Origin of the sequence: Nocardia amikacinitolerans, from assembly GCF_900215415.1 — a bacterium.
GTDB classification, from domain to species: domain Bacteria; phylum Actinomycetota; class Actinomycetes; order Mycobacteriales; family Mycobacteriaceae; genus Nocardia; species Nocardia amikacinitolerans.
In genome coordinates, this window is sequence record NZ_OBEG01000006.1 from 457926 (window position 1) to 515596 (window position 57671).

Here is a 57671-nt window from a genome sequence, read left to right on the forward strand (position 1 = left end):
CCGACCCCGCCCGCGGCCTCTCCGGCGCCATCCTCACCAGCGGCAAGGCGACCGGCGACACCAACCGCCCCTGGCAACTGGTCGCCCAGATCTCGGCGGCCGTCCCTCGCCACGAGCCCTGAACCGCCATTGACCAGCCGTCTCGTCTGCCTTACCTGACCGAGATCCACCGGGTGCTGCGCCGCCGGTACGGGCTGGACGCCGAGACCGTCACCGAGATCATGCTTGGCCTGCTCGCCTCCGCCGAGATCGTGGTCGAGCGGGCCGACACCGTGCGGCAGGCACTGCGGCGCTGCGCCGAGGACCCGGCGGCCGCTGCCATCACCGGGATGCGGTTGGCGGTGTGAGCCGGTCGCCCGGACACGCCGTCGGAGCGGGTAGCGGCGGTGTAGCGTACTCGGACATGGAGTCTCGGCGGATCACGGTCGGTGACCGGGCCTGGACCGTGCGGGTCGACGGCCCGGAAACACGGCACACGGTATTGCTCTTGCCCGACGCGGGCGATCCGGTGGACGTGTACGACCAGGTCGCCGCCCGGCTGCACACTTCCGACCTGCGCACCCTCGTCGTCGAGTCCGTCGAGGGACTCGATCCCACGGCGGTACACGCCATCCTCGACCAGCTGAACGTCCCCTACGCGCACGTCGCGGGCCGGGGCGCGGGCGCGACGGTGGCCTGGCAGACCTGCTCCGGTCCGTTCGGACGTTTCATCAGCATGGTGGTGGCCGACCGCGGCCATCCCGCGGCCGCCGGAGCCGACGGTGTCGTCGTCGACCCCGGCTGCCTTCCGCTGGAGCTTCCGGTGACGGTGCTGGTCACCAAGCGGTTGCCGCGCACGGTCGCCGACGCCTCGGGACGCTTCGTCTACGGCGAGTTCCGCGTGGTGCAGGTCGACGTCGACAACGTTGCCACCGAGGCCGACCACGAAATGGCCACCGAGATCGTGCTACGCACCAGCCTCTGGTGACTCGGCCTTGCGCCGGTACACCGCCAGCCAGTCCAGCCAGTTGTCCATCTCCTCGAACGCCTTGGCGCGCGGCTCGGCCGAGGAGAGGAACACGTCGTGGCGGGCGTTCTCGATCGGCACGATGTTGGTGCGATCACCGAGGCAGCCCGACCAGCGCTGAATCTGCTTCACGTCGAGCACGGTGTCGGCCACATCGGCGGCCGGGCCGTACTTGCGCATGAACTTGGTCAACCGGGACCGCAGGATCAGCGCGGGCACCCCGATGTCAAGGCCTTGGTGCAGGCGGAAGTGGCCGCGGCGGATCGCGCGCAGCCAGCCGAAGCGCACCGGCGCGCCGGCCAGCGGCTTCCAGTCCAGGTTGTAATCCCACTCGCCCGCGGCGCTCTTGTGCAGGCTGTCGCCGTAGGTGCTGATCGAGGCGCCCGGCATTTCCAGCATCGAACGGAACCGGCCGAGCGCGCCGATGATCGGCGTGCCGATGGTCCGGTAGTACGACGGGCCCTGCAGGTCGAACCAGGGGCTGTTGAGCACCAGCCCGACGATGCCCGAGGCGGCGACGCCCGCGGTCCGGTTGAGCCGGTCCAGCCACAGCGGCAGGATCAGGCCGCCGGTGGAGTGCGCGACCAGCAGCACCTGCTCGCCCGCCTCCTCCTTGACGATGCGCAGCGCCTCGTTCAGCTCCTCGTCGTAGAAGGCGAGGTCGGTGACGTAGTGCGGGCTCTGTCCGTCGCGCAGCGAGCGGCCGCACTTGCGCAGGTCGAGCGCGTAGAAGCGATGACCGCGCGCGGCGAAATGCTCGGCGAGGTGCTGCTGGAAGAAGTAGTCGGTGAAGCCGTGCACGTAGATCACGGCGCACTCGGTGGCGGCCGCACCGGTATCGGGGAGATAGCGCACGAGGGTCGCCGAGATGTCGCCCTCACCGTCCGGGTCCGGGCCCAGCGGGATGGACCGCTGCTCGTACCCCGCTCCCAAGACATCCGGCCGCCACTTGCTCCCCGTCTGCTCCGTGATCTCGGACACGTCTAGCGAGGTTTCGTTCGTCACGAGACCCAATGTAGGCGAGGTCCGGCCCGGAAAGAAGATCGCTCACGACCTGGAAGGAGGGAGGAATCTACGTCACATTCGCCGGGTTCGTTGCCGGAATGCGATCCCTCGAGGTGCACAATTGGCGATAGGTGAACGGCGGGTAACCTTATCGACCGCCGAGTCACGCCAGGCTCGCAACAATTGCAATGCGCCCCGTCGCAACAACCACATAGCGCCCGTGCCCAGGCAAAACCACCCTGCCGGTGGCCGCGCCAGAAGTGACAAGGAAGTCGATCTACCCGTGCCGAACGCTGCCATGACTGAAAAGACCGATGTAGTTCTCATCGGTGCCGGGATCATGAGTGCCACTCTCGGCGCGCTGCTTCGTCAGCTGCAGCCGGAGTGGTCGATTTCGCTGTTCGAGCGGTTGGACGCCGCGGCGGCGGAGAGCAGCGATCCGTGGAACAACGCGGGCACCGGACACTCGGCGCTGTGCGAGCTGAACTACAGCCCGCAGAACGCCGACGGCTCGGTCGACGTGACCAAGGCCATCGACATCAACGAGCGCTTCCAGGTCTCCCGCCAGTTCTGGGCCTACGCGGTGGAGAACGGGGTGCTCGGCGACCCGTCCCGCTTCATCAACCCGATCCCGCACGTCAGCTTCGTGCACGGCGCCGACGATGTGCAGTACCTGCGCAAGCGCTACGAGGCGCTGGCTCCGCACCCGCTGTTCGAGGGCATGGAGTACATCGACAGCCCCGACGAGTTCGCGCGCAGGCTGCCGCTGATGGCCAAGGGCCGCGACTTCTCCGACCCGATCGCGCTGAACTGGACCGACGGCGGCACCGACATCGACTTCGGTTCGCTCACCAAGGAGCTGCTCGCCTACCTCGGCGCGACCGGCGCGAACCTGGCCTTCGGCCACGAGGTGCTCAACCTCGACAAGCAGTCCGACGGCAGCTGGAAGGTCCGGGTCCGCAACCTGCGCACCCGTCAGACCCGCACCGTCCAGGCCAAGTTCGTCTTCGTCGGCGCGGGCGGCGGCGCGCTGCCGCTGCTGCAGAAGTCCGGCATCAAGGAGATCAAGGGCTTCGCGGGCTTCCCGGTCAGCGGCCAGTTCCTGCGCTGCACCAACCCGGCCCTTATCGACAAGCACGAGGCCAAGGTGTACGGCAAGGCCGCCGTCGGCGCACCGCCGATGTCCGTGCCGCACTTGGACACTCGCGTCATCAACGGCAAGCCGGGCCTGCTGTTCGGCCCGTACGCGGGCTGGACCCCGAAGTTCCTCAAGGACGGCAGCAACACCGACCTGTTCAAGTCCATCCGCGCCGGTAACCTCGCGCCCATGCTCGGCGTCGGTCTCACCGAGATGTCGCTGGTCAAGTACCTGGTCTCGGAGCTGGTCAAGTCGCAGTCCGGCAAGGTCTACACGATGGAGGAGTTCATCCCGCGGGCCGACGGCCGCGACTGGGAACTGATCACCGCGGGTCAGCGCGTGCAGATCATCCGCCGCAAGGGCATCGGCGGCGTGCTGGAGCTCGGCACCGCCGTCATCGCCGCCAAGGACGGCTCCATCGCGGGTCTGCTCGGTGCCTCGCCGGGCGCGTCGACCTGCGTCACCGCCATGCTCGACGTCCTGCAGCGCTGCTTCCCGCGCGAGTACGCCGACTGGACCCCGCGCCTGCGCCAGATGATCCCGTCGCTCGGTGTGAAGCTCTCCGAGGACAAGGCCCTGTTCCACGACGTGTGGGACTGGACCAACAAGGCGCTCAACCTGACCAACGCGAACACGCCGAAGCATGCAGGGGTCGCGCTGACGCCGTAGGTGTGATAGCAAGGCGCGATGATGTCAACGGTTGCTCTCAAACGGTCATGGGCGCAGGATCTCGACACTGCGACCCTGTATCAGCTGTTGAAACTTCGCGTCGAAGTCTTTGTGGTCGAACAGAAGTGCGCTTACCCGGAGTTGGACGGACTCGATCTGCTTCCGGAAACGCGGCACTTCTGGCTCGACGACGAAGGTGAGGTCATCTGCACCCTGCGCCTGACGGAGGAGCACGAGAACGGCGTCAAGTCGTTCCGCATCGGCCGCCTCTGTACCGCCGTTCCGGCCCGTGGCCACGGCTACACCACCCGCGTGCTGCAGGCCGCGCTCGCCGAGGTCGGCTCGGCCACCGTGCGGCTGAACGCGCAGACGTATCTGGTGGACATGTACGCCAAGCACGGCTTCCAGCCGGACGGCGAGGAGTTCGAGGACGACGGGATCATGCACACGCCGATGCGGCGCGGCTGAATAGTTGGCGCGCTGGCGCGAACGGGCTCGTAAGACTCGCCCACGGGGTGGCGGGGAGCGCGTGGATGGATCGGGCTTGTCCCAGCTGGGCCAGCCGATAGGTATCGGATGGGCGGGCGAGTGTCGCGGCTGCGTGCCGGGCGAGTAATGCTTTGGGCGGACCGCGCGTACCGCAGCGGGGCTAGGCGATAGTCGTTGGCAGATCGCGGCTGCGGGTCCCGCGGATAGCCGTCGGACCGACGGTGCGTTATCCCGGTCGCTCCGGGGTGGTAGCCGCGGGGAGGACGGGCGCGCCTAGGCTAGGGACGTGTCCTTGTCCCGTGTTGAAGTCGCGACCTCGTCCCGTTCGCCCCGTGTAGACACCGAGGCGGGGTTTCCGTTCTCCGCGGTGGTCGGGCAGGAGCGCCTGCAGCTGGCGTTGATCTTGTGCGCGGTGCATCCCGGTATCGGCGGCGTGCTGGTGCGCGGCGAGAAGGGGACCGCGAAGTCGACGGTCGTGCGCGCGCTGGCGCACCTGTTGCCGCCGGTGGTGGACGAGACGGGCGCGCGGCCCGCGCGGTTGGTCGAGCTGCCGGTCGGCGCCACCGAGGACCGCGTGGTCGGATCGCTGGATCTGGAGCGCGTGCTGCGCGACGGCGAGCAGGCGTTCCGTCCCGGTCTGCTGGCGGCGGCGCACCACGGCGTGCTCTACGTCGACGAGGTCAACCTGCTGCACGACCACCTGGTGGACGTGCTGCTCGACGCCGCGGCCATGGGCCGCGTGCACATCGAACGCGACGGCGTCTCGCATTCGCATCCCGCGCGCTTCGTGCTGGTCGGCACCATGAATCCCGAAGAGGGCGAGCTGCGTCCGCAGCTGCTCGACCGATTCGGGCTCACCGTCGACGTGGCCGCCTCCCGCGACGTCGACGTGCGAATGGCGGTGGTGCGCCGCAGGCTCGACTACGAGGCCGATCCGGCCGGATTCGCGGCCCGCTACGCCGCCGCCGACCGGGAGATCGCCGACCGCATGCTCACCGCGCGCGACCGGCTCCCCGAGGTCGCGCTCGATGACGTGGAGCTGCGGCGGATCGCGGCACTGTGCGCGTCCTTCGACGTCGACGGCATGCGCGCCGACCTCGTGGTGGCGCGCACCGCGACCGCGCACGCGGCATGGCGCGGCAGCGACGCCGTCACCGAGGAGGACGTGCGGATCGCCGCGGAACTCGCACTGCCGCACCGGCGTCGACGCGATCCGTTCGACGAGCCGGGCATCAGCGAAGAACAGCTCGACGAAGCCATGAAGGAAGCGGCCGCCGAGGCCGACCGCGCCGAGGAGCCCACGCCGCCGACGGAATTCGACGGTGGCTCGGATGATTCCGAGGGTGATCGCGGCCCCGAGGACCCGGACGACGGACCCGACGCGCCACCCGAAGGCCCGGGCGGCGGACCAGCGCCGCGCGAAGGACGCACCGGCACACCGAATCCCGGCGCCGCCAAGCCGCCGCGCTGGGAGGTCCCCGGAGTCGGCGAGGGTGCGCCGGGCCGCCGGTCCCGTGCCCAGACCAGGCACGGCCGGGTCGTCCGCTCCACCACCGAGACCACCGCGGGTCTGCATCTGCTCGGCACCGTTTTCGCCGCCGCGCCGCACCAGCACGACCGTGGCCGGGTGGACGGTCCGCTCGCGCTCGCCGCCGAGGACCTGCGCGGCGCGTATCGCGAAGGGCGCGAAGGCAATCTGGTCGTCTTCGTGGTCGACGCGTCCGGCTCCATGGCGGCACGGGACCGGCTCTCGGCCGTCACCGGCGCGGTGGTCAGCCTGCTGCGCGACGCGTACCAGCGCCGCGACAAGGTCGCCGTGATCACCGTGCGCGGCCAGGACGCCGAACTGGTGCTGCCACCGACGTCCTCGGTCGATATCGCGGTCCGCCGCCTCGCGGGCCTGCGCACCGGCGGCAAGACCCCGCTCGCCGCCGGCCTGCTGAAAGCGCGCGAGGTGATCCAGCGCGAACGCGTGCGCGACCCGCGCCGCCGCCCGATGCTGGTGCTGCTCACCGACGGACGCGCCACCGGCGGAGTCGATCCGGTGCCGAGGGCCCGCGCCGCCGCCGCACTGCTCGCCAAGGACGCGGTCACCGCGATGGTGGTGGACTGCGAGCGCGGCATGGTGCGGCTCGGCCTGGCGACGGAGTTGGCGGGCGCGTTGCGCGGCGGCTACGTGCGGCTCGCGGAGTTGACCGGCTCGGCGGTCGCCGACATCGTCCGCGCCGGATCCGCGAACGGTGCCGTGCGCGCCGCCTGATCGTCGTGACTCCGCTCCGATAGTTGTACGAGGCACAAGGAGATTCGATGCCCAAGGGTGTGCCGGAGACGGTTCCGGACGATGGACTGACCACGCGGCAGCGGCGCAACCAGCCGGTGCTCGCGGTGCACACGGGTCCCGGCAAGGGGAAGTCGACCGCGGCGTTCGGGATGGCGCTGCGGGCTTGGAATCAGGGATTCGACGTCGCCGTCTTCCAGTTCGTGAAGAGCGCGAAGTGGAAGGTCGGTGAGGAGGCGGCGTTCCGCACCCTCGGGCGGCTGCACGAGGAGACCGGCGCGGGTGGCGCCGTGGAATGGCACAAGATGGGCGAGGGCTGGTCCTGGACCCGCAAGCACGGCACCGAGGAAGACCACGCGTCCGCCGCGCTGGCGGGCTGGCGCGAGATCGCGCGCAGGCTGGCCGCCGAACAGCACCGCTTCTATGTCCTCGACGAGTTCACCTATCCCCTGAAGTGGGGCTGGGTCGACGTGGACGAAGTGGTCGAGACGCTGGTAGACAGGCCCGGCAACCAGCACGTCGTCATCACGGGCCGCGACGCGCCGCAGGCGTTGATCGATGCCGCCGACCTGGTGACCGAGATGACCAAGATCAAGCATCCGATGGACGCGGGGCGCAAGGGTCAGCGGGGTATCGAATGGTGAACCGCCGCAGGGTGATTCCGCGCCGGTCGGTGGCGTGATGGGCACGGTGCCCGCCGTCGTCGTCGCCGCTCCCGCCTCCGGGAGCGGAAAGACCACGCTGGCAACGGGTTTGATCGGCGCGTTGCGGCGAGCGGGACACCGGGTCGCGCCCTTCAAGGTCGGACCGGACTACATCGATCCCGGATACCACGGGCTCGCGGCGGGACGCCCCGGACGCAATCTCGACCCGGTGCTCGTCGGCGCCGACCGGGTGGCGCCGCTGTACCACCACGGCGCCGCGGGGTGCGATCTCGCGGTGATCGAGGGCGTGATGGGTCTGTTCGACGGACGCATCGATGAGCACGAAACCGGCCCTGTCGCAGAGGGTTCCACCGCCCAGGTCGCCGGTCTGCTCGGCGCGCCCGTGGTGCTGGTGGTGGACGCCCGCGGCCACAGCCAGAGCCTGGCCGCCCTGCTGCACGGCTTCGCCACCTTCGACAGCGGCGTGCGGCTCGGCGGCGTCATCCTCAACCGCGTCGGCAGCGAACGCCACGACCAGGTCTTGCGCGCCGCCTGCGCGCGGGTCGGATTGCCCGTTCTCGGTTCGCTGCCGCGGATGGACGCGCTCGAGGTGCCGTCCAGGCATCTCGGCTTGATTCCGGCCGTCGAGCACGGTGCGGCGGCGTCGGCGGCGGTCGCCGCGATGACGGACCTCGTTGCGGCGCACGTGGATTTGGCGGCCGTGGCGGCGCTGGCGCGGCCCGCGATCGGCGGGTCCGCATGGGATCCGGTTTCGGCCATCCGCGAGGCGAGCGGGGGTGGTTCGGCGATCCGCGGCGGTGTGGGCACAACCGGAGCGGCACGGCGAGCTGCCGGATCCTCGGCGCTCGGGGAACCGGACAGGCCGATCCAAGGCGGTGCCGCGATCGAACCGGGTCGGCTGGACGAGCCGATCGACGGCGGTGCCGCGACCGGCCAGGGCCGCGTGAGCGGCGGCGAGCCGACTGCGCGGCGGCCGATCGGGGCGCACGGCGGCGGCTCCGCCGACGACCATGGTGCACGCGCTGCGCGGTCGATCGGTGTCGGCCCGGCAGAGTGGGTAGCTGCTGAGTCGGTAGGGACCGTCGACGGCGGTGCCGCGAATGAATACCCTGTTGTCACGCCGACATCGGCTTGGCCGATCTTGGACAACCTCGGCCGTTCGCGCGACGGTGCGACTGGCACCGGCGGTTGTAGCGACGGTCCCGTGATCGCGATGGCGGGCGGGCCCGCCTTCACCTTCGGCTACGCCGAGCATCGAGAACTGCTGATCGCGGCAGGGGCGCGGGTGGTGGTCTTCGATCCACTGCGTGACGAATTGCCCTCGGGAACAGCGGGTCTCGTGCTGCCCGGTGGATTCCCCGAGGAGCATGCCGCCGACCTCGCGGCCAACACGCCCCTGCTCGCCGCGGTCCGCGCGCACGCTCGCGCGGGGCTGCCGATCCATGCCGAATGCGCGGGCCTGCTGTACCTCACCCGCTCCCTCGACGGACACGCCATGGCGGGCGTCGTCGACGCCGACGCCGAGTTCGGCCCGCGCCTGACCCTGGGCTACCGCGACGCCGTCGCGCTTGCCGATTCCGCGCTCTGGCGGGCGGGTGAGCGCGTGCGCGGCCACGAATTCCACCGCACCCGACTGCTCACCACCGCCCAGGACGCCCCCGCCTGGGGCTGGCAGGACGGCTCGGGGGCTCGCGTCCGAGAGGGCGCGCTCGTCGGCCGCGTACACGCCTCCTACCTGCACACCCACCCCGCCGGGAACCCCGCGGCGACAGCGCGTTTCGTCGTTGCCGCCGACGACTACGCTCACGCAGATGTGTCCCGCTGAACTGCGCCCACCGGTCGCAGTCGGCATCGGCATGCAGCCGGGTGCCGCAGCCGCAGCGATCCTGGACGCCGTTCGACACGTGCTCGGCGACGAGTCTCTCGCCTGCCTCGCGACCATCGACCGGCGCGCTGACGAGCCGGGCTTGCAGGTGGCCGCCGGTGAATTGGGCATTCCGGTACGCACGTTCACCGCCGCCGAGCTGGACTCCGTCACGGTGCCCACCCCGGCGGTTCGTACCAAGGCGGCGGTCGGTACCGCCGGTGTGGCCGAGGCCGCGGCCGTCCTCGCCGCAGGTGGAGGAGTTTTGCTGCATACCAAGAAGGTTCACTGTGGCATCACCGTGGCGGTGGCGCGTCCCGACCCCGGGCAGGCACTCGGCAGCGTAGTCGGCTGAGGCGGCCGCGGCCTGTCGCTCGGGTATTCGCCACACAGACAAGTTACTTGGCGTAGTCGACGCGTCGGCCCGGGTAATCCGTTCACGGTGGTTCCAGCGGCGGTGTCCCGCCGTTTCGGAAGGCTTGTGCCGCCCTGCCGAGGCGCTGCGGAAATTCACGCAGTCGCTGCGGAGGGACGATGGTGACGCGCAGTGCGGTCGCGGTTCCCACCAACACGGTAGCTGTCTCGAGCATGGTGGTACCCGAGTCGGCGTGCTGGTTGATCAACCACATGACTGCGACAGTGACTGTCGCCCATGCCAAATCCTGACTCCACTTCGTCGTCGATGCGAAGTGGGTAGCGCGGGGAACCGGTGATAACGAGATCGACGCGACGGCCGGTTCCGGGGTGGGCAGGCTGCGCAGTTCGTTCGGAGGGGTCAATGGCTCGTCCTTTGCGTGTGAGGCGAACCATAGTGATGTCCGCCGGAATCGTCGCGGACGTTGCGACCCGACTTCTCCGTATCCTGGAGGCCGCGGACGCCACCGCCGTAGCGCCGATGTGCAGCCTCGATATTGGCAACTTTCCAACCTGGAGAGCGTCAATTAATTGACGGTTCGAACCGGCTGAAAAAATAGACTTGTAGTGTGGTAGTGAGCAATAGCGCCGCAGCAACTGTCGGTCACCGGATACGACGTGCGCGGCGGACCAAGAAGATGAGCCAGGCGACCCTTGGATCGCTCGTAGATCGATCCGAAACATGGATGCGGGGTATCGAAGCCGGCCGGATTGCGCTGGACAAGCACTCGGTGATCGAACGATTGGCCAAGGTGCTCGAGGTCGACGTCGGTTGGATGCTCGGGCGCCCGTTCGAGTTCGGCGAGGAAACCGGGCACAGCGCGGTCCCCGCGCTTCGTAGTGCGCTACGACGCACCGGGCTGGTGCTTTCTGGCCACCCTGGATTACACCAGGCAACGCCGAAGATGCTGCTGACAGATCTACGTGCCGACGTCGACCGGGTCACGCGGCGGCGCCAGGCGGCGAACCTGCTCGAAGTGATGCGGCAGCTGCCCGACCTCGCCGAGGCGCTGAATACGAGTGCTTTGGAAGCGCGGGGTTCTGAACGGGATGTGGTGCACGGGTTGATCATCGAGGCCTCGAACGTGGCCCGCATGGTCCTCAACCAGCTCGGTTACCACGATCTGGCCTGGACCGCCGTCGACAACGCCGCCACTGCCGCAGCCGAACTCGGTGATCCGCTGATGAGTGCTTGCGCGGCCTGGGATCGTTGCGGGGTGCTGCTGCACACCGGCTCGCTCGGTGAGGTGATCACCATCGCGGAAGCCGCGCTGACCGAACTTCGCGACTACATGAAAGAGCCTACGCCGCAAGTTCTTTCGCTGTGGGGCGCGTTGCACCTTCGGTGCGCCGTCGCGGCGGCCCGGCGCTGTGACGCGATCGCGGCGTGGGGGTACCTCGCCGAGGCCGAGGCAACTGCGACTCGGCTCGGCAACGACCGCAACGACTTCCAAACCGTGTTCGGTCCGACCAACTGCAGCATTCACGCCGCTGAGGTCGCCGTCGAGCTCGGCCGACCTGACATCGCCCTGCGCCGCCACGTCAGTATCGACCTTTCCGCCTTGACGTCGATAGAGCGCCACACCCGCCACCGCATCGATGTCGGGCGTGCCTATGGACAGCTCAAACACGACGCCGCAGCCGTCGAACAACTGAAGCAGGCCGTTGCTTTGGCGCCGCACTACGTTTACAACCATCCGATGGCACGTGATCTCGTCGGTGCGCTGGCCTGCAGATCGCAGCCCAGCGCGGTGGATGCCGGACTCGGCGCGCTCGAGCGTGCGATGGGACTCGCTTAGACGCGGTCCTCCTGTCCACGGAGACTCGCAGCGGACCTGCGCGGGGGCGTCGCAGAGCGCGAATCAGCATGTGCCACGGCACGCCGAGCTTGGCGACGGCCGACTACGGTGCGACCGACGTCCAGTCGGCGAATCCCGTGGGATCGTGGCGGCCGAGGGAGGCGTGTTCGAAGAGGCCCCAACCTTCGGCTGATCCGCAGCGGGCGTGGGCGACGTGGTCGATGACGCCGTACGGGATGCGGGGGGCGATGGCCGGGTCGGTCAGGTCGTAGCGGCGGAATTCGGACCAGTCGCGGCCCTTCCACTGGCCGTGCAGCCAGTCCGGGTCGCCGCCGTAGCCGCAGCCGACGTGCAGCGGGACGCCGGTGCCGGGAGTGATCTCGACCTCGAGCGACTTGCCGTCCTGCGTCGTGAGATCGAGCCGGGCGGCGACGGGAATCCTTGTGCCCGAACGGTATCGGATGGTGACGCGCGGCCAGCCGAGCTGTTCGGTGCGGCCGTCCGGCCAGACGCGCACCGCGTCGTTGAGGGTGCGCCTGCCGTCCGGCTCCTCCTGCACGATCACCACGATCGCGAAATCGTCGAAGCGCAGCGGCACGTACAACCACCAGAAGCCGCCCGATGGCTCGGCGGCGGCTCGCCCCGCGGGCTCGGTCTCGCCGACCGGACGGATGCCCCAGGATCTGTCGCGGGTGCCGGTCCACACCGCGGGGTCGACCGCGATATCCGTGCCGTCCACGTGCAGCGTTCCCGCCCAGGAACCGACCTGCGCGAAGCGGGACGCCTCGATGATGGGCCGGTTGCCGGTGAGGATCAGATGCGGCTGTTCCTGCACGGTGGGGAAGGCGCCGGTCCAGGTGAGGTCACAGCTCAGGTCGTCGTGCTCGCAGACGACGCGCAGCCGCTGCAGCGGTTCCAGCACCTCGATGCGGTAGCCGCCGACCCGCATGTCCAGGCTGCGGTCGCCCAGCGCGTCGGAGAACCGCACCGAGCGCACCTCGTCGCCGCGGCGGACCGCGAGGTAGGCGTCGGTCACGCCCAGGTTCGGGTAGACGCCGAGACCGGTGATCAGCAGCGTGCCGCCGTCGCGGTCGTGGGCGTTGAAGTAGCTGCGGTCGTAGAAGTTTCGGTCGCTGGAACCGACCCTGGCCAGCGAGAGCGGCGTCTGATGGATGGGGTATTCGTCGAGGGGCGCGGGTGCGGCCATGGTGTTCCTCACGTCCATTCGTAGGTTCCGTCGAGCAGCGCCTCCAGGCTTGCCCGGTGCATCACGTAGTCGTCCCGGTCGGGAGTGTCGGTGTCCTCGCCGAAGTGGATCATCCTGCGCTTGACCCTGGCCATCACGATCCCGTGCCGCAGCGCGGCGTAGACGAGGTAGAAATCCAGATCCCGCACCGTATAACCGGTCAGCTCTTCGTATTTCGCCACCACTTCCGAGCGGCGCAGGAAGTCCGGCAGGCCAGGTTGCTCGAAGCGGGTGGCGAGATCCTGGAAGAACCGGTGGATGAAGACGATCCAGGCGACGTCCAGCTCGCGCGGACCCAAACCCGCCATCTCCCAATCCAATACGGCGACCGGCTCGAATCCGTCGTAGATGATGTTGCCGGGACGAGAGTCGCCCCAGGACAACACATCCGGGCCGGGGTCGGCGGGCCAGTGCGCGTCCAGCCAGTCGAAGGCGCGCTCGAGCAACGGGATCGGATATCCGTCGTCGGCGAGCGCCCAGCGGTACCAGGCGCGATGCCAGTCCACGTGCCTGCGCAACGCCTGGCCCGGTCCGTCCAGCATCGGGAATCTGGCTGCGGGATCCGGGATTGCGTGAATCTTGGCCAGCACTGCGAGGGTGTTGTCGGTCAGCAGCGCGCGTTCGGCGGGCTCGGCGTCGAACAGCCAGCCGTAGAAGACATAGGGCGGATTGTCGGCCGGAACCCGCCCGTCGATCCGGCGCATCACGAAAAACGGTGTGCCGAGCACACTCTCGTCGGTCTCCAGCCAGCACAGCGGTGGCACCGGCACGTCCGTCGCGGCCGCGACACCCGCCATCACGTGGTACTGCTTGGCCAGATCGTAGGTTTCGAAGACCGGGAAGTCGGCGGCGGTCGGTGCCAGCCGCGCGACGAACGAGCCGCCTTCGGCCCGGCCGCCGACGCTCCACTCCGCGTCGAAGAGCACCGACGCGCTCGACATCCCGGACCCCTGCGGCAGCGTCAGCTCGTGCACGCGCGGCGGCTCGTCGGCCGCGACCTTGCCCGCCAGCCAGCGCGACAGGTCGTCGGCGAGGCTCTGGAGATCGCGTTCGCTGATCGTGAGCTGGCGCCGCTCGGTGGGATCGGGCTCGTCGGCCATCATCGTCCTCCTGTAGTCGGGCGGCGGGCCACCCACCACCCGGCACTTCCTCCCGGGATAGGCGAACTGTAACGCGTTCTAATTGGGTGTCGCGGGGATTCGCGGGATTGGTTCGCTGACCGAACTCCAGGGTTGACACGGGTCTCCGTCATCCTTTCGGAGTATGGCGGCTACCCCGCGCGACGGAGCCGGAAATCGGGATCCCGCCGGAAGCGCCCGGAGGGTCCGCGTGGATACCGTCCTCACGGAAAGTCGTCCATGGCAGTGAGGAGGGATCCGTGCGGGATCGGGGTGAGCGAACCATCGGCACAGCGCTTCCGGGTGTGGTGTCTCCGAGCGGTGTCGGGGTGCGAGCGGGCCGCGAGCGCAGCGCATGCGGGCGTGGGGTCATCGGGTGCCGGAGCGGTGCTGTGCTATGGGGGCGCGGCGAGCGGAACAATCGCACAACGCCCACGGGCGCGGCGGCGTCGAGCGTCGGCGAGGTGTCGCTGTGAGTGTCATCGGTACGGAGGTGCTCGAGCGAGACGGCGCGGACGTGGTCGATCCGGCACCGCGGTGGTCGCTACCGGCTCGGATCGTCTTCCGGTTCGGTTTCGTCTACCTGATGCTGTTCTGCCTGACGTTCGCGCAGATCCTGTTCGTCTTCACCGGCGTCGCCATGCGCTGGCTGCCGGACTCGGCGATCACGTGGCAGATGAACATGGTCGAGCCGGTGGCCAGGTGGACGGGCGAGCACGTCTTCGGCGCCGACGCGGTGTATCACGAGAGCGGCAGCGGTGATCAAACCATCATCTGGGTGCTGCTCTTCTGCATGCTGGTCGCCGCGGCCGTCATCACCGCGGTGTGGTCGGTCCTCGATCACCGCCGCGCCGACTACGCGGTCCTCGGCCGGTGGTTCGTAGTCTTCCTCCGGCTCTGCCTCGGCGGGCAGATGCTGTGGTACGGCTTCGCCAAAGCGGTGCCGAACCAGATGCCGTATCCCTCGCTCACCACACTGCTCCAGCCCTACGGCAACCTCAGCATGACCGACGTCCTGTGGAACCAGGTCGGCGCGGCGCCGTCCTACCAGGTGCTGCTCGGCATCGCGGAGGTGCTCGGCGGTCTGCTGCTGTTCTGGCCGCGCACCGCGACCGTCGGCGCGCTGCTGAGCCTGGTGAGCATGGCGCAGGTCTTCGTGCTGAACATGACCTACGACGTGCCGGTCAAGATTCTGTCCTTCCACCTGATGCTGATCTCGCTGGTCGTGCTCGCACCGCAGGCTCGGCGTTTGGCGAATGTGCTTGTGCTGGAACGTCCTTCGGAACCGACCACGCAGCCGTTGCTGTTCCGTTCGGCCAGGGCCAATCGGATCGCGGTGGCGTTGCAGGTGGTGCTCGGCCTGTGGACGTGCTCCGGCGCGGCGTACACGGCGTGGGAGGGCTGGAACGAATACGGTTACGGCGCACCGAAACCCGCGCTCTACGGGATATGGAACGTCACCGAGTTCACCGTCGACGGTCACCCGCTCCCGCCGCTGACGACCGAGCCCACCCGCTGGCAGCGGCTGGTTTTCGACCAGTTCGTCACCAGCTACCAGCGGATGGACGGCACCTTCGTGCCGACCATCGCCGACGTCGACACCACCGCGCGCACCATCGCGATGACCGCGCCGCCCACCTCGCCGGACGCTCAGCCGACACCGGTCGCGACGTTCACCTTCGAGCAGTCCGCGCCCGACCGGCTCGCCCTCCGTGGCGATCTCGGCGGCAAGCCGGTCACGCTGACGTTGGAAGAGTTCGACCTGGACGAGTTCCCGCTGCGCGGACCGCGGTTCCACTGGATCCAGGAGACTCCGAACCTGAATTGATCCGGGTAGCCGCCATTCGACTACCGTCGATTCCCTCCAGAACTGATTCGGCCGGGCCAGCCTGTGAGCTGACCCGGCCGGATCGGCGGGCGGGAGGTCGAGCGGGTCAGCCCTTGAGCAGCTCGACCGTGTTCCGTTCGCCCGTGTCCTGTTCGACCGCGTCCTGCTCGGTCTCGACCGACTCCTCCGGCGCGTGCGAGCGGCTCGGCAACAGAACCGCCATCACGATCACGATCAGCGCCAGCGCCGCGGAGATCCCGAACGCTAGACGCATGCCGTCGAGGTTGGCGGCGACCGGGTCGACGCCTTCATCGATCAGCGTGGTGCTGCGAGCGGACATGACGGTCACGACCAGGGCGGTGCCGAAGGCCGCGGCGACCTGCTGGAGCGTGCCGAGCATCGAGCTGCCGTGCGAGTACAGGTGCTGCGGGAGCGCGCCGAGGCCCAGGGTGAAGACAGGCGTGAACGCTGCGGCCAGCGCCACCATGAGCAGGATGTGCAAGCCGAGCAGCTGCCAGTACGGCATGCTCATCGAGATCTGAGTGAAACCGGCCAAGGACGCGGCGATGCCGATCGCGCCCGGGATCACCAGGACGCGGCCGCCGAAGCGGTCGAACAGGCGACCGATCGTCGGGCCGAGCAGACCCATGGCCAGGCCGCCGGGCATGACGAGCAGGCCCGTCGCGAGCGGGCTCAGGCCGCGCAGGTTCTGCAGGTACAGCGGCAGCAGGATCATCGAGCCGAGCATCGCGAGGAACGCGATCGACATGAGCAGCAGCGCCTTGGCGTAGGTGCCGATCAGCAGGATGCGCAGATCGAGCAGCGGGGTGCCGGTGCGCTGCAGCCGCAGCTGGCGGGCGGCGAACACGCCGATGAGGGCGAGTCCGACGGCGACGATCAGCGCGGGGGCGGCGACGTTGTCCGCCTCGAACCGGCTGAGTCCGTACACCAGGCTGCCGAAGCCGATGGCGGCCAACGCCACGCTGGACACGTCGATCGCGCCGGTCTGCGGTTCGCCGATGTTCTCGAGTCGCCGCAGTCCCAGCCAGGTGACCGCGCCCGCGATCGGCAGCACCAGCACGAACAGCCAGCGCCACGAGCCGACCTGCAACACCAGTCCGGACAGGACCGGTCCCATGGCGGGTGCCACGGAGATGGCGAGGGTGACGTTGCCCATGACCCGTCCGCGATCGTGCTCGGGCACCACCGTCATCAGGGTGGTCATCAGCAGCGGCATCATGACCGCGGTGCCGCCCGCCTGGACGATCCGCCCGAGCAGCAGGACCTCGAACGTCGGGGCGACGGCGGACAGCGCGGTGCCCGCGAGGAAGACGCTCATCGCGATCGCGTAGGCGCGGCGGGTGGTGACCCGCTGCAGGAACCAGCCGGTGGCCGGGATGACGGCCGCCATGGTGAGCATGAACGCGGTGGAAACCCACTGCGCCGACCGCTCGGTGACCTCGAGGTCGGCCATCAGGCGCGGGATCGCGTTGATCATGATGGTCTCGTTGAGGATGACAACGAAGGTCGCGAGCACCAATAGGAGGATGACGGTCGGCGTCCGCCGCCCGGTCGGACTGGCGGATGGGACGGCTGACATCGGTTACCTCCGGGGTGTTCGTGAGCGAAAGACGTGGGGTGGTCTTGGCCGAGTCGCCAACCGAGTGTCTCGGCCTACAGGAGAAGAGACGGGAATGGTTCGGTCAACTCATCGGGCCGCGCCAGTGTTCCAGTCGCCTCCGACAAGAATCAGCCGATTTTCCCGCGGTCACCGTTCGGATGCCCGCCGGGAAAGGTCTGTTCACCAGCGACTTTCGCGAATATCTTGCCGCTGACGTGACGCTCGTCACTACGCCTGCCCGGCGCCACGCGAACTTCCCCGATGCGGTCGAGCCGGCGAACTCGACTGCTGCGCGCACTGGACAACGCAGGCGCAGCTCACCGCCTCCCGCGTTTAAGGCTCACCGCGCCTTGACCTCCCGGCGCGGCCGTGCCGGGAGCCACCGTGTCGTCTCGCTTCTCACCGACCGAGACTCGCCGCGGTGCGCTAACGCTCCAGTTCGGCGCGATTCGCGCCTCTGATTGCCGGTGCGTCGCGGGCAGGCCGTAGGCTCGAACACTGTGCCGAACACGTCAGACAACGCCGAGGAACAGGCGGTATCCCAGTCCGCCGCCCAGCCGACGGGCGACCCGAACTACCTGGTGGGGCTCGATCTGAACGGCCGCCGCGTCGTCGTGATCGGCGGCGGAACGGTGGCCCAGCGCAGGCTCGGCCTGCTCATCGCCTCCGGTGCGGACGTGCACGTCATCAGCCGTGAGGTCACCCCGGCGGTCGAGGGTATGGCCACGTCCGGGCAACTCACCGTCACGCTGCGCGCCTACGCCGACGGCGATTTGGACGGCGCGTGGTACGCGATCGCCTGCACCGACGAACCCGAGACGAACGCCGCCGTCGTCGAGGAGGCCAACCGGCGCCGCGTGTTCTGCGTGCGCGCCGATGTCGCCCGGCTCGGCACCGCGGTCACCCCCGCCACCGCCCGCTACGACGGTCTGACCCTGGGCGTGCTCGCCAGCGGACAGCACCGTCGCTCGGCCGCGGTGCGCACCGCCCTGCTCGAGGCGCTGCAATCCGGTGTGGTGACCGATGATTCGTCGCCGGTCACGCCCGGCGTCGCGCTGGTCGGCGGCGGACCCGGCGACCCGGACCTGATCACCGTGCGCGGCCGCAGGCTGCTGGCGCGGGCGAACCTGGTCGTCGCCGACCGCCTCGCGCCCCCGGAGTTGCTCGCCGAACTCGGACCCGACGTCGAGGTCGTCGACGCGGCGAAGATCCCGTACGGCCGCGCGATGGCGCAGGAGGCGATCAACGCCACGCTCATCGAGGGCGCCAAGGCGGGCAAGTTCGTGGTGCGGCTCAAGGGCGGCGACCCGTACGTGTTCGGACGCGGGTACGAGGAGCTGGAGGCCTGCGTTGAGGCGGGCATTCCGGTGACCGTCGTGCCCGGTGTCACCAGCCCCATTTCGGTGCCCGCCGCCGCGGGCATCCCGGTGACCCACCGCGGCGTCACGCACGAGTTCGTGGTGGTCAGCGGGCATGTCGCGCCGGACCATCCGGATTCGCTGGTGGACTGGCCCGCATTGGCAAGGCTGCGCGGCACCCTCGTGCTGATGATGGCAGTGGAGCGGATCGAGCAGTTCGCCGCCGCATTGCTGGACGGCGGACGTCCCGCCGATACCCCTGCCACCGTCATCCAGGAGGGCACACTGCGCACCCAGCGGGTGCTGCGCGCGGACCTCGGCACCGTGGCCGCGCGCGTCCGCGAGGAGGGCATCCGCCCGCCCGCGATCGTCGTGATCGGCCCGACCGCCGGGTTCTCGGCGAAATAGCCCGATCGACCCGGTTCGGCCTTCGCTGCGGCCGGGGGCGACGTGCCTCGGCTATCAATTACAGTGACTCCCTGTGCTCCAGAATCCCGCTGCGACGATGCAGTACCCGGTAACGCAGCGGGCCTTCGGGCTCGCGATCCTAGTCTTGAGCGGGCTGCAGCTCATGGTCGTGCTCGACGGCACGGTGGTGATCTTCGCGCTGCCGCGTCTGCAGGATCAGATGGGACTGACCAGCGCGGGCAGCGCGTGGACGGTCACCTCCTACGGCCTCACCTTCGCAGGCCTCATGCTGCTCGGCGGCAGGCTCGGCGACGCCTTCGGCCGCAAACGCATGCTGATCTACGGCGTCGTCCTGTTCACGCTGGCCTCGCTGGCGTGCGGGCTCGCCCAGGGGCCCGCGATGCTGATCGCGTCCCGCGCGGTGCAGGGCGCGGGCGCGGCGGTCGCGGCGCCCGCCGCATTGGCCCTGGTCGCAACGACTTTCGCGCCAGGTAAGGCGAGGAATCAGGCGATCGCGATCGTCGGCTCGATGGTCGGCATCGGCTCGGTCGGCGGCCTAGTGGTCGGCGGCGCGCTGACACAGCTGTCCTGGCGCTGGATCTTCCTGATCAACGTGCCGATCGGCCTGCTCATCGTGCTCGGCGCGGTGTACTGCCTGTCCGACACCGCACACCACCGCGTGACACTCGACGTGCGCGGCGCCGTGCTCGGCACCCTGGCCTGCGCCGCCATCGTCTTCGGCGCCACCGAGGGGCCCGCGATGGGCTGGAGCAGCCCGATCATCATCGGCTCCCTGATCGGCGGCGCGGTGCTGCTCGTGGTGTTCGTGCTCGCCGAGCGCAATGTCGACAATCCGCTGCTGCCGTGGTCGCTGTTCGACAGCCGCGACCGCGTCACCACCTTCGTGCTGATCCTGCTCGCCGGCGGCGTGCTCGGCGCGATGACCTACTTCGTCGCGCAGTTCCTGCAGAACGTCGTCGGCTACGGACCGCTGGAAGCGGGTGTCGCCTCGATCCCGTTCACCATCGGCATCGGCCTCGGCGGGGCGATGGCCTCGAAGCTGGCGATGATGGTCGCGCCGCGCTGGCTGCTCGCGAGCTCGGCCGTGGTGCTCGCCCTCGGCCTGCTGTTCGGTTCGACGCTGGAAGGCGACGTGACGTATTGGCCGACGCTGCTGATCCTGCTGATCGTCATCGGTTTCGGCGTCGGCGTCGCGATGGTTGTCGCGCCGCTGTGCGTGCTGGTCGGCGTGCCGCCCAACGACATCGGCCCGCTCGCCGCGGTGGGGCAGATGTTCATGAACCTCGGCACGCCGTTGGCGATCGGCGTCCTCACTCCGATCGCGGTCTCGCGCACGCTGTCGCTCGGCGGCAAGACCGGTAAGGCCTCGGACATGAACGCGGCGGAGATCGTCGCGCTCGGCAGCGGATACACGCTCGTGCTCGCGGTCTGCGCGGGCGTCGCGGTGGTGATCGGCTTGATCGCGTTGACACTGCGGTTCACGCCGCAGCAGGTCGCGCAGGCCCACCACGCCCAGGAAGAAGCGCAGCGGGCCTGAGCTCGCGTGCGGCCACTTCGTGCGAGTGACGCGTGGCCCGAGTTCGATTCCGGGGTTCAGAGCCGTCCGGCCACCTTGCGCGGAGTGACGCGGACGATGACGCGCTCGGCGTCCTCGGCAGAGGCCGGGTTGAAGTCCGCGTAGTTCTTGCCCGTGTACTTCAGCGCCAGCTCGTCGGGCAGGGTCTTGTCCGGATCGGGCGTCAGCGTGGCGGTGCCGCGGATCTCGGCGTAGACGTAGGGGTTCTCCGGCGGGTTGATCAGCACCGTCACCCGCGGATCCCTGGCCAGATTCTTCGCCTGCTGACGTTCCACCGTCGTGGAGAACAGCAGATCGTCGCCGTCACGCTTCACCCAGATCACGGTGAGATGAGGTTGCCCGTTCGCGCCGACGGTGGCCACGGTGGCGAACACGTTCGACTCGTCGAGGTATTTCTTCAGGTCGTCGGAGAGCACAGCTGTACCGGTCATGTACCAGGGGAACACCCGTAAGCAGCCGCGCATTCCCGCATGTCGTGAATCCGTGCCCACCGGCTCTAATTGGTTGTCGCCTAATGACTTCGGCGTGTCGAAACATGGAAGACCGGGGCTTCGCCCGCCCCCGGGCCTCGGCATCCCGCCCATATCGCCTACCGGTCGGTGGGACCCGCTAGACAGAACCGGTCGGCCATCTGGCCGAGTGTCAGGTGCTCAGTTGGGGACGCGGCGGCGGAGGTGACCCGCTTGCTCGAGCACGCGGAGCGCCGCTCGTCGTTGCCGGCATGGCCGGTCGTCGGGATGCAGGTGGATCTGCATTAGTTGGTGCGCTTCGGAAACCGTTGGTGTGCTGTGTGGTTCGCGTTCGCAGTCGTCGTAGTACGGGTAGTGGTTGGGGTCGTCGGAACCGTTCTCGAATGCAATGCGTACGCGAACGGTGTCGGACTCACAGCTGTTCGCATGATCGGCTGCGGGCAGGGGGCGAGTTGGGGCGAAGTCGGTGGGGATGCGGTAGCGGTTGAACGGGTCAACGCTGATTCGATAGATGATGCGGCTACCGGTGAACGCTCGCCGACCGTGCAGAAAGCGGTGGTTGTTGATCACGTACCCGTGTCCGGCGGGGAGCGTGAATGCCATCGTGTGGCGTTCGATCGCCTCGACGAGTGTCGGTAGCCAGTGCAGCGCCTCGGGGGCGTATTGCGCCAGTTCGTCGAGGCGGAACCGGATGCGAACTCGCCCGCTGGTGGTGTGTTCGAACACCGATCCCAGGTACCCCGCCGCGCCGCCGAACAGCACCGAACGCGGATGCGACAGCGCGCGTAGCGCATCGGGGGCCGACTTGGTGAGGTCGTCGTAGACGGCTTTGCCGTCGATGGCGATGCACTCGCCACCGGTCGCGGCTTCGTGCCCGCAGGCGACCATCAGCAGATGCGGCGGGCGTGCTACCCCGGACCGGTCGGTGTGCGCGGGCAAGGCGCGGTTGCTGAACCCTGCGTAGCCCGGTTGCGTGCCGACCTGGCCGAGATCGGCCAGGGTGGTCACGCCGTCGGTGCCGCTGTCGCGGTGGGCCACGATCACCCCGAGTGAGTTCCCAAGCCGAGCTAGCCCCGCTTGATCGGATATCCCATCGAAAGTGGCGATGCCGCCTGATGCCAGAGTCGCTGCGAGCGTTTCGGTCCCGTGTCGGTGAATATCGACGTACATGGACCAAGGCTCGGGTCCGCCCGCTGCAGTGGTCCACTGACAACCTGTCACCGACCCGCCTGCGAACGATGGCCCTGGCCTGCGGGAATGGTGTTACCGTCGGCCCCATGACTGCGACGAACTATGTGCCGCACCTGTATTCGATTTCGATCAAGGGTGTGGTGGTGCGCAATGGCGAGGTACTGCTGTTGAAGAACGAGCGCGAGGAGTGGGAGTTGCCGGGCGGGCGCATCGAACCCGGTGAGACTCCGGAGGAGTGTGTCGCGCGGGAGATCACCGAAGAGACCGCGTGGCCGGTCACCACGGGCCCGATCCTCGACACGTGGATGTACTACATCAACGAGGCCGAAAAGAACGTCTTCATCGTCACCTACGGCTGCTACCCCGACACCGACGCCGAACCGGTGCTCTCCCACGAGCACAAGGAAATCGGAATGTTCGGCGAATCCGAGATCGCCGGGCTGAACATGCCGGAGGGGTACAAACGCTCGATCACCACATGGTTCGCACGCCTGCGCGCCACCGAGGCCGAACCGGTCCGATAGGGCCAAGCGGTGAGCGCCAGTCGATGCCCGGCATGTGCGGCGGTGCTCAGCGACACCGACACCGCCGTGTTTCCGGCCTGCGGTGCCCACGCCGCCGTCCGGTCCCCGTTGGCGCCTGTCGCGTTGGCCTCTGCGGTGTGGTTGTGGGCGGCCCCGGAAGCGGCTACTGCCCTGGCAACCCGAGACCTGCCGACCATCCTGCGCACCTACCGGCGCGTGCACTCAATGAGCCAGATCGCCCTTGCCGAATTGCTGGGCTACGACAAGTCGTATGTGTCGATGATCGAAACCGGGCGGCGCGCGATCAGCGACATCAGCTCACGCCGCCATATCGCCCGCCGCCTCGGCCTACCCGCGCACGTCCTCGGCGTGACTGACACCGACGACGCCGAATATCTCGCAATGCTCCAGTTCGGCGACTCCACCGTCAGACTCGCCGAACTGGCCCGCCAGTCCGGGCACGCTACGCAAGCGGTCAACGAGCTATGGCCGCTTGTCGCCCGCCTCGAGGCACGCGCCGCCACAGGGCATACCGAACCCGACAGCCTCGCTTTGCTCGCCCGCGCCCGCGTCGCGCTCGGCGTCTCCCTCGGCACCGTCCTACCCGAAGAACGCCTCACTACCGCCGCGCAATGGACCGGCCAAGCCCTCGCCATCGCACGCCGACTCGACGACTCCGGGTTCCTGGCTCACACACTGCGCATGCATGGCAACGAACTACGCAAAGCAGGAGACCCGGCCTCCGCGGTGACTCACCTCGAGCAGGCACTAGCGCTATCAGCCGACCCGATCGAGCAAGGCAGCACCCTGGCGCCACTGTGCCGCGCTATCGGCGAACTCGGCGATGCCGAACGCTTCGACACCACCCTGTCCATCTACCGGCGACTGCTCGACCAGCACGCCGGAAGCGGGTTGCTGTTCCACCCGTTCACCTTCCGGGAAGTCCAACTACGCGGACTCATCGACACCGGCCGCGCCGCCGCCGCCCTCCGACTGCTGGGCACCGAGCACGCCGCGCCCGCCGCACCGCAATGGCACATCATCGAACGCGTCACCACCGGCCAAACCCTCACACTGGCCCACGAAACCACCGCCGCCGAAACCGCATTCAGCCAAGCTCTGCATGCTGCCGAACACCATCGGCTACCCCACCAAATACAGCGAGCAGTCCGCGCGCTCAGCACAGCGGGCATGCACGCGCTCGCTGAAGAAGCACGCGCAGCACTGGCCCGCGTGCGAGCGCTTCTCGATACCCCCTAACTCCAACCGGGCGCACGGACGGACACCGCGACATGAGCGGTCTACGACACAACCCCTCGCCAGGCAGTCCCAGGCTTTGGAGTCCGTGTGAAAGCCCGGACAACTGGGGGAGTCATTGCCCCTGGGGCGTCGATTTCTTTCCTGCCGATCGCCTGCCCAACCGAAATCAACAGGTACCGTCGCAGGTAGTAGCCGTCGGCGGAGGAGCACGCCATGAACGACATTCCACCCAACGAAGTCGGGCGCAGGCTGCGTGAGATCCGCGCGTGGCGCGGGCAAAGCCTCGCAGCTGTCGCGGGCCTGGCTGGCATCAGCTTCGGATACCTCGGCCGCCTCGAGCGTGGAGAACAAGCATTATCCAACCGCGCCACCCTTGAGGCCCTGGCACGGGCGCTGCGTGTGGCACCGGAGGAGTTCTATCCGGCAGCCGGTCAAGCGGGTTCACAGGCCGAGAGCAACGAGTCTGCCCATGCAGGAGTCGTAGCGATCGAACGCGCGCTCGACGTGTACGAACTCGGGGAAGACCCGGACGGCCCACTTCGCGACTGGCCCGCGATCGCTGCTGACCAAAAACACTTGGCCGACCTACTTCAACGCGCCGACTACGCCGAGCAGGCCCGAGTAGTTCCCCAACTGCTGGCCGAGTTGCACGCCGTCTATGCCCGGTCGCCCGAACACCGTCGGGACGCGCTGCTGGGACTGATCACGTGCTATTCCTCAGCCATGTGGGTGACCAAGCGGCTCGCTGGGCGTGGCCTGCCCCTGCTGGCAGCCAAAGCCGCGCAGGAATGCGCCGCCATGCTGGAATCTCCTGCGTGGATGGGATTCACCACCTGGCTCCGCGGTGATGCCACAGGCGGTCTGTCGCGCCCAGAGCAGTACCGCCGTGCGGTGCGATGCATTGATGAGCTCAGCCCGCATCTGGGGGACGCCGAAGTGCTGCAAACGTCCGGCATGCTGCACCTGTCCGCCGCGCTTGCGTCGGCGGTGCAGGGCGACCGGCCGACCGCTGATACGCATCTGAACGAGGCCGCCGCGCTGGCCTCGCGCATGGATACCGAGACCGGCACGTTCGGGCGCATGTGGTTCGGCGCACCTAATGTAGGGATCTGGCGTGCTTGCATCGGCATGGAATTCGGCGACGGCGCCAAAGTGGCCGAGCACGCACGCGAGGTCAATGTTCGCAGCATCCCGAGCAAGTCCCGGCAAGCAGAGTTCTATATGGAAATCGGCCGCGCGTTGCTGACCGATCCCGCGAAGCGCGACCAGGGCGTGCAAGTGCTGCTCCGCGCCGAACACCTTGCGCCGCAACGTGTTCACGCTGATGTGTTTGCCCGCGAAGCCGTTGCCGATGTCCTCCGCTCGTCCCGCCGCGCCGCCGGAGGACGTGAACTGCGGGGCTTGGCTTGGCGATTGGGGATCGCCCCGGAACTCACACCAAATAACTGATCGAATTCCCGTGGTTTGTCCTTCGTGGACAAACTCGTTGTGGCCCTGCTCATAACGTCAGCTCAGGCCCTGCCGTCGGGTCGATGCGAAGTCCTCGACGGCGGGCGCTGATCACTGTTGAGCGAGCAGGGAGGCGCTGGGGATGGGTTGGAAACTGGACAACAGCGAGGACGACGGCGGGCAGACCGATCAGGGGACGTGCTTCGCGCATCTGGTGTTACTGCGTCGCTCTGGCAAGCAGGATGTTGCAGCGAAGTTTAGTGCGGGCGGTCCACCGCCCCCGGTCGCAGCGGACGGGGCGCGCGGGTGGCTGCTGTGGCACGACCACCACGTGCCGACAGTGGAGCAGTTGGCGCGGCTGTTGGAGCAGTTGCGTGCGGAGGGGTTGACCACCGCCGATCAGATCATCGCCCATGCCTTGCCTCCGAACGACCCTCAGACGGTAAAGACGCCATTGGCGTGGGTGTCCGCCCGCGCCACCCGAGAACGTGCTCAGCGCGTGGGCAGGTCATCATGACCGACCAGGCCGACCCGGGCGGAGTCACCACCGCCGATACCCCACGCACACGAGTGGCCTACTACCGCACCGTGTGCCACCTGCCCGCCGTACTTCAACCCGACACGGGCAGAATCGGTTTCACGGCAGGCATGGTGTGGGCTGTGTCGATGCCCGCCGATGTCGGCCAGATGGTCAAGGTCGAGTTGGACGCCAAGAAGCAAGGCGGCGGGCCGATCATCACCACACCCCGGACAGCGACATGGACGTTCCTGGTCCGCTCCGATATCCCCGCAACGATGATCGCCGCCGAAGCCGCCCTGTACCGCAGTCGCCGCGTGACCGTGCTCGGCAATGGCGATTTCGTGCCGCTACCGTCCCCGGCCGATCAGGGCTCGGAGTACCGAGGATGGATCACCGCCGCGCACTCAGTGTTTCGGCCTTCCGGGCGGGCGGTGCTGTACGCGGTGCACGCGGTCATAACTCCCCAGCGGCACTCGGTGCTATGACCATGGCCGCAGAATCGCCATTGCCGAACGAACCAGACGTACACCTGTCTGTGTTCCTGCACGGGGTGCGGATGGATTTCGCGGCCTGCCTGACTGCCGCGCTGATCTTCGTCGCCGAGCACTGCGACCGCCACTACGTCGACGCGGTGACTGTGCACCCGAACGCGGACGGTTATCCGCGCTTGCCGAATGAGCGCCTCTACCTCCAACCCTGACCACGCCATGAGGGCAGACGACATGGCCAGCGACGCAACAAATTTGAGTATTCAGCGCGACGAATTCAGCCGCGCTCAGCTCACCGCGCTGGCGGAGCCGGCACGAGCGGGTCGGGCGTGCTCGGCGCGGGAGCTGGCGGGCGGGCACCGTATCGGCCCGCTCACCCTGACCCTGCAATGGTTGGTCACCAAAGGCCACGTCCACGCCGAGGTCCAAACACCAGCGGGCGGGGGACGGCCCGAACCGGTCTACGAACTCACCGACCACGGCCGCGAGATCCACCAGCGCCTGGGCGCCCACACCCCAACCAACCGATAGAAGTTTCCTGCACAGGAGGCGAAAGCACGTGCCCGCCAAAGCAATCGGCCTGCTGAACTCGACCGTCAGCGAATCCAGATCCCATGATGAACGGCTCGTCATCGATCTGGCCCACGTACGCGGCTTCCAGCTCGCGCACACCCTCACCATCGACGCCGACACCTACATGCCCACCACCTTGATCCTCTGGACCGCCCACCAGCACGGCGCAACTGCCATCGTCGCACCGAATCTCACGCATTTGCCCGGCACCAGCACCCCTGACGCCATCGCCCTCGCTTGCGCCCTTATCACCCCTACTCTCACTATCGGCCGCGTTCAGCACTGACCCCTCTCACTCCCGACAGGAGTCTCTCTTACACACCAGCCAGCTCGGGTTGACGCAGGTTGGTGCACGGTGGGTTCGGTAATCGCCCACCCAGGTGCCCTGGGCTCCAGGGTGGGCCGTCCCGGCACGTCGCGTGAAGCTGTGCAATCTGGTCAGTTCGCGGAAAGTGTTGTGCCGCAAGCTTGAATCCTCTGCATGGGCAGAGAGTAGTAGAAGTTGGGAACCCCCGGGAATCAAGGAAAAGAAGGAAAAGATAACCGGTAGCCCAACAGATCAGAACTTGCCGAATTTCTCTCTACAGAGTCAAGAGCGCGCGCATGCGCGCGCCGCCCAGGGTAGCCCCGCCCTCCGCTCCGCTCCAGACGGCGCACCCTGGCCCAGCACCAGGAGCGGGGACCGAACCACTACTGCCATACGGCACCACGGAAGCCGCTACCCAGTGCAAACGGTGCGATTCTGGAACGGAAGGTACTGCCGCGCCCCTGCGGGGCTCGCCATCGATAAAGTGGTTGTCGCTCGCGGACGTGGCGTAGTCCCTTCGTTGAGCTTCGAAATAACCAACGCGAGCTTCGGCACCATGCTTCCGATGAGGTGGCGAAATCATTTGCGCCGTTTCACACAAAATATCAGATGTCTATCGTGCGGTCATGGTTGAGCATCTCGGCGGCAATCGGGTTGCAGATGTCGTCGTGCACGCGTCTGGACAGGAAGCTGTGCACTTCCTCGATTCGCTTGGAAGTATTGGAGTCTCCTTTCCGAATCGGAACCTGAAACATACCAGAGCTGATCCGATCTGACGAGGTTATACCTCCGCGGACGATAAACGGCATGTCCTTCTTTTCTTGTGGAGGTATCAGAATTGCAAAAAGTAAATCGTGGCCGCTGTCTACATAGCTCATCTCGACTCCGCGCACCTCCGGGTATATAAGCTTGTTCAAGGAATCCATATACCGCGATGTCGCACCGGGATCTGATTCCAAGCTATGCGCCTGGGTGACAATGTCGCGGTTGACACTATCTCTCGAAGTTGAGGCTCCGATAACTATTACTCCGCCTCGATGGGAGTTCGCAAAGGCGGCGACATCCTTGGCTATCTCAAGTCTTCCCCGTTCATCTTTTGGATAATGCGATCGCTTGACCTCGAACGTCTCGCTTTCGATGGCGCCTATTGCAGCGCGGATGCCCGAACGTAGAATGTCCGCAAAGTGGACTTCAGGTCGGTCTGTTGAAATTCTATTTATGTACGCGCACGACATATCGGATTCGATTGCAGCAAGCTTCTCTATCGTAATGTCTGGACGTGTGTAAAAGTCTGCATCTACGAAGCAGTCGTACCCTTCTAAGGTGTACTCCTTCAACTCCAGTCCGTAGATACTCGCCAGGCGGTCTATATAGTCGGCAAAATCGTCGTCATCGAAATGTCCGCGAGGTACGGCAATTGTCATGCCTACATAGCAATCATCTTCGCCCACCGTCAGGGATAAGAAGGTGGGTGGAAGTATGCTTTTAGACCAGGGAGGTATAACAACTCCTAGATCGCTCTCGGCATCGTATTCTATGTCCCACCTCAGCGTGGATCTTTGATAAGTTGAAAAGGCACTGAGTGTTGGTCTTCTTATTTCTTCAACCGAGAGGTAACGGACATCAGCGAAAGCTACTTTACAGTATTCACCCATTGAGTTCGCCGTGCTGGATCGGGCAGCCGCAGGGATATCGGTTGGCCAATGCCTTTGGTGGGGTGCAAGTACGGCCCGGTTCGAGCAGGTCAATGCTCCGAACCGAGGCTGCTGTGACGCAACGTCCTATCGCTGTAAACGCCATGGTTGAGATGTCGGTCCGCGCTATCTGTGAAGTTCAGATTATTGCCTCTGAAAGGCGAGCTGACCGTGGACGAGTTTCGGATATCAGTTAATGATAACTGGCTGGTTGGCCCGTGCTACACACACTCCATCTTTGACGATATAGCATTCTACGTAGTGATGCCCGGCATAGGACGTGGACTCTGTTCGAGTTAGGCTGCCGCTATCTTTTATGATCTCGCCTCGCAATTGGTGTCTCGCTTCAGCTTCCGTCCCATAGTTTCGAACTTTCCAGTACATATCGAAAGGCTTTGGTACGGATGTTTCGACCATGTAGAAACGCAGACTGTGCTGTTTCGGGACATGTCCAGCACGAGCCCTCAGCTGGCGGCGCTCACGTCGATTAATGTGTGCAGGTTCAGATACTTCACAGTCGATCCGTAGGCTAAAAATCTCGCTCACTGGAAACATTTCCTCGATGAACTGTTCCTTTGGGGCGCGGCGATCACGGCTCGATTTGAGGGTTGACGGCCTTGGGAGTGCCGTTCCTGCTGAGGCGGTAGTCGAAGTCGTTGCGGAGTCTGGGAAGGAATTACCAAACACTTCGCGCCAGTATTCGATACTTTCCTTTACTGTGCTGACATGGTAGGCGTCATGCACTTTGATGGCAATCTCGTTGAACTTGTCTCGAAATGACTCGAATTCGCTTTCGGTCCACCGGTGGTCGAATGAAGTCGTCGGGCAACTCGGATCGACAATATATGGCTTGCCTGCTTGGTACCCCAGCCACTTATTTAGATCCCCTACAAGGTGCAGCAGCGTGGTAGGCACATCTTTGTAGTAATCATCACCTGCTGTGCGCCAGCCATCCACTATATTTCCGACCAATGTGGTCAGAAGGACGGACTTAAGATTGAACGAATCTTGGTGATCGCGCAAGTGCTTGAGGAGTCGGAGTACTTTGCGGAGGTTTCCTTTTGTCAAGGAATCTTTCTCCTGTATCCACTCCGAGAAGCCGATTGGATTAGTGTCCTCGAACTCGTTGCACTTCGAATTTACGATTACTTCACGTCCGTCGGACAAAATGACATAAGTAACGATGTCAATATGGCAGTCATTCGCGTAGATTACACGTGAGCAACGGTCCTTTTTCTTGGCCATCGAGCCGTATGTCGAATGACCGGATAGAGCGTTCCAAATGGCGTTTGCGTAGCGTCGCGGATTGTCGTTCCAGTCCGTATCTTCGCTCAGATGGACTAGGAAATCCGCATCGAACTCAAGCCCCGTGGGTGGCCGGATTATAGTCCTGTGCGCCCAGGAGCCTTGCGGAATCGTGTCGAGTACCCGACCATCCAACGCGGACGACGTCTTTAACGCTTCTGTTATGCTGTCAACTCGTTGGTCAAGATATCCCAGCCTAGTGCTGTCGATGTTCACAGTGTCGTTCAAGAACTTGTTGAAGTAGGCCACCAGTTTCATTGTGCTCCAATCCGAATCGCCGTCGTGTAGTGGCCATCGTTTTGCCGGTCGCACAGTTGGATCGCGGGGTGTACTTCTGGTGCTAAGCATCGACCGAACGCAACGGCCGCCGATACGGGCATGGCTGCAAATACGTGCAACAATCTCACACGTTTGAAGCCATCTTCTAGCTCAGATAGAAATAGGCGGCAAGCCTTTACGAAACCTACAAGCACGTTCGGGCCCGAAATGATATCGGGGTGCGCGATGCCCTTCACCTCGATGCCGAAGGTTGGCAAGCTCGCGAGCGCATCGGGAAGTTCGCGACGTTCAATAGTGCCAGATATATTTAGGATGAGCACTGCGCTGTCGAAATCTTCGCCCTTGGTGGGGGCTGATAGGGAAAAGGTAGCCTCTGCGTCTGGATTGGTCCATTGCCAATTTTCAGTGGCTCGATGACGTTGGTAGAGGTCGACAGGAACTGTGTCGTCCAGCGCCGCACCAAGGTAGACCAATAGAGGTAGTCGAGCAAAAGCAAAGACACTCAGATGGACTATATCGTCGTTCGACAATGCTTCGGTGACTTTGGTGCCGATTGCCTTGTCGATTGCAGCGCATGCGGACTCGTAGTACGCCGAGGATGGTCCCTCCTCACCCGGTATGTTTCGGATATCGATCTCGATCGAGTGCCGCACAGACAAGTCGAATTTTGGCATTCGTCCGGCGTTAGCCATGACTGCGGTGGCTACGGCGTCGCGCCCGACATCGACGGCGCGCCCGCGGAGCATGCCAACCATTCGGATCGGCGTAGTGCGGTCGTACTCGCCGAATCCTGTCACATGACGTACGCGTTCCTCGTGCTTGTATTTCAGCTGTCGCAAGAACTCGGGCGTGAATGCATCGCGAGATCCCAGTTTGTCAAGTTCGCTGTGTTCGTCGTCGCACAACAACATCAGGTTGTCGGCACTATCGCGTGCAGCTTGATCGAGGTCTTCATCGAGCCCTCGTGGTGACTTGGGGCTGGCTGTTTGGCCGATGATGTGTGCCGCTTCGCCAAAGGTCAACTCCCGGTACGCAAGTTGTCCTTCGAGTAAGTACCTCCGGCAGATCTGGCATCGCCCGCCGGCGCGGACCCACAACTTGAACCTCTCTTGCTCGGGGATCTTCGGTCGCCCGGGCACTACTCAGCTTCCCTTCGACTCGACCGCCGAGAGGGGTGACTGCGACGGGGCGTTTCCAAGCGCGCCTTCAAGGAGACAGTGGCATCGGGCATGTGGACCGTCCTCACGTCGTGAGCTTCGAGCAATGCGGGATCGCATTAGTGAGGCAGCTCACGGTTAGACGCCAGTCGAACATGTGTGCAACCATCGCGACGAAGACACTACGCTTGGTGTCCGACAATCTTCATGACCACAACATGTGGCGTGTCGCGGCTTCCTGTAGTTTCAAACCTCTATATCTAGTGACAATCGTCATACCTGATGCCGGCTCGGGGTGTTTCGCCAGCTCAGGGCCGGTGGGCAGCGCCTGTACGGTGCTCCTGCTATTCCAACTTCACCGTCGTCCGTAGCCGACGGCGATGTCCTTGTAGTACATCTCGACCTGGGTCGGGTGCGTGTCGGTGGCTTTGGCCTTCACGTGGTTGCGCGGCACCTTTCTGGTGCGGACGGTGCAGACCGGCTCGGTGCGCCAGGTATCGGAGGAATCGTCGAATCCCCAGGCCTCGGCGGCGTCGAGCGCGGGGAGCCGCTTGAACGGAGGTCAGCACATCTGCGAGCTGCTTCTCCAAGAACAGCAGGTATGGCAGCGTGACCTCGTCGAGGAAGTTCTCGCCGTCCACCACCACGTCGGCCGCGGCGGTGTGGTTGGCCCAGTCCTTGGTGGCGGTCACGACGAATAGGCGGGTAAGCGTGGCGGCGGTCTGCCGAAGCACCTCCTCGGACTTCACCTGCACCTGCGTCGCCTCCGTCGGAATACCGGCCCGCGCCGCGGCGATGTGTCTGGGCGCTCGATTCACATTGGGCGACGCCAGTTTCGGATCCCCGTCGTCGCTGTGGTGGCGGTGCCGGTGGCGGCGTGGAAGTACTGTCATTTTTTGCCGGTTGGCCTTCGCGGTGGCCGGTTCCGCTGCTGGTAGGGCCGTACTGATGGTGGTGGCGATGGGGCGAGTGGAGCTGTGATGCGCGGGATTTCTGCGACGGCGCGCGGTGGTGATGCCCACTTGCACAAGCGTTGTCGGCGGAGGTCCCCGTGCAGAAGACTGGGCGGATGTCACGTGAGGTGGAGCGGGAACTGCTGGAGCGGTGGACGGCGCTGGCAGGTCCGGCTGCCGAGCCGGTCGGGAGAGACCTGGTGCGGCGGTACAGCGAGCCGCACCGGCACTATCACACCGTCGAGCATTTGGCGGGCATGCTGCGCGTCATCGATGAGCTGGCCGACCAGGCCGAGGACGCGGCCGCCGTGCGGTACGCGGCGTTCTTTCACGACGCCGTGTACGCCGTCGACCGTGGTGACAACGAGGAACGCAGCGCCGAACTCGCTGAGGTTGCGCTCGAGAAACTGGGCGCGCCAACGGAACTCGTGCGCGAAGTCGGCCGACTGGTGCGTCTCACGAAATCCCATGATCCCGCGCCGGACGACCACAATGGCGGCGTCCTCTGCGACGCCGATCTCGCCGTACTGGCCGCCGACGAACCCGGCTACGCCGCGTACACCTCCGCCGTGCGTGCCGAATACGCGCACGTGCCGGAGGACCTGTACCGCGCGGGCCGCACCGCGATCCTCGAAAGCCTTGCCCGCCAGCCCCACTTGTTCCACACGGAATCCGCCAGGCGGCGCCTCGAACCCGTCGCCCGCGCCAACCTTCGGCGCGAACTCGACACCTTGGCCGAACCGCCGCGCTGAGCCCCGACGACACACCCGGCTTCGTCTCTGCGTGCGCACGCGTTGTGGCGCTGCGTTCAGGCCCGCGAGCCTCGACGGAAGCCCACTCTGTGGTTGCCACAGACCGTTTGCACGCCTCGCACAGGCGGTGCCTATGTGAGACGTGTGCAGGCTATGTGGCGCTGAGCTTGCGGTCTGCGTCCGCGCTCGGGGCTGCGGGGCGAATCACCTTGGTGGCGTGGGACGGTTGCACGCCGCGCAGAGTGCCGAAAGGTATGGGTAGCCGATCTGGGCTGCGCTCGACTCGCTCGGGCGAGGGCTCTTGGGCGGGCTCAGGTGATGATGAGAAGTTCGGTGGGAGAGGCGATTTCGGTTCGCAAGCCGGATTTCTCCGCGACTCGGGCCACGCCGCGGATGTCGGTCGGTTCGGCGCGGGTGAGGACCAGCGCGCGGGCCAGCAGACCCTTGTGGTGCTTGTTGAAATGGCTCACCACGGTGCGGGTTCCGTCGGGGTGCTCGGTGAGGACGTTCGCCGTGACGGCGCCGGGGACGCGGCCGAGCTGCTGGTAGGTGCCCGAGCGCAGGTCGACGACGAGTTCGCCCGCGGCTTCGGCCACCAGGGCGTCCGGTAGGACGTCGCGCCACACAGCCGAGAGGGTCGGCAGGCCGGGCAGCTTGGAGCCGCCGGAGAGGCGGTAGGCGGGGATCGGGTCGCCCGCGCGCACCGCGCCGAACAGCGCCGACCCGATGCCGAGCCGCGCGTACGCCTTGGCGCGCTGGACCTTGGTGAACGACTTCGCGTCCAGCGCGTCGTAGAGGACGCCGGTGTAGCGCTCCAGCGCGGGCCGGGTCGCGGCCGTGCGCAGCGCCGCGTTCCTGGCGATCTCGGCGTCGGCCCCCTTACCGAGACCGAGCGCGGCACGGGAGGCGTCCGGATCGGCGGCCAGCTGCACCAGTTCGGTCACCAGCTTGTCGCGCACCGGCGTGAGCTGCGGCATGGCGAGCAAGTCCAGGTCGAGCGGCCCGCCCGCGCCGCCGTCGGACTTGGTTTCGGAGGGAGGTAGCAGCACCAGCACGAGGCGATACGGTACCGGCGCGCGTCGCGGCTGACCGGAGCCGGTGGCGCGACGTGGCCGCCAGAGCTCTGGATCGCCACCGGAATGGATACGGCGCGTGCGCCGACAGGCGCATGAAGTAGGAACCGGGGGCGTGTCGAGCGTGGAGGGCGGAGCGGCCGCTCACGCCCAGGGTTCACGCCGAAACGGGGCAGCGCGTGTCGGCGGAAGGCCAGCAGCGCAACGTGATCTGGTAGACCTTCGAACTCGGCTCGAGGGCGTCGGCGCATCGCGATCTGGTAGACCCCGAACTCGGCTCGGGGGAGCACCCTACCTAGGGCTGGTGAGCAACTGAGTCGCCAGCGGCGGCGTGGGCCACGGAGGCCGCTGAGCTGAAGCCGATGCCGCAGCGGGTGCGTGCATGATCCCTCGGACCGAAGGTGGACGCTGGAGGCCAGTCCCTGCCTAGTCTCGCCAGGTGATGCTGGAACCGGCATGGCGTGCACTGGCAGGGCAGTACTTGGGTGCCTATGGGCCGTGCGAATGGCCTCCAGGGGCCAGCCGAGTCTCGATGGAGCGCTCTGGCCGTATAGGCCCCTGAGCTGACGCGACAAGAGCTGCGCAGGAGCCGGTGCGGGCGATCCGGGTGTCGCGGCACGGCCGAATAGTGCCGAAACAGCGACCCCGCGAACTCCCGCGAACCGATAGCCGTAGCGCGCCGCGATCATGAAGACCTCCGGCGCGCCCCGAAATGGATAACGCGTTGCGGAGGGGCGGTGGCCGGAGACTACGCTGTGCACCCGTGATCACCCGCCTCTCCCACCTCTTCCTGCGTACCCTGCGCGACGACCCCGCCGACGCCGAGGTGCCCAGTCACAAACTTCTCGTGCGCGCCGGATATGTCCGCCGCATCGCCCCCGGCGTCTACTCGTGGCTGCCGCTGGGCCTGAAGGTGCTGCGCAAGATCGAGGACGTCGTCCGGGAGGAGATGAACGGCATCGGCGCGCAGGAGATCTCGCTGCCCGCGCTGCTGCCGCGCGACCCGTACGAGACCACCAACCGGTGGACCGAGTACGGCGACGCGCTGTTCCGGCTGCAGGATCGCAAGGGCGCGGACTACCTGCTCGGCCCGACCCACGAGGAGCTGTTCGCCCTCACCGTGAAGGGCGAGTACAACTCGTACAAGGATCTGCCCGTTGCGCTGTACCAGATCCAGACCAAGTACCGCGACGAGGAGCGGCCCCGCGCGGGCATCCTGCGCGGGCGCGAGTTCATCATGAAGGACTCCTACTCCTTCGACCTCGACGAGGACGGCCTGAAGGCCAGCTACAACGCGCACCGCGAGGCCTACCAGCGCATCTTCGACCGGCTCGGCGTCAAGTACGTGATCGTGGCCGCCACCTCGGGCGCGATGGGCGGCAGCGCCTCGGAAGAATTCCTCGCCGACAGCCCCGTGGGTGAGGACACCTACGTGATCTGCCGCGAGTCCGGCTATGCGGCCAATGTGGAGGCGGTGATCACGCCCGCTCCCGAAGCGCAGCCGATCGAGGGCAGGCCCGAGGCCGTCGTGCACGACACCCCGCACACCCCGACCATCGCGACGCTGGTCGAGTGGGCCAACGCGGCGGGCATCGCCGAGCAGTACGGCAGGCCCGTCACCGCGGCCGACACCCTGAAGAACGTGATGGTCAAGCTGCGCCACCCGGACGGCAAGACCGAGATCGTCGGCATCGGCATCCCCGGCGACCGCGAGGTGGACGACAAGCGTCTCGGCGCGTCCATCGAGCCCGCCGAGGTCGAGCTGCTCACCGAGGCCGACTTCGCCGCCAACCCGTTCCTGGTGAAGGGCTACATCGGTCCGAAGGCGTTGCAGGAGAACGGCATCCGCTACCTGGTCGATCCCAGGGTGGTGACCGGCACGTCTTGGATCACCGGCGCGGACAGCGAGGGCAAGCACGTGGTCGGCCTGCTCGCCGGCCGCGACTTCACCCCGGACGGCACCATCGAGGCCGCCGAGGTCCGCGACGGCGACCCCTCGCCGGACGGGCGGGGCACGCTGGTGTCCGCGCGCGGCATCGAGATCGGGCACATCTTCCAGCTCGGCTACAAGTACACCGACGCGTTCGAGGTCGACGTGCTCGGCGAGAACGGCAAGCCGGTGCGGTTGATCATGGGCTCCTACGGCGTCGGTATCTCGCGGATGGTCGCGGTGATCGCCGAGCAGCAGCACGACGAGAAGGGTCTGCGCTGGCCCGCCGAGATCGCGCCGTTCGACGTGCACGTCGTCATCGCGAACAAGGACGAGGCGGCCCGCGCGGGCGCCGAGGACGTGGTGTCCGGCCTGCACGCGCGGGGCATGGACGTGCTCTTCGACGACCGCACCGCCTCGCCCGGCGTGAAGTTCAAGGACGCCGAACTCCTCGGTATGCCTTGGGTTCTCGTCATCGGCCGCGGCTGGGCCGAGGGCAAGGTGGAACTGCGCAATCGCTTCACCGGCGAGGCCGAGGAGATTCCGGCCGACTCGGCCGTCGAGACGGTGGTCGCGAAGATCCGCGGCTGATACAAGCATCCCATTCGCCGCCCCGGTCCCCAGTGGAGACCGGGGCGGCGGTCGTTTCGGGCCGACCAGGCGCTCGACGGTCGTCCTGGGCTGCCGTCGACCCTGCGACCCCGCGGCCAACCGCGTGTGCGGACCATGAGGAGTAGTCCCACGGCGGCCCCCCTCTATCGCCTCCTCGATCGTTCCGTGGTGAGAAGGTTGGACACTAGCCTTCTCCTTACGCTTCCGTAGCCTGCATTTGCTGGTCAGCGAACCGGCGGACCACCCACACGCTGCTATTACCCGCTGGTAAGTTAACCGGCATGACGAACACCGAGGCGTTGTTGTTCAACCCCGCCACCTACGATCCGCAGCATTTCGACGCGGAGACCCGCCGCCTGCTGAAGGCCACCATCGAGTGGTTCGAGAGCCGCGGGAAGCGGCAGCTGCTCGCCGACGATCACAACGCCGTATTCACCGCGGACTTCCTCGAGTTCGTCGCGAAGGAGAAGCTCTTCGCTACCTTCCTGACTCCCGCCGCGTACGCCGACGGCGACGAGAACCGCCGCTGGGACGCCGCGCGCAACGCCGCTCTCTCGGAGATCTTCGGCTTCTACGGCCTGGCCTACTGGTACGCCGAGCAGGTGACCATCCTCGGCCTCGGACCGATCTGGCAGAGCGACAACGAGGCGGCCAAGCGGCGCGCGGCCGCCGACCTGGCCGACGGACAGGTGATGGCCTTCGCGCTGTCCGAGCAGTCGCACGGCGCGGACATCTACAACACCGACATGGTGCTCACCCCCACCGAGCCGGGCAGCGCCGACGCCGAGGCCGGAATCCTGTTCCGCGCCAACGGCGCCAAGTACTACATCGGCAACGGCAATGTGGCGAGCATGGTTTCGGTGTTCTCCCGTCGCGGTGACATCGAGGGCGCCGACGGCTACATCTGGTTCGCCGCGGACAGCCGCCACGAGAACTACCACCTCATCGACAACGTCGTGAACGAGCAGATGTACGTCAGCACGTTCCGGCTGGAGAACTACCCGGTGCGCGCCGAGGGCATCCTGCACGCCGGCCCCGAGGCGTTCTCCGCGGCGCTGAACACGGTCAACGTCGGCAAGTTCAACCTGTGCCACGGCGGCATCGGCATGGTGGAGCACTCCTTCTACGAGGCCATCACGCACGCCAACAACCGGGTTCTCTACGGCAAGCTGGTCACCGACTTCCCGCACGTGCGTGGCAATTTCGTCGACGCCTACAGCCGCATCGTCGCGATGAAGCTGTTCAGCGACCGCGCCGTGGACTACTTCCGCACCGCGAGCCTGGACGACCGGCGCTACCTGCTGTTCAACCCGATGACCAAGTCCAAGGTGACCTCCGAGGGCGAGGTCGTCATGACCTTGCTGCTGGATGTGCTCGCGGCCAAGGGCTTCGAGAAGAACACCTACTTCAACGAGGTGCAGCGCCTGATCAACACCCTGCCCCGGCTCGAGGGCACGGTGCACGTGAACGTCGGGCAGATCCTCAAGTTCCTGCCCAACTACCTGTTCAACCCGAAGGACTACCCCGAGGTCGGCACCCGCCAGGACGCGGCCGACGACGAGTTCTTCTGGCGGCAGGGCCCGGCGCGCGGCGCGGGCCGGGTGCAGTTCGCGGACTGGAACCCGGTGTACCAGAAGCACTCCGACGTCGCGAACGTGGCGCGCTTCTACGAGCAGGCCACGGCGCTGCGCGAGCTGATGGCCACCGCGGCCCCCGGCGAGGCGCAGCAGCAGGACCTGGACTTCATGCTCACCATCGGCCACCTGTTCTCCCTGGTGGTCTACGGCCAGCTGATCCTGGAACAGGCCGCGATCACCGGTCTGGACCGCGACGTGCTCGACCAGATCTTCGACTTCCAGATCCGTGACTTCAACGCGCACGCCACCACCCTGTACGGCAAGGCGTCCGCCACCGCCGCGCAGCGGGAGTGGGCCGTGGCGGCGCTGCGCACCCCGGCGGTCGACCGGGAGCGTTTCGACCGGGTGTGGGCCCAGGTGGCGTCCTACGACGGCGCCTACGAGATGCGCCCCTGAGTGAGCCGGGTGCGGCCGAATGCGCTTCGGCCGCACCCGCTTTCGTTCTTCGGCCGGACCGTGGTCGAGGCACGCGAGCCGGGACTTGGTCGCGCGACGGGTGGTCGACGCCGCCTGGTCGTGCGCAGTTGGATGCCCTCAGCCGCGTGCGCGACCGGTGGTCGACGCTGCCAGGCTCGTGCACAGCTGGATGGCCCCAGCCGCGTGCGGCGGCGTGCCGAGGGCGGCGAACGTCGGGCTATCCGACGGGTCTCACGGCTTGCCGGGGAAGGCGACGGTCGGCGGGTTCGTGCCGAGAATCGCCTGCCACGCGGCCATGCGCAGCGCGCATTCGGTGAGCGCGTCGATGCCGATGCGGCGGTTCGGCTCGGACGCGCCGTGCTCGACCACCGCGCGCCAGGCGATGGCGGTGTCGTTCTCGACGGTGACGGCAAGTCGCGCCGCGTCGATGGGGCCGTCCACCGGGAACGGGATCGTGTAGGCGGGCTCCGGCGGCGGCACGCTCGCCCCCGCCGCGCGCAGCGCGTCGACGGTGGTGTCGCGGCGGGCCCGATGCGCCGCGGTGTTCTCGGCGATGAGGCGATCACGTTCCGCGGAGGCGAAGGCGGCGATCACGCCGTAGGCGTAGACAGCGGCGTTCTCGGCGGCGAGCGCGTCGAGCAGGGCTTGGCGTTCGGCGTCGGTCATGCCAGCAGCACCCCGGCGTGCGCGGCGCAGGACGCGCTGATCGAGGCGAGCAGACCCGCGCGGTAACCGGACTGGGTCACCGCGAGATCGGCCGCGGATTTGCGGGAGCGGGCGAGCTGCTCGCGCAACTGGTCGAGGCTCGGCGGGGAGATCGGTGGTACGTCCGTACCCGTCGGCTCCGGGCCGGTCGTGACCGCGGCGAACGGCAGGGCGTTGTCCCGCGTCTTGCGCGCCGGGGTGGTCCCGTCGCCGTAGACGCCGACGGCGCGGGCGATCTCGGTCCGCAGCGCGTCCGCGTGCGCGGTGCGTTCGTTCGCGATCGTGCTCAGCGCGGTCTGCCGCTGCGGGGCGAGCGCGATCGCCGCGGTCGCCGCCGCGGCGTCGGTGCGAGCCATGACCTCTTGTGCGGCAAGCGGATCCGGTTCGTAGACGGTTTCGTCCGCACAGCCCGTCACGGCGCCGAGCGCGAGGGCGCCGACCGCTCCGCCGCCCGCGAGCCGCAACGCGGTGCGGCGGTCGACGAGGGGGACGCGGTGCGCGCCGGTGTCCTGGGACGCGTGCCGGTCGACCCGGCTGCCGAAGGTGCGCCCGGCCGAGGGCGGGGCGAGGAGGCGGAGAGGCACGGCACCATCGTGCCAGACCGGTCCGACCACTCCGTTCACGCCGAGCGACCCGCCCTGCGCGCCGCGCACCCGGGACGCATGTCTCGGCCCGATGGTCCTTTACACTCTCGTGGCGCGTTACGCTAGACCTTCGGTACAGAAAATTCCGACCGCGTCACAACTGAACCAGGAGCCGCCCCACATGCCGATGCCGACCGAGGAAAGGGTGAGCCAGCTAGTTGCTGGGCTCGTCGAACGCCGGGGATTCGACCTCGAGGGCGTCGAGATCTCGACGGCAGGCAAGCACGCGGACGCGCAGGCCAAGGTCAAGGTCACTGTCGACAGCGACGGTACCGCCGATCTCGACACCATCGCCACCCTCAGCTCGGAACTCTCGCTGCTGCTCGACGACGCGGGCGAATTCGGCGAGACGCCCTATCTGCTGGAAGTCTCGACCCCCGGCATCGACCGTCCGCTCACCGCCGACCGGCACTGGCGCCGCGCGCAGGGCCGCAAGGTGCGCGTCACACTCAGACCGGGGGCCGAGCCACCGGATCCGGGCGGCTCGGCGCGGTTCGAGGCGCGAGTCGGTGCGCTGGGGCAGGATTCGGTGGCGCTGGTACTCGGCGGCAAACGCAACCCGCACCGGGTGCACGTGCCGCTGGCCGATATCGCCGAGGCCGTCGTCCAGGTCGAGTTCTCCGCGCCCGGCGAGCGAGAGCTGGAGCTGGCGGGTGGGGTGGCGCCCGGTCGTCCGAAACCGGGGCACGAAGACGATGCTCTCGCGGTCGACGACGCCGCGGATGCCCGAGGAAACACCGATGCACTACCCGTAACAGCGTCCGATTCGACCGAAGGGATCGTGGAATGAACATCGAAATCGAAGCCCTGCGCGCGATCGTCGCCGACAAGGGGATCTCGATCGAGACGGTGATCTCCGCGATCGAGTCGGCGCTGCTGACCGCCTATCGGCACACCGAGGGCCACCAGCCCAACGCGCGCATCGACATCAACCAGAAGACCGGCGTTGTGCGCGTGATGGCGCGCGAACTCGACGCCGACGGCAACGTGATCTCCGAATGGGACGACACCCCAGAGGGTTTCGGCCGGATCGCGGCGACCACCGCGCGCCAGGTGGTGCTGCAGCGGCTGCGCGACGCGGAGAACGAGAAGTCCTTCGGCGAGTTCTCCACCCACGAGGGCGACATCGTCGGCGGTGTGGTGCAGCGCGACGCGCGCGCCAACGCCCGCGGCACCGTGGTGGTGCGCATCGGCAGCGAACTGCACGGCACCGAGGGCCTGATCCCGCCCGCCGAGCAGGTGCCCGGCGAGACCTACGAGCACGGCGATCGCATCAAGTGCTACGTGGTCGGCGTCTCCCGCGGCCCGCGCGGCCCGCAGATCACCCTCTCGCGCACCCACCCGAATCTGGTGCGCAGACTTTTCGCGCTGGAGGTCCCCGAGATCGCCGACGGCTCGGTCGAGATCGTCGCGGTGGCCCGCGAGGCCGGGCACCGCTCCAAGATCGCCGTGCGCTCCACCGTGCCGGGCGTCAACGCCAAGGGCGCCTGTATCGGCCCGATGGGCCAGCGCGTGCGCAACGTGATGAGCGAGCTGGCAGGCGAGAAGATCGACATCATCGATTACGCCGAGGATCCGGCCGCCTTCGTCGGCAACGCGCTCTCGCCGTCGAAAGTGGTTTCCGTCACTATCGTCGATCCCGACGCGCGGGCCGCCCGCGTCGTCGTGCCCGACTTCCAGCTCTCGCTCGCCATCGGCAAGGAAGGGCAGAATGCCCGCTTGGCCGCGCGTTTGACCGGCTGGCGCATCGATATTCGCAGCGACGCGGCCCCGGACGTGGGCGGCGGCGTGCGGACGGAGGCGCATCGCAGTTGAGCGAAGCTCACACCGCGAACAGGGAATCCCGCCCCGGGGATGACATGTTGGTAACTTCCGCGGGGGAGGGGTTCGGCGTTCGGGGCCGGGCAGCGGTACAGTGGTCCAAGGTTCAGCACGAGCCTTCGGCTTCTTTGCCCGAACGCACCACCGATCGACTCCCCGCTTCCGAGCGGCGGTCGGCCCCGGTGCGCACGTGCATCGGATGCCGGAAGCGCGAGTTGGCCGTCGATCTGTTGCGGATCGTGGCACAAGATCGGGAAACCGGCGACGGATCCCGTATCGTCGTGATCGTTCCCGATCCGCGGCGCAGACTTCCCGGGAGGGGTGCCTGGTTGCACCCCCTTTCGTCTTGTCTGAGCACCGCAGAACGGCGCCGAGCATTCGGCAGAGCACTACGAGTGTCCGGACATCTGGATATCTCAGCCCTGGAGCATTACCTCGAGAACAGGCACGAGCACTCATGAGCACACCGTGAAGTACCAACGATGAACGTCCATCGGAGATAACCCGAGGTCGTGCGGGCCGCCGTCCCCTGAAACGGTGGCACTGCTCGACCTCTCAGTGAGGAGAGCAGTGGCAGGCAAGGCCCGCGTGCACGAGTTGGCAAAAGAACTCGGTGTCACGAGTAAAGAACTACTCGCAACGCTCAAGGAGCAGGGCGAGTTCGTGAAGTCGGCGTCCTCGACGGTGGAAGCGCCCGTCGCGCGTCGGCTGCGCGAGTCGCTGGCGGCGAAGTCCGCGCCGGCGGGAGACGCCAAGTCCGGGGCGCGCCCCGGGCCCGCTTCGTCGGCCCGTCCGGCCGCGAAGCCCGCCGCGGGCGGCCCACGCCCCGGCCCACGTACCCCGGCTCCGGCGCAAGCCGCCGCGTCGTCCCCGGCCGCGCCTGCGGCCCAGGCCGCCGCTGCGACTCCCAGCCCGGCCACCACCCGTCCCGGCGACGGCGTTCGCCCCGGTCCGGCCGTGAAGCCGGGCCCGGCGACGCCCGCGCAGGACTCGGCGCCCGCCGCCAAGGCCGCGCCCGCTCCGTCCGGTCCGCGCCCGACCCCTGGTGCGCCGCGTCCGGGCCAGCAGCAGCGTCCCGGTGCGCCCGCGCAGGGTGGTCCGCGCCCCGGTGGGCCGAAGCCAGGTCCCAAGACCCCGCGCGTCGGTAACAACCCCTACTCGTCGACGCCCGCGCCCGAGCGCGCCCCGCGTCCGGCGTCCCAGGGCGGTCCGCGTCCGGGTCCGGCCCAGGGCGGTCCCCGTCCGGGTCCGGCCCAGGGTGGCCCGCGTCCGGGTCCCGCTCAGGGTGGCCCGCGTCCGGGTCCGGCCCAGGGTGGCCCGCGTCCTGGTCCCGGCCAGGCCGGTCCGCGTCCGGCCGCTGCCCAGGGTGGCGGCGCCCGTCCCGGCGGTCCGCGTCCGAGCCCCGGCTCGATGCCCCCGCGCCCGAATCCCGGTGCGATGCCGCAGCGTTCGGCCCGTCCGGGTCCCGGCGGCGCCGGTGCGGGTCGTCCCGGTCGTCCGGGTGGCGGCGCCGGTGGCGCCGGTCGTCCCGGCGGCGGTGGCGGCGGCTACCGCGGTGGCGGCGGCGGTACCGGTGCGCCCGGTGCCGGTGCGGGTGCTCCCGCGGCCGGTGGTTTCCGTGGTCGTCCCGGTGGCGGCGGCGGTCGTCCCGGCGGTCCCGGTGGCCGTGGCGGTGCGGCCGGTGCGTTCGGTCGTCCCGGTGGTGCGCCGCGTCGTGGCCGCAAGTCGAAGCGGGCGAAGCGCGCCGAGTACGAGTCGATGCAGGCGCCCGCCGTCGGCGGCGTGCGGCTGCCGCGCGGCAACGGCGAGATCATCCGGCTCGCCCGCGGCGCGTCGCTGTCCGACTTCGCCGAGAAGATCGACGCGAACCCGGCCGCCTTGGTCCAAGCGCTGTTCAACCTCGGTGAGATGGTCACCGCGACCCAGTCGGTGAACGACGAGACCCTCGAGCTGCTCGGCAGCGAGATGAACTACGTCGTGCACGTGGTCAGCCCCGAGGACGAGGACCGCGAGCTGCTGGAGAGCTTCGACCTCACCTACGGCGAGGACGAGGGCGACGAGGAGGACCTGCAGGTCCGTCCGCCGGTGGTGACCGTCATGGGTCACGTCGACCACGGTAAGACCCGACTGCTGGACACGATCCGCAAGGCCAACGTCCGCGAGGGCGAGGCCGGTGGCATCACCCAGCACATCGGCGCCTACCAGGTGATGACCCACCTCGGCGACGACGACCGGCTGATCACCTTCATCGACACCCCGGGTCACGAGGCGTTCACCGCCATGCGTGCCCGCGGTGCGAAGGCCACCGACATCGCGATCCTGGTGGTCGCCGCCGACGACGGCGTCATGCCGCAGACGGTGGAGGCGATCAACCACGCGCAGGCGGCCGACGTGCCGATCGTCGTGGCGGTCAACAAGATCGACAAGGAAGGCGCGAACCCGGAGAAGATCCGGCAGCAGCTGACCGAGTACAACCTGGTGGCCGAGGAGTACGGCGGCGACACGATGTTCGTCGACATCTCCGCCAAGCAGGGCACCAACATCGACGCACTGCTCGAGGCCGTCCTGCTCACCGCGGACGCCGCCCTCGACCTGCGCGCCAACCCGGACATGGACGCCCAGGGTGTCGCCATCGAGGCGCACCTCGACCGCGGCCGTGGTCCGGTGGCGACCGTGCTCATCCAGCGCGGCACGCTGCGCGTCGGCGACTCGATCGTGGCGGGCGACGCCTACGGTCGCGTGCGCCGCATGGTCGACGAGCACGGCGACGACGTCGAGGCGGCGCTGCCGTCGCGGCCCGTCCAGGTCGTCGGTTTCACCTCGGTGCCCGGCGCCGGTGACAACCTGCTCGTCGTCGACGAGGACCGCATCGCTCGCCAGATCGCCGACCGCCGCAATGCGCGCAAGCGCAACGCGCTGGCCGCGCGCAGCCGCAAGCGGATCAGCCTGGAAGATCTGGATGCCGCGCTGAAGGAGACTTCGGAGCTGAACCTGATCCTCAAGGGCGACAACTCCGGTACCGTCGAGGCCCTCGAAGAGGCCCTCATGGGTATCGAGGTCGGCGAGGAGGTGCGCCTGCGGGTCATCGACCGCGGTGTCGGTGGCGTCACCGAGACCAACGTCAACCTGGCCTCGGCGTCGAACGCGATCATCATCGGGTTCAACGTGCGCGCCGAGGGCAAGGCGACCGAGCTGGCCAACCGCGAGGGCGTCGACATCCGGTACTACTCGGTGATCTACCAGGCCATCGACGAGATCGAGAAGGCCCTCAAGGGCATGCTCAAGCCGATCTACGAAGAGGTCGAGCTGGGTCGCGCCGAGATCAGGGCCATCTTCCGCTCGTCGAAGGTCGGCAACATCGCGGGCTGCATGGTCACCTCCGGGTCGGTCAAGCGCAACGCCAAGGCGCGTCTGCTGCGCGACAACGTGGTGATCGCCGAGACCGTCACCATCTCCTCGCTGAAGCGGGAGAAGGACGACGCGACCGAGGTCCGCGAGGGCTTCGAGTGCGGTATGACGCTGACTTACTCCGATATCAAGGAGGGCGACGTCATCGAGGCGTACGAGCTCCGCGAGAAGCCGCGCGACTGACCGGTCCGAGTATTCGAACACCGCACCAGCGTCCGAGGCCCCGCCCACCCGGCGAGGTGCCGGGCGCGAGGTGCGGTGTTCGGTTCGGCCTAGAACACTGAAAGGTGTGTGGGTGTACCTAGGTGCACTGGAGTTCGACATCCTGCTCGGCGACGTGCACTCGCTGAAGGAGAAGCGGTCGGTCATCCGGCCGATACTCGCCGAGCTGCAACGCTTCGGTGTGAGCGCGGCCGAGGGCGGGGAACACGATCGGTACCGGCGCTCGTTGCTGGGAGTGGCCATGGTCAGTGCCGGCATGGATCACCTGACCGAGGTGCTCGACAAATGTGAGAGGCACGTCGCGGCGCGCCCGGAGTTACAGTTGCTGGCAGTACGCCGCCGGATCTTCGGGCCCGAGGACTAAGGCCCGCGACGCCAACCGAATACAGACAACAGTGAGGAGGAGACGGCCATGGTGGATCAAGCCAGGGCACGCCGACTCGCGAAGCGGATTTCCTCGATCGTCGCCACCGCGATCGAATACGAGGTGAAGGATCCGCGGCTGCGTTTCGTGACGATCACCGACGCGAAGGTCACCGGTGATCTGCGCGAGGCCACGGTGTACTACACGGTGATGGGTGAAACCCTCGACGCCGAACCGGATTACGCGGCCGCGGCCGCCGGCCTGGAAAAGGCCAAGGGGGTGCTGCGTTCCAAGGTCGGGGCGGGGACCGGAGTGAAGTTCACGCCGACGCTGGCGTTCGTGCTGGACAAGGTGCCCGACGCCGCGCGCGAGATGGAGGAGTTGCTGGCCCGCGCCAGGGCCGCCGACGACGCGGTGGCCAGGACGGCCGCCAACGCCAGGCCCGCGGGCGAGGCCGACCCGTACAAGGTCGAGCGCGACAGCGCCGAGTGACGCGCGGCGCGGATGACGACGAGCGGTAACGAGGCCGAGCTCGACGCGGCCGTCGCGGCGCTGAACGCCGCGGGATCGGTCACCATCCTGTGCCATGTGCAACCCGATGCCGACACCATCGGCAGCGGTTTGGCGCTGGCGCTCGTGCTGCATCGGCGCGGCATCCCGGTGTGGGTGTCGTTCGCCGAGCCCGCCGAACTGCCCGCTTCCATGCGCTCGCTGCCCGGGATCGAGCATCTGGCCCGGCCCGCGGAGGTGCCGCGCGAAGTGGACCTGCTCGTCGCGGTGGACTGCGGCAGCGCGGGGCGGCTCGGCGCGCTGGCCGACCGGCTGTCCGGCGCGGCGACGACGCTGGTGCTCGACCATCACCGCTCGAACACCCGCTTCGGCGCGATCAACGTGGTGGACTCGGGCGCGGAATCGACGACCAGCCTGCTCGCCCGGTTGCTCGACGCCTGGGGTGAACCGATCGATGCCGAGGTGGCGCACTGCCTGTACGCGGGCCTGGTCACCGACACCGGCTCGTTCCGTTGGGTGCGGCCAGGAACTCACCAGCTGGCCGAACGACTGCTGGCCACCGGGATCGACGGCGCCGAGATCGCGCGCACGTTGATGGACACCCACCCGTTCGACTGGCTGCCGATGCTGTCGCGGGTGCTCGGCACGGCACGGCTCGAGCCCGCCGCGTGCGGTGGTACCGGACTGGCGTACGCGTTCGTGCGTCGCGACGATGTCACCGGCGTGCGGTCGGAGGAGGTCGAGAGCGTCATCGATATCGTGCGCACCACGGCCGAAGCCGGGGTGGCCGCGGTGTTCAAGGAGTCCCGCACCGTCGACGGACGCTGGACCGTGTCGCTGCGCTCGCGCGATTCCGGGCCAGGCGCGCACGACGGTGTCGACGTGGCGGAGGTGGCGACCGCGCTCGGTGGCGGCGGGCATCGTTACGCGGCCGGGTACACCACCGACGGACGCCCGGAGGACGTGGTGCGGGACTTGCTCGCGGCGCTCGGATGACCGGGCAGGATATCGACGACACCGACAGTGTCCGCGCCACTTTGGACGCCGATCCCGTCGAGGCCGGGCCGCGGCGCATCCTCGGACTCGCGCTGCCCACGCTCGGTGTGCTTGTCGCCGAACCGATCTACCTGCTGTTCGATCTCGCGGTGGTCGGCAGGCTCGGCGCGCTGGCGCTGGCCGGTTTGGCCGTCGGCGGATTGATTCTCGCGCAGGTGAGTACCCAGCTGACCTTCCTGTCCTACGGAACGACCGCGCGAGCCGCGCGCAGGCACGGCGCGGGCGACGAGCGCGGCGCGGTGGCCGAGGGCGTGCAGGCCACCTGGCTCGCGGTGCTGGTCGGCCTGCTGATCCTGATCACGGTGCAGGCGTTCGCCGTTCCGCTGACCAGCGCGATCGCGGGCGGCGGGGATATCGCCGCCGAGGCGCTGCCGTGGGTGCGGATCGCGCTGTTCGGGGTGCCGCTCATTCTGATCGCGATGGCGGGCAACGGATGGTTCCGCGGTGTTCAGGAGACCCGCCGTCCGCTGCTGTATGTGGTTGCCGGTCTTGCGCTTTCGGCCGTGCTGTGCCCGGTTCTGGTGCACGGGTTGCTCGGCGCGCCCACGCTCGGGTTGCCCGGCTCGGCGGTGGCCAACGTCGCCGGGCAGACGGTGACGGCCGCGCTGTTCCTGGCGGCCTTGGTGCGCGAACGGGTTTCACTGGTCCCGCACTGGACGGTGATGCGCGCCCAACTGGTGCTCGGCCGCGATCTGATCATGCGCAGCTTGGCCTTTCAGGCCTGTTTCGTGTCGGCGGCGGCCGTGGCGTCGCGGTTCGGTGCGGCGTCCGTCGCGGCGCACCAGCTGGTCCTCCAACTGTGGAACTTCCTTGCGCTGACCCTTGATTCGCTGGCCATCGCCGCGCAGACGTTGGTCGGTGCGGCGCTCGGCGGCGGGAATGCGGTGGGCGCGCGGCGGCTCGCGTGGCGCGTCACGCGGTGGTCGGAGATCTTCGCGCTCGCGCTGGCCGGTGCCTTCGCCGCGGGGTACGCGGTCGTCCCGCCGCTGTTCACCGACGACCCCGCCGTGCTGGATCGCACCCACGTGGTGTGGTGGTTCTTCGTGGGCATCATTCCGGTCGCCGGCGTGGTGTTCGCGCTCGACGGCGTGCTGCTCGGCGCCGGTGACGCCGCGTTCCTGCGGACCGCGACGCTCGGCGCCGCGCTGATCGGCTTCCTGCCCGCCATCTGGCTCTCGCTCGTCTACGACTGGGGGATCGCGGGCATCTGGTCCGGTCTGGTCGCCTTCATGGTGCTGCGGCTCGCCGCGGTGGTCTGGCGGACGCTGACGGGTCGCTGGGCGCAGGTGGGGGCGGAGATCCCGACGGGCCGCGCCTGACCGACCGGTCCACTTATTTCGAAAACGATATTCATTCCTGGCAAGATGGGGGAATGCTCGAGCACCTGCCTGCGCGCCGCACGCGAATCCGGGTGTCGTCGACCTACGTTCTCGCCGGACTACTGGTGGCGGGAATCGTCTGGCAGGCCCAGCTGGCCTCGGCGATCGACGCGCGGCTGCGCCTCCAGACCGCGCTGACGATGTTCGTCGGAGTCTTCGTGCAGGCCATCCCCTTTCTGGTGCTCGGTGTGGTGGTCAGCGGCGCCATCGCCGCGTTCGTCTCGCCCGCGCTGCTGCGGAAGATGTTGCCGCGCAACGAGACCGCCGCGATCGGTGTCGGCGGGCTCGCGGGCCTGGCGCTGCCCGGGTGCGAGTGCGGCGTCGTCCCGGTGGCGCGCAGGCTGATCGATCAGGGCGCGCCGAGTTCGGTCGCGCTGGCCTTTCTGCTGTCGGCGCCCGCGATCAACCCGGTGGTATTGATCGCCACCGCGGTCGCGTTTCCCGGCGAACCGGGGATGGTGGTGGCGCGGTTCGCGGGCTCGCTGGCCACCGCCCTCGTGATGGGGCTGCTGTGGTCGCGCTTCGGCAGCCCCACCTGGATGCTGCCGCGCGGCGGGCCGGACCACTGCGTGACCGGCCGCACCCGAGCCGAGGTCTTCGCCGAGGCGGCGCGACACGATCTGCTCCAGGCCGGAGCCTTCCTCGTGCTGGGCGCGGCGACCGCGGCGGCGCTGCACGTCCTTGTTCCGCCGCAGTGGTTCGAGCACCTGGCCACCCAGATGCTGCTGGCCATCGTGGTGCTCGCGGTACTGGCGGTGGTGCTCGCGCTGTGTTCGGAGGCCGACGCGTTCGTCGCGGCGAGCATGTCGACACTGCCGTTGTTGCCGCGGTTGGTATTCCTGGTCGTCGGGCCCGCGGTGGACGTCAAGCTGTTCGCGATGCAGGCGGGCGCGTTCGGGCGGCGATTCGCGCTGTGGTTCGCGCCGTCGACCTTCGCGGTCGCGATCGTCTGCGCGACGGTGGCGGGTTACGTCTTCCTCGGGGGTGCGCGGTGAGGCGGGAAACGCAGAACCTGCTGTTGCTGTTGATCGGAATCGCGGTGCTGCGCACCACCTTCGACGGCACCTACCTGCGCTACGTGAAGCCGGGACTCTTCCCGTTCCTGCTGATCAGCGGGATCGGCATCGTCGCGCTCGGCACCGCGGCCATCATCGGCGACCTGTACCGCGGGCGCGCGGCGCACGAGCACGGGCACGGACGTGTCCAGTGGCTGCTGCTCGCGCCGGTCGCCACGCTGCTGCTCGTCGCTCCGCCCGCGCTCGGGGCGGGCGCCGCCGTGACGAGTTCGGCGATCCGTCCGCCGGATCCTGTTGTGGCGCAACCGGAATTGGTCGCCTACGCGCCGCTTCCCGACGAACCAGCGCCTTTCCTGTCGATCAGCGAGGTGGTGAACCGCGCGACGCTCGACTCCACCCGGTCGCTGGACGGCCGGGAGATCACCGTCAGCGGTTTCGTTCTGCGCCGCATGCGCGGCTACGGCATCGACCTGGCGCGCGTGGTGATCACCTGCTGTGTGGCCGACGCCCGCTACATCCGGCTGCACCTGTCCGGCATCGAGGAACCGCTCGACGAGGACACCTGGCTCGAGGTGCGCGGCGTGGTGGAACCGGACAGCGCGCGCCGCGACCGCGACTCGACCCCGACGCTCGTCGTCCGTGAGTACCACCGCGTCGAACGGCCCGACCACTCCTACGAGCGGGGCCGCTGACTCACGCGGGTTCCTCGACTGCGCGATAGCGGCGGACGACGACCCCCGCGGGACGGACCGACCGGCCCGCCACGGTCAGGCCCGGGTGCACGAGTTCGTCGACGGTGCGGTCGGCGGACGGGTCGGCGGTGGCGGTGACGTCGGCGGCCTCCATGGTGAGCGAATCGAAGGCGTCGTCGGGGCGCGGCGTGACGATCGTCGCCCCGCGACCGGTGAGCAGCCGCTCGATGCGCGCGCCGATGGCCTCGAACGCCGCCCGTTCCCTTGGCGATTCGGCGGTGGCCGCGCACGCGGCGGTGTCGTTGTGCAGGGCGAACAGCTCGACGACCAGCGGCAGATCGGCGCCTGCGCGGTCCTGGCGGGCGCGGGCCTTGGCCTCGTCGGCGAGACGCTCGATGGTGGCGGCCTGGCGGGCGACGACCCGGGACAGGTCCTCGACGCGTTCGACGAGTTGGGCGAGCGATTCCGCGACTGGTTCCGTCATGCTCGCACCATAGCCGGGACACGCATCGATTGTTTTGGGCGTCAGCCGGATTCGCCCATCGGTCGCTGCGCCACTGTCGGCGGTGACTGATACGATCGCCTGCCATGGGGGTCTACGGCATCGACCTGGGCACAACGAACTCGGCGATCGCGCGGATCGACGCCGACGGTCGGCCCGAAGTAATGATCGGCATGAACGGGGAACCGACGGTTCCCTCCGTCGTGCTGTTCGCGTCCGCGTTCGATCATCTGGTGGGCGAGGGCGCCAGGCGGCAGGCCCGGTTGGATCCCGAGCACGTGTGCTCGCTGGTGAAACGCCGGATGGGCGACGCGGAGTGGCGTTTCGCCGCGCACGGCGAGACCTGGTCGGCGCCCGCCGTTTCGGCGCTGATCCTCAAGAGTCTGGCCGCCGACGCGGAATTCGGCGGCGGTGAGCCGGTGCGCCGTGCCGTGATCACCGTGCCCGCGTACTTCGGCGACGAGGAGCGGCGCGCCACCATTCAAGCGGGCACCTACGCGGGCTTCGACGTCGCGGGCGTGCTCTCCGAGCCGATAGCCGCCGCGTTCTCCTACGGGTTCGGCAGGCTCGACGGCGGCGTAGACATCGGCAAGACCGGTGCGCGCGAGACCGTGCTCGTCTACGACCTCGGCGGCGGCACCTTCGATGCCACCGTCATCGAGCTGGCCGATCGCCGCATCTCGGTGCTGGCGGTGGAAGGCGATCATCAGCTCGGCGGCGCGGACTGGGACGAGCGGATCGCCCTGTATCTGTCCCAGCAGTTCTGCGCGGCCAATCCCGATGCCGAGGACCCGCTGGACGATTCGGCCGGTTCGCAGACGCTGGTGCTGGCCGCCGAGCGCGCCAAGCGCGAACTCAGCGACCAGGAAAGCACGGAGGTCGTCGTCGCGCACGACGGCGCCCGCGCCGTCATCACGCTGACCAGGGACGAGCTCGAGTCGATGACGGCCTCGCTGATGCGCCGCACGCTCGATCTCACCAAGGACTGTCTGGCCGCCGCGGGCAAGCGCGGCGTGGCATCGGTCGACCGGCTGCTGCTGGTCGGCGGCTCCTCCCGGATGCCGATGGTCGCCAGGGAACTGGAGAAGGAACTCGGCCTGATCGGCGAGCTGCGCGACCCCGATCTGTCGGTGGCGCGCGGCGCGGCGCTCTACGGCGAGAAGCTCGAGATGGAGCGGTTGATCGTGGCCGATCTCGTGACCCGCGGTCGGCTGCGCGACGGCTCCGGACTGAACGAGGCGGCGCCCGCTGACCTGGAACAGTCGATCGCGCGGGTCGCGGAATCGTTCGGTCAGCCGGTCAGCCTGGTGCGGCGGATGCTGGAGATCCAGGTCGACACGGTGGTCTCGCGCGGATTCGGTGTGCTCGCGCTGGATTCGCACTACGGGCTGGCGGCCGCCTGGCTGGTGCACCGCAATCAGACGCTGCCGGTGCGGGTGCGTCGGTCGTTCGGCACCGTGCGCGAGGACCAGGATCAGATCGAGCTGACGATCGTGGAACAGCAGGGACAGGCCGCCTCGATGCGTCCCGAGGACACCAAAGTGCTTGTGGAAGGCAGGATTCGCGGCATCCCGCCGGGCTATCCGGCGGGCAGCGAGGTGCGCGTCACCTTCGAGATGGGATTCGACGGCGTGCTGCACGTGACCGCGCACCACGTCGACGCCGACATGCCGTTGACGTTGTCGGCGCAGACGGGAGCCACGTTGTCCCAGGCCGATGTCGCGCGTGAGCTCGACCAGGTGCAGCGCTCCCGCCGCCGCGACAGCTGAGCCGCCATGCACGCTTTCGACCCCAACGATTACCGCAAGCGGGTGCTCGCCGCGGTCGAGCGCCGCGGCGGCATCGACCAGTCGGACCCGTTCGAGCTCTACGACATTCCGCTCGACGAGGCCGAGAGCCTCAGCGACGCCGAGGTTTCCGCGCGGGTGCGCGAGGTGTGGGGTTTCTGGCAGCGCCAGCGCGACCATCCGAAGTATCGGGTGCTCGTCGGGTTGCTGGTGGAAAACCACGACCAGCTGTCCTATCTGCTGCTCGACGGGTCCGCGCGGCGGGCCGAAGCGATCCGGATCCGGCACGAGCGCGAACAGCGCGACGCCGAACGCTACGAGATGCTGGACACCGCGATCTCCCGGCTGGTGCAGCGCCACGGCGGGGTGCCCGCCGCGAAAGTGCCCGGACTGGAGGAGATCGGGACGATGGGCGGGCTGTCCGCCGCCGAGGTCGCCACCCGTTTGCGTCGTCACCGGATCATCGAGGACGCGCCGCAACCCGCCGCGCCCACCGGCACGCTCACCGACCAACGACGCCAACAGATTCGCGGGCTGCTCGCCGAATGGGGGCGGCTGGTGGACGGTCCGCCCGCGCCGACGCTGCTCGGTCTGCTCGGGCTGGATCCCAGCCGCGCCACCCACACCGGCGAGATCCGGCTGCGCGCCGACGCGTTGCGCGCTCGGTCGCGCGAGCTGCCGCCCGGTCGGATGCGCGTGGTGCTCGACGAACTGCTCGTTCACGTGCAGGACCTGCTGGAGCCCGGTGGGTCCGTGGTGGACGAGTACGTCGCCTCGATCGTCGAGGACGTCACCGCAGAGCTGCGGCCCAAGGTGCGGGCCGCCGTGCTCGTCGAGGACGAACTGGTGGGGGAGGACTACGAGTTCCTGCTCGACGAGGCGATCGCGCTCGGCATGGACCCGCACGCCGCGGGTCGGCTGCTCGAAGACCTGGCCGTCGAATTGGGTTCGCGCGCCGTCGGATCCGCGCGTCCGACGCCCGCCCCTTCCCCATCGAGCGCGGGACGCGCCGCGGCTCCCGCTCCGCCGCGGCGGCAGTGGGAGGAACCGCTCAAGGCGGCGCGGGCGGCGTTGCGCGGCGGACGTCCGCAGGAGGCCGCGCGCCACATCGCCGAGGCCAGGGGCCTCGATCCGCACAACGAGGGCACCACACCGATCCGCTCGGTCTCCGACGACGTCGAACGAGTGCTCGCCGAGGCGGCCAGGCACTGGCGCGTCGCCCTCGCGGCCCGCGCGGCAACCCGCTACGTGGAGGCGCTCGAACACCTCCGGCAGCTGCGACGCGTCGCCGCCGACGTGCCGCCGCCCACCGGATCCGCCGCGAGTCTGGACGAACTGCTCTCCGAAGCGGAGCGAGCCGTCGCCGAGGCCGACCGCCTGGTCGCCGCCGCGGCCGCGGGACCGTCCGCCGAACGTTCTCGCACACTGCGCGCCGCCCAAGCCGCCTGCGTCGACCATCCCGGCGCGAGCGAGGCGCTGGCCGCCACCCCCGTTCCAGCCCCCGGCCGCGTGACGGCGACCCGCATGGCGAACGGTTCCGTGCAGATCGTTTGGTCGCCCGCGCCTGCCGACGACGTGGCCTACCGCGTCACCCGGCTCCAGCCGGACGGCTCCTGGCGAGTGGTCGGACGCACCCGAGGCACCGAACTCGAAGACGGCGGCGCTCCGCCCGGCGAAGTTCCGGTGTACGCCGTCGCCGCCGCTGCGTCGGGGACCTACTCCGAAGCGACACGTTCGGACGCCGGGCCTGAGCCACAGCGGCTACCGACCGCCTCGGCGGACGTGCACGGACGAGCCGCTCGGCCGCCAGTTGAGCCCGCCTCGCTGGATGGGCACGGTCGACCCGCCGACGCGGGTCCTGCCGCGCAACAGGGCACGACGATGGTGCCGGGCGCGCGTGCCGAACACGCGGCCCAGCCCGATTCGGTGGACCGTTCCGGCTCGGCCGAGTCGGCCGGTTCCGCGTCGGATATGCCGCCGGGCTCGGTGGTTCAGCAGGGCTCGGTGAGCCGTCCGGCCCCGGTAAGTGGGTACGGCCGAACTGCCAACGGGGATCCGGCGGCTCGGACCGGCGCGATCGAGCACGACCCGAGCCACACTCCCGGTCCGGGGGCGGAGCCCGATTCGTCCGGCCGGCGTGCCCATGCAGTGCCGCACGCGGCGGTCGATCGGTCCGGCTCGGCGACACAGGCCGAACCCGCCGTTCGGCAGGATGTCGGCGGTCCGCCCGGCTCGGTGATCGAGGCCGGGGCGGCAACCGATTCCGGCAGTGCTTCTCGGCCGGGTCCGACTGCCGAGCAGGTGTCGTCACCGGATTCGGCTCAGCACGGTCCGGTCGCGCAGTCCGCGGGAAGCGGTGCGTCCGCCGAGTTTCCGGCGGGGGCTGCGACCGGTGCGGGCGTCGAACCGGCCGTGCCGCTCGTGTCGGACGATCCCATGCCGAGCGGCATTCCGGTGGTCACCGATTTGGCCGAGCGTGCTGGTCTGTTGACCTTCGTGTGGCCGACGGGGATCACCGAGGTGATGGTGGTGGCGCGCCCCGAACGTCCACCCCTCGCACCGGACGAGCCGGAAGCACGCGCGTGGAAGGTCACCAACATGCGGTACGAGATCGACGGCGGCGTCCGCGTCCCGCCCGACCTGCCGCGCCCCTGCCACATCGCCGTGGCATCGTGCCGCCGCGAGCCCAACGGCAAGCTCACCGTGGCAGCGGGCTTTGCGCCGGGCGCTCGTATCCACTGGACGCACGCGTAGCCGAGCGTCGGTTCGCGCCAGCCGTGGAGCGGGGCGGTTCCGCCGGATCTGCCGCGCCCCTGTCATATCGTCGTCGCATGGTGCCGCCGCGAGCCCAACGGCAAGCTCACCGTGGCAGCGGGCTTTGCGCCGGGCGCTCGTATCCACTGGACGCACGCATAGACCATCGCCGGGCTCGGCGCCGAAGCGATGCCGGTGCCGCCATGGAATCGGGACCGGCGACTGGACAGCTTGCGGTCGCAGCCGCTCGGCGGGAACTCGCGTCGAAGTGCTCCGCGCACGCACCGACATATGAACGGCAAGGCGTCGCGGGCCCGCCGCGGAATGCCGCGCGCGGCCCTCGCGTTCCGATCGGGGATGAATCGTGTTGGCGGAGGCGGGCGGCGGGTTGTTGCCTCGGATGTGACAAGGTGGGTGTGGTGATACCCAAGTTGATGGCGGTGAGCGACGTACACGTCGGGCATCAGGGGAATCGGCCGATCGTGGAGCAGATCCAGCCGGACTCGCCGGAGGACTGGCTGATCGTCGCCGGTGACGTGGGGGAGAAGACCGACGACATCCGCTGGGCGCTGGAACTGCTGCGCCAGCGATTCGCCAAGGTGATCTGGGTGCCTGGCAACCACGAGCTGTGGACCACGGCGAAGGATCCCGTGCAGATGCACGGCGTCGCCCGCTACGAGTACCTGGTGTCGATCTGCCGCGACCTGGACGTCGTCACGCCCGAGGACCCCTTCCCGGTGTGGCGCGGCTCGGGCGCCGAGGCGCACGGCGGCGCGGTGACGCTCGCCCCGATGTTCCTGCTCTACGACTACTCGTTCCTCCCCGAGGGCGCGAAAACCAAGGCCGAGGGCTTGGCCATCGCCCGCGAGCGCAATGTGGTCGCCACCGACGAGTTCCTGCTCTCGCCCGAGCCGTATCTGACCAGGGACGCCTGGTGTCACGCGCGGGTGCAGGTCACCAAGCGCAAGCTGGACGCCCTCCCGCCGGAGACGCCGCTGGTGCTGATCAACCACTTCCCGCTGGTCCGCCAGCCCACCGATGTCCTGTTCTACCCGGAGTTCGCGCTGTGGTGCGGCACCGATCTGACCGCCGACTGGCACACCAGCTACAACGTGGTGTGCTCGGTGTACGGGCACCTGCACATTCCGCGCACCTCCTACTACGACGGCGTCCGGTTCGAGGAGGTCTCGCTCGGCTACCCGCGCGAATGGCAGCGCCGCGGCCTGCCGGACAAGCTGCTGCGCCAGATCCTGCCCGCCCCGGAGTATCCGCCCGGCACGCTGAACAAGTGGGGCGGCCACTTCAAGGTCACCCCCGAGATGGAGGCGGCCGCGGCCGAGATGCGCAGCCGCGCCCAAAAGCGGCGCGGAGTCTGACCAGGCACACGCCTCGACTAGGCTCGGAACCGATGATCGAGAACATTCTGCCCAATGGCGTCGCCTCGGCCGAGCTGTTGGCGTACCCGGAGGATCTGAAGCCGCATCCGGCCGAAGAGCATCTCATCGCGCAGTCGGTGGAGAAGCGGCGTCGCGATTTCATCGGCGCCCGACACTGCGCGCGGGTGTGCCTGGAGCAGCTCGGTGAGCCGCCGGTCGCGATCGGCAAGGGCGAGCGCGGCATGCCGGTGTTCCCGCGCGGCATCACGGGCAGCCTCACGCACTGCGACGGCTACCGCGCCGCGGCGCTCGCGCACAAGATGCGCTTCCGCTCGATCGGG

53 protein-coding genes (2 of these 53 cut by a window edge) are annotated in these 57671 nt (G+C 68.1%); 38 read left to right on the plus strand and 15 right to left on the minus strand.

Annotated elements, in window-relative coordinates; genetic code table 11:
- The 3 genes in view from CRP45_RS26720 to CRP45_RS26725 are tightly spaced (at most 56 nt apart) and all read left to right on the plus strand, a layout consistent with a single transcriptional unit that may run on beyond the window.
- Positions 1 to 122, plus strand: partial view of a serine hydrolase gene (locus CRP45_RS26720; protein ID WP_097247494.1) — the end only. The gene continues 1111 nt to the left of window position 1, outside the view; the window shows 122 of its 1233 coding nt (coding positions 1112-1233); the start codon falls outside the window, past its left edge; the stop codon is at positions 120 to 122.
- Between the two features lie 51 nt (positions 123 to 173).
- The gene (locus CRP45_RS33520; protein ID WP_143861547.1) at positions 174 to 347 is read left to right on the plus strand and encodes a PIN domain-containing protein; all 174 of its coding nucleotides are present in this window, start codon (positions 174 to 176) and stop codon (positions 345 to 347) included.
- Between the two features lie 56 nt (positions 348 to 403).
- The gene (locus tag CRP45_RS26725) at positions 404 to 967 is read left to right on the plus strand and encodes a hypothetical protein (RefSeq protein ID WP_067782370.1); all 564 of its coding nucleotides are present in this window, start codon (positions 404 to 406) and stop codon (positions 965 to 967) included.
- On the opposite strand, the gene CRP45_RS26730 is transcribed toward CRP45_RS26725, so the two are convergent.
- Positions 947 to 2011 (minus strand): alpha/beta hydrolase, encoded by a 1065-nt coding sequence (locus tag CRP45_RS26730; RefSeq protein ID WP_097247640.1) that lies wholly within the window; start codon positions 2009 to 2011, stop codon positions 947 to 949. The genes CRP45_RS26725 and CRP45_RS26730 overlap by 21 nt on opposite strands.
- Positions 2012 to 2309: 298 nt before the next feature.
- Here CRP45_RS26730 and mqo point away from each other — a divergent pair, with 298 nt between their 5' ends.
- From mqo to CRP45_RS26760, 6 genes are all read left to right on the plus strand, one after another.
- The gene (gene mqo / locus CRP45_RS26735) at positions 2310 to 3818 is read left to right on the plus strand and encodes a malate dehydrogenase (quinone) (RefSeq protein WP_097247495.1); all 1509 of its coding nucleotides are present in this window, start codon (positions 2310 to 2312) and stop codon (positions 3816 to 3818) included.
- An 18-nt stretch (positions 3819 to 3836) separates the two neighbouring features.
- Entirely contained in the window at positions 3837 to 4286 is a 450-nt protein-coding gene (locus CRP45_RS26740) for a GNAT family N-acetyltransferase (RefSeq protein WP_067782375.1), read from the plus strand.
- Positions 4287 to 4599: 313 nt separating this feature from the next.
- Positions 4600 to 6567, plus strand: a complete 1968-nt coding sequence (locus CRP45_RS26745; protein ID WP_097247641.1) for a magnesium chelatase subunit D family protein — start codon at positions 4600 to 4602, stop codon at positions 6565 to 6567.
- A 47-nt stretch (positions 6568 to 6614) separates the two neighbouring features.
- Positions 6615 to 7229, plus strand: coding sequence for a cob(I)yrinic acid a,c-diamide adenosyltransferase (gene cobO / locus CRP45_RS26750; protein ID WP_097247496.1), 615 nt, complete (start codon positions 6615 to 6617; stop codon positions 7227 to 7229).
- A gap of 37 nt (positions 7230 to 7266) precedes the next feature.
- Positions 7267 to 9075 carry a cobyrinic acid a,c-diamide synthase CobB gene (locus CRP45_RS26755; protein WP_218841193.1) on the plus strand — a complete coding sequence of 603 codons (1809 nt, stop codon included), beginning with the start codon at positions 7267 to 7269 and terminating at the stop codon, positions 9073 to 9075.
- Positions 9062 to 9469 (plus strand): cobalamin biosynthesis protein, encoded by a 408-nt coding sequence (locus CRP45_RS26760; protein WP_097247498.1) that lies wholly within the window; start codon positions 9062 to 9064, stop codon positions 9467 to 9469. Before CRP45_RS26755 ends, CRP45_RS26760 begins: the two co-directional genes overlap by 14 nt.
- An 82-nt stretch (positions 9470 to 9551) precedes the next feature.
- On the opposite strand, the gene CRP45_RS26765 is transcribed toward CRP45_RS26760, so the two are convergent.
- The gene (locus CRP45_RS26765) at positions 9552 to 9743 is read right to left on the minus strand and encodes a hypothetical protein (protein WP_097247499.1); all 192 of its coding nucleotides are present in this window, start codon (positions 9741 to 9743) and stop codon (positions 9552 to 9554) included.
- Between the two features lie 360 nt (positions 9744 to 10103).
- On the opposite strand from CRP45_RS26765, the gene CRP45_RS26770 reads away from it, so the two are divergent.
- Positions 10104 to 11327, plus strand: coding sequence for a helix-turn-helix domain-containing protein (locus CRP45_RS26770; RefSeq protein ID WP_281256221.1), 1224 nt, complete (start codon positions 10104 to 10106; stop codon positions 11325 to 11327).
- Positions 11328 to 11430: 103 nt separating this feature from the next.
- On the opposite strand, the gene CRP45_RS26775 is transcribed toward CRP45_RS26770, so the two are convergent.
- Both CRP45_RS26775 and CRP45_RS26780 read right to left on the minus strand, forming a co-directional pair.
- Complete coding sequence (locus CRP45_RS26775) at positions 11431 to 12552, minus strand: Rv3169 family protein (RefSeq protein ID WP_245910462.1); 1122 nt, start codon at positions 12550 to 12552, stop codon at positions 11431 to 11433.
- On the minus strand, positions 12543 to 13673 hold the full coding sequence (locus tag CRP45_RS26780; RefSeq protein WP_097247501.1) for a phosphotransferase family protein: 1131 nt from the start codon (positions 13671 to 13673) through the stop codon (positions 12543 to 12545). The genes CRP45_RS26775 and CRP45_RS26780 overlap by 10 nt, the downstream gene beginning before the upstream one ends.
- A gap of 490 nt (positions 13674 to 14163) precedes the next feature.
- Between CRP45_RS26780 and CRP45_RS26785 the strand changes: the two genes are divergently transcribed.
- Positions 14164 to 15519: a DoxX family protein gene (locus tag CRP45_RS26785; protein ID WP_097247502.1), complete on the plus strand. Its 1356-nt coding sequence runs from the start codon at positions 14164 to 14166 to the stop codon at positions 15517 to 15519.
- A 106-nt stretch (positions 15520 to 15625) separates the two neighbouring features.
- Here CRP45_RS26785 and CRP45_RS26790 read toward each other — a convergent pair whose 3' ends face one another.
- Positions 15626 to 17119: an MDR family MFS transporter gene (locus tag CRP45_RS26790; protein WP_097247503.1), complete on the minus strand. Its 1494-nt coding sequence runs from the start codon at positions 17117 to 17119 to the stop codon at positions 15626 to 15628.
- Positions 17120 to 17640: 521 nt separating this feature from the next.
- On the opposite strand from CRP45_RS26790, the gene cobA reads away from it, so the two are divergent.
- Positions 17641 to 18906, plus strand: a complete 1266-nt coding sequence (gene cobA / locus CRP45_RS26795; protein WP_372508135.1) for a uroporphyrinogen-III C-methyltransferase — start codon at positions 17641 to 17643, stop codon at positions 18904 to 18906.
- Positions 18907 to 19003: 97 nt separating this feature from the next.
- Entirely contained in the window at positions 19004 to 20464 is a 1461-nt protein-coding gene (locus tag CRP45_RS26800) for an MFS transporter (RefSeq protein WP_097247643.1), read from the plus strand.
- A gap of 56 nt (positions 20465 to 20520) precedes the next feature.
- Here the strand turns inward: CRP45_RS26800 and CRP45_RS26805 are convergent, their stop codons facing one another.
- The gene (locus CRP45_RS26805; RefSeq protein ID WP_067782766.1) at positions 20521 to 20934 is read right to left on the minus strand and encodes a PPOX class F420-dependent oxidoreductase; all 414 of its coding nucleotides are present in this window, start codon (positions 20932 to 20934) and stop codon (positions 20521 to 20523) included.
- 219 nt (positions 20935 to 21153) lie between these two features.
- A complete protein-coding gene (locus CRP45_RS26810; protein WP_097247504.1) occupies positions 21154 to 22143 on the minus strand; it encodes a TauD/TfdA family dioxygenase in 990 nt (329 codons plus the stop codon).
- Positions 22144 to 22250: 107 nt separating this feature from the next.
- Between CRP45_RS26810 and CRP45_RS26815 the strand changes: the two genes are divergently transcribed.
- The 8 genes from CRP45_RS26815 to CRP45_RS26845 all read left to right on the plus strand — a co-directional run bounded on the left by CRP45_RS26815 (position 22251) and on the right by CRP45_RS26845 (position 27264).
- Entirely contained in the window at positions 22251 to 22688 is a 438-nt protein-coding gene (locus CRP45_RS26815) for an NUDIX hydrolase (RefSeq protein ID WP_097247505.1), read from the plus strand.
- A gap of 135 nt (positions 22689 to 22823) precedes the next feature.
- Positions 22824 to 23948 carry a helix-turn-helix domain-containing protein gene (locus CRP45_RS33525; protein WP_281256223.1) on the plus strand — a complete coding sequence of 375 codons (1125 nt, stop codon included), beginning with the start codon at positions 22824 to 22826 and terminating at the stop codon, positions 23946 to 23948.
- A 213-nt stretch (positions 23949 to 24161) separates the two neighbouring features.
- Positions 24162 to 25397: a helix-turn-helix domain-containing protein gene (locus tag CRP45_RS26825; protein WP_097247506.1), complete on the plus strand. Its 1236-nt coding sequence runs from the start codon at positions 24162 to 24164 to the stop codon at positions 25395 to 25397.
- A 142-nt stretch (positions 25398 to 25539) separates the two neighbouring features.
- Positions 25540 to 25914, plus strand: coding sequence for a hypothetical protein (locus CRP45_RS26830; RefSeq protein ID WP_097247507.1), 375 nt, complete (start codon positions 25540 to 25542; stop codon positions 25912 to 25914).
- Positions 25911 to 26402, plus strand: coding sequence for a DNA-directed RNA polymerase subunit beta (locus CRP45_RS26835; protein ID WP_097247508.1), 492 nt, complete (start codon positions 25911 to 25913; stop codon positions 26400 to 26402). The genes CRP45_RS26830 and CRP45_RS26835 overlap by 4 nt, the downstream gene beginning before the upstream one ends.
- 20 nt (positions 26403 to 26422) lie before the next feature.
- Entirely contained in the window at positions 26423 to 26617 is a 195-nt protein-coding gene (locus CRP45_RS33530; protein WP_143861548.1) for a hypothetical protein, read from the plus strand.
- Between the two features lie 43 nt (positions 26618 to 26660).
- Positions 26661 to 26936 carry a hypothetical protein gene (locus tag CRP45_RS26840; protein ID WP_143861549.1) on the plus strand — a complete coding sequence of 92 codons (276 nt, stop codon included), beginning with the start codon at positions 26661 to 26663 and terminating at the stop codon, positions 26934 to 26936.
- A 28-nt stretch (positions 26937 to 26964) separates the two neighbouring features.
- Positions 26965 to 27264, plus strand: a complete 300-nt coding sequence (locus CRP45_RS26845; RefSeq protein ID WP_097247510.1) for a hypothetical protein — start codon at positions 26965 to 26967, stop codon at positions 27262 to 27264.
- A gap of 626 nt (positions 27265 to 27890) precedes the next feature.
- On the opposite strand, the gene CRP45_RS26850 is transcribed toward CRP45_RS26845, so the two are convergent.
- The 4 genes from CRP45_RS26850 to CRP45_RS34055 form a co-directional block, all read right to left on the minus strand.
- Complete coding sequence (locus CRP45_RS26850) at positions 27891 to 28940, minus strand: AlbA family DNA-binding domain-containing protein (RefSeq protein ID WP_097247511.1); 1050 nt, start codon at positions 28938 to 28940, stop codon at positions 27891 to 27893.
- Positions 28941 to 29168: 228 nt separating this feature from the next.
- Positions 29169 to 30533: a nucleotide-binding domain-containing protein gene (locus CRP45_RS33535; protein ID WP_143861550.1), complete on the minus strand. Its 1365-nt coding sequence runs from the start codon at positions 30531 to 30533 to the stop codon at positions 29169 to 29171.
- 5 nt (positions 30534 to 30538) lie between these two features.
- Positions 30539 to 31585, minus strand: a complete 1047-nt coding sequence (locus tag CRP45_RS33540; protein ID WP_143861551.1) for an SAVED domain-containing protein — start codon at positions 31583 to 31585, stop codon at positions 30539 to 30541.
- Between the two features lie 479 nt (positions 31586 to 32064).
- Positions 32065 to 32742 carry a DUF7873 family protein gene (locus CRP45_RS34055; RefSeq protein ID WP_179831030.1) on the minus strand — a complete coding sequence of 226 codons (678 nt, stop codon included), beginning with the start codon at positions 32740 to 32742 and terminating at the stop codon, positions 32065 to 32067.
- Positions 32743 to 32789: 47 nt separating this feature from the next.
- Between CRP45_RS34055 and CRP45_RS26860 the strand changes: the two genes are divergently transcribed.
- Complete coding sequence (locus CRP45_RS26860) at positions 32790 to 33425, plus strand: HD domain-containing protein (RefSeq protein ID WP_097247512.1); 636 nt, start codon at positions 32790 to 32792, stop codon at positions 33423 to 33425.
- A gap of 311 nt (positions 33426 to 33736) precedes the next feature.
- Here CRP45_RS26860 and yaaA read toward each other — a convergent pair whose 3' ends face one another.
- Positions 33737 to 34480 (minus strand): peroxide stress protein YaaA, encoded by a 744-nt coding sequence (gene yaaA / locus CRP45_RS26865; protein ID WP_097247513.1) that lies wholly within the window; start codon positions 34478 to 34480, stop codon positions 33737 to 33739.
- Positions 34481 to 35261: 781 nt separating this feature from the next.
- Between yaaA and CRP45_RS26870 the strand changes: the two genes are divergently transcribed.
- Both CRP45_RS26870 and CRP45_RS26875 read left to right on the plus strand, forming a co-directional pair.
- A complete protein-coding gene (locus CRP45_RS26870; protein WP_067782417.1) occupies positions 35262 to 37019 on the plus strand; it encodes a proline--tRNA ligase in 1758 nt (585 codons plus the stop codon).
- Between the two features lie 302 nt (positions 37020 to 37321).
- Positions 37322 to 39073, plus strand: a complete 1752-nt coding sequence (locus CRP45_RS26875) for an acyl-CoA dehydrogenase family protein (protein WP_097247514.1) — start codon at positions 37322 to 37324, stop codon at positions 39071 to 39073.
- A 252-nt stretch (positions 39074 to 39325) separates the two neighbouring features.
- Here CRP45_RS26875 and CRP45_RS26880 read toward each other — a convergent pair whose 3' ends face one another.
- Entirely contained in the window at positions 39326 to 39760 is a 435-nt protein-coding gene (locus tag CRP45_RS26880; protein ID WP_097247515.1) for a ferritin-like domain-containing protein, read from the minus strand.
- Positions 39757 to 40383: a hypothetical protein gene (locus tag CRP45_RS26885; RefSeq protein ID WP_308209796.1), complete on the minus strand. Its 627-nt coding sequence runs from the start codon at positions 40381 to 40383 to the stop codon at positions 39757 to 39759. Before CRP45_RS26885 ends, CRP45_RS26880 begins: the two co-directional genes overlap by 4 nt.
- 181 nt (positions 40384 to 40564) lie before the next feature.
- Here CRP45_RS26885 and rimP point away from each other — a divergent pair, with 181 nt between their 5' ends.
- The 10 genes from rimP to CRP45_RS26935 all read left to right on the plus strand — a co-directional run bounded on the left by rimP (position 40565) and on the right by CRP45_RS26935 (position 50911).
- Positions 40565 to 41233 (plus strand): ribosome maturation factor RimP, encoded by a 669-nt coding sequence (gene rimP / locus CRP45_RS26890; RefSeq protein WP_097247516.1) that lies wholly within the window; start codon positions 40565 to 40567, stop codon positions 41231 to 41233.
- Positions 41230 to 42258: a transcription termination factor NusA gene (nusA, locus tag CRP45_RS26895; RefSeq protein WP_067782429.1), complete on the plus strand. Its 1029-nt coding sequence runs from the start codon at positions 41230 to 41232 to the stop codon at positions 42256 to 42258. Before rimP ends, nusA begins: the two co-directional genes overlap by 4 nt.
- A gap of 134 nt (positions 42259 to 42392) precedes the next feature.
- The gene (locus tag CRP45_RS26900; RefSeq protein ID WP_084482749.1) at positions 42393 to 42725 is read left to right on the plus strand and encodes a YlxR family protein; all 333 of its coding nucleotides are present in this window, start codon (positions 42393 to 42395) and stop codon (positions 42723 to 42725) included.
- Positions 42726 to 42834: 109 nt separating this feature from the next.
- Positions 42835 to 45855 (plus strand): translation initiation factor IF-2, encoded by a 3021-nt coding sequence (infB, locus tag CRP45_RS26905; RefSeq protein ID WP_097247517.1) that lies wholly within the window; start codon positions 42835 to 42837, stop codon positions 45853 to 45855.
- Between the two features lie 112 nt (positions 45856 to 45967).
- Positions 45968 to 46258 carry a DUF503 domain-containing protein gene (locus CRP45_RS26910; RefSeq protein WP_067782782.1) on the plus strand — a complete coding sequence of 97 codons (291 nt, stop codon included), beginning with the start codon at positions 45968 to 45970 and terminating at the stop codon, positions 46256 to 46258.
- Between the two features lie 48 nt (positions 46259 to 46306).
- Positions 46307 to 46750 carry a 30S ribosome-binding factor RbfA gene (gene rbfA, locus CRP45_RS26915; protein WP_097247518.1) on the plus strand — a complete coding sequence of 148 codons (444 nt, stop codon included), beginning with the start codon at positions 46307 to 46309 and terminating at the stop codon, positions 46748 to 46750.
- A gap of 12 nt (positions 46751 to 46762) precedes the next feature.
- The gene (locus tag CRP45_RS26920) at positions 46763 to 47764 is read left to right on the plus strand and encodes a DHH family phosphoesterase (protein WP_097247519.1); all 1002 of its coding nucleotides are present in this window, start codon (positions 46763 to 46765) and stop codon (positions 47762 to 47764) included.
- Complete coding sequence (locus tag CRP45_RS26925) at positions 47761 to 49143, plus strand: MATE family efflux transporter (protein ID WP_097247520.1); 1383 nt, start codon at positions 47761 to 47763, stop codon at positions 49141 to 49143. The genes CRP45_RS26920 and CRP45_RS26925 overlap by 4 nt, the downstream gene beginning before the upstream one ends.
- 53 nt (positions 49144 to 49196) lie before the next feature.
- Positions 49197 to 50198 (plus strand): permease, encoded by a 1002-nt coding sequence (locus CRP45_RS26930; protein ID WP_097247521.1) that lies wholly within the window; start codon positions 49197 to 49199, stop codon positions 50196 to 50198.
- Positions 50195 to 50911: a TIGR03943 family putative permease subunit gene (locus CRP45_RS26935; protein WP_179831031.1), complete on the plus strand. Its 717-nt coding sequence runs from the start codon at positions 50195 to 50197 to the stop codon at positions 50909 to 50911. The genes CRP45_RS26930 and CRP45_RS26935 overlap by 4 nt, the downstream gene beginning before the upstream one ends.
- 1 nt (position 50912) lies before the next feature.
- On the opposite strand, the gene CRP45_RS26940 is transcribed toward CRP45_RS26935, so the two are convergent.
- The gene (locus CRP45_RS26940; protein ID WP_097247523.1) at positions 50913 to 51395 is read right to left on the minus strand and encodes a nucleotide exchange factor GrpE; all 483 of its coding nucleotides are present in this window, start codon (positions 51393 to 51395) and stop codon (positions 50913 to 50915) included.
- Positions 51396 to 51499: 104 nt separating this feature from the next.
- Between CRP45_RS26940 and CRP45_RS26945 the strand changes: the two genes are divergently transcribed.
- The 4 genes from CRP45_RS26945 to npt form a co-directional block, all read left to right on the plus strand.
- Positions 51500 to 53182 carry an Hsp70 family protein gene (locus CRP45_RS26945; protein ID WP_097247524.1) on the plus strand — a complete coding sequence of 561 codons (1683 nt, stop codon included), beginning with the start codon at positions 51500 to 51502 and terminating at the stop codon, positions 53180 to 53182.
- Positions 53183 to 53188: 6 nt separating this feature from the next.
- On the plus strand, positions 53189 to 55954 hold the full coding sequence (locus CRP45_RS26950; protein WP_097247525.1) for a SaeA-related protein: 2766 nt from the start codon (positions 53189 to 53191) through the stop codon (positions 55952 to 55954).
- A gap of 419 nt (positions 55955 to 56373) precedes the next feature.
- Positions 56374 to 57330, plus strand: coding sequence for a metallophosphoesterase family protein (locus CRP45_RS26955; RefSeq protein ID WP_097247645.1), 957 nt, complete (start codon positions 56374 to 56376; stop codon positions 57328 to 57330).
- 32 nt (positions 57331 to 57362) lie between these two features.
- Positions 57363 to 57671 carry the beginning of a 4'-phosphopantetheinyl transferase Npt gene (gene npt, locus CRP45_RS26960; protein ID WP_097247526.1) on the plus strand. It continues 360 nt past the right edge of the window, so only the first 309 of its 669 coding nucleotides appear in the window; the start codon lies at positions 57363 to 57365; the stop codon falls past the right edge of the window.

Excerpts from the sequence above, each read along its gene's own strand:
- CRP45_RS26725 (WP_067782370.1), top strand. The coding sequence starts at position 404 with ATGGAGTCTCGGCGGATCACGGTCGGTGACCGGGCCTGGACCGTGCGG.
- mqo (WP_097247495.1), top strand. The coding sequence starts at position 2,310 with ATGACTGAAAAGACCGATGTAGTTCTCATCGGTGCCGGGATCATGAGT.
- CRP45_RS26740 (WP_067782375.1), top strand. The coding sequence starts at position 3,837 with ATGATGTCAACGGTTGCTCTCAAACGGTCATGGGCGCAGGATCTCGAC.
- cobO (WP_097247496.1), top strand. The coding sequence starts at position 6,615 with ATGCCCAAGGGTGTGCCGGAGACGGTTCCGGACGATGGACTGACCACG.
- CRP45_RS26755 (WP_218841193.1), top strand. The coding sequence starts at position 7,267 with ATGGGCACGGTGCCCGCCGTCGTCGTCGCCGCTCCCGCCTCCGGGAGC.
- CRP45_RS26760 (WP_097247498.1), top strand. The coding sequence starts at position 9,062 with ATGTGTCCCGCTGAACTGCGCCCACCGGTCGCAGTCGGCATCGGCATG.
- CRP45_RS26765 (WP_097247499.1), bottom strand. The coding sequence starts at position 9,743 with ATGTGGTTGATCAACCAGCACGCCGACTCGGGTACCACCATGCTCGAG.
- CRP45_RS26775 (WP_245910462.1), bottom strand. The coding sequence starts at position 12,552 with ATGGACGTGAGGAACACCATGGCCGCACCCGCGCCCCTCGACGAATAC.
- CRP45_RS26780 (WP_097247501.1), bottom strand. The coding sequence starts at position 13,673 with ATGGCCGACGAGCCCGATCCCACCGAGCGGCGCCAGCTCACGATCAGC.
- CRP45_RS26790 (WP_097247503.1), bottom strand. The coding sequence starts at position 17,119 with ATGTCAGCCGTCCCATCCGCCAGTCCGACCGGGCGGCGGACGCCGACC.
- CRP45_RS26800 (WP_097247643.1), top strand. The coding sequence starts at position 19,004 with ATGCAGTACCCGGTAACGCAGCGGGCCTTCGGGCTCGCGATCCTAGTC.
- CRP45_RS26805 (WP_067782766.1), bottom strand. The coding sequence starts at position 20,934 with ATGACCGGTACAGCTGTGCTCTCCGACGACCTGAAGAAATACCTCGAC.
- CRP45_RS26810 (WP_097247504.1), bottom strand. The coding sequence starts at position 22,143 with ATGTACGTCGATATTCACCGACACGGGACCGAAACGCTCGCAGCGACT.
- CRP45_RS26815 (WP_097247505.1), top strand. The coding sequence starts at position 22,251 with ATGACTGCGACGAACTATGTGCCGCACCTGTATTCGATTTCGATCAAG.
- CRP45_RS26825 (WP_097247506.1), top strand. The coding sequence starts at position 24,162 with ATGAACGACATTCCACCCAACGAAGTCGGGCGCAGGCTGCGTGAGATC.
- CRP45_RS26830 (WP_097247507.1), top strand. The coding sequence starts at position 25,540 with ATGGGTTGGAAACTGGACAACAGCGAGGACGACGGCGGGCAGACCGAT.
- CRP45_RS26835 (WP_097247508.1), top strand. The coding sequence starts at position 25,911 with ATGACCGACCAGGCCGACCCGGGCGGAGTCACCACCGCCGATACCCCA.
- CRP45_RS26850 (WP_097247511.1), bottom strand. The coding sequence starts at position 28,940 with ATGGGTGAATACTGTAAAGTAGCTTTCGCTGATGTCCGTTACCTCTCG.
- CRP45_RS26860 (WP_097247512.1), top strand. The coding sequence starts at position 32,790 with ATGTCACGTGAGGTGGAGCGGGAACTGCTGGAGCGGTGGACGGCGCTG.
- CRP45_RS26875 (WP_097247514.1), top strand. The coding sequence starts at position 37,322 with ATGACGAACACCGAGGCGTTGTTGTTCAACCCCGCCACCTACGATCCG.
- CRP45_RS26880 (WP_097247515.1), bottom strand. The coding sequence starts at position 39,760 with ATGACCGACGCCGAACGCCAAGCCCTGCTCGACGCGCTCGCCGCCGAG.
- rimP (WP_097247516.1), top strand. The coding sequence starts at position 40,565 with ATGCCGATGCCGACCGAGGAAAGGGTGAGCCAGCTAGTTGCTGGGCTC.
- nusA (WP_067782429.1), top strand. The coding sequence starts at position 41,230 with ATGAACATCGAAATCGAAGCCCTGCGCGCGATCGTCGCCGACAAGGGG.
- rbfA (WP_097247518.1), top strand. The coding sequence starts at position 46,307 with ATGGTGGATCAAGCCAGGGCACGCCGACTCGCGAAGCGGATTTCCTCG.
- CRP45_RS26920 (WP_097247519.1), top strand. The coding sequence starts at position 46,763 with ATGACGACGAGCGGTAACGAGGCCGAGCTCGACGCGGCCGTCGCGGCG.
- CRP45_RS26925 (WP_097247520.1), top strand. The coding sequence starts at position 47,761 with ATGACCGGGCAGGATATCGACGACACCGACAGTGTCCGCGCCACTTTG.
- CRP45_RS26930 (WP_097247521.1), top strand. The coding sequence starts at position 49,197 with ATGCTCGAGCACCTGCCTGCGCGCCGCACGCGAATCCGGGTGTCGTCG.
- CRP45_RS26940 (WP_097247523.1), bottom strand. The coding sequence starts at position 51,395 with ATGACGGAACCAGTCGCGGAATCGCTCGCCCAACTCGTCGAACGCGTC.
- CRP45_RS26945 (WP_097247524.1), top strand. The coding sequence starts at position 51,500 with ATGGGGGTCTACGGCATCGACCTGGGCACAACGAACTCGGCGATCGCG.
- CRP45_RS26950 (WP_097247525.1), top strand. The coding sequence starts at position 53,189 with ATGCACGCTTTCGACCCCAACGATTACCGCAAGCGGGTGCTCGCCGCG.